The sequence below is a fragment of the Legionella anisa genome (assembly GCF_001467525.1).
GTDB classification, from domain to species: domain Bacteria; phylum Pseudomonadota; class Gammaproteobacteria; order Legionellales; family Legionellaceae; genus Legionella; species Legionella anisa.
In genome coordinates, this window is sequence record NZ_LNXS01000054.1 from 138,679 (window position 1) to 196,349 (window position 57,671).

Below are 57,671 nucleotides of genomic sequence, written 5' to 3' on the forward strand. Positions count from 1 at the left end.
ATTCCAGGCGCCTGGCAACTGTAACAACCGAATTGTGTGTCCGGTGGGTGCGGTATCGAAAATAATGTGATCGTACTCAGCAGTCAGTGCGGTGTCAGTGAGCAGTGCGGTGAACTCGTCAAAAGCTGCAATTTCAGTAGTACAGGCACCAGACAATTGCTCTTCCATGCTCTTGACTACAGAGTCAGGCAGAACGCCGCGAACTGGATTTATAATTCTATCACGATAGGCTTGCGCAGCCGATTCTGGATCAATTTCCAACGCATAGAGGCTTGCTACTGTTGGGATTGCGGTAATTTGATTACCTATACTGACACCAAATACTTGCCCCACATTGGAAGCAGGATCAGTACTGACCAGCAATATACGTTTATTCGTTTCAGCAAGTTGAACTGCAGTGGCACAAGCTATTGAAGTTTTTCCTACTCCACCTTTACCAGTAAAGAATAGGAAGCGCGGGGGTTGTTGTAGAAATTTCATCAGTTTGCCTCCCTGTTTCAATAACTACTGCTGGAGTAGCCACTGAATGATTTCAATATTAGATTAGAGCTCTTAATTAATAGTTGCCCTTAAAAACCAGCGCTTTCGTAACCAAAATGCAACATTCACAAGTAAAATAAGAACGGGCACTTCAACAAGTGGCCCAATGACCGTTGTAAAAGCAATGGCAGAATTAAGACCAAAAGTGGCAATTGCAACAGCAATGGCCAATTCAAAATTATTACTGGCTGCGGTAAATGACGCTGCTGTTGTCTTTTCATAGCTGGCACCAATGAGCTTTCCCATCGCAAAACTGACAAAAAACATCACCACAAAATAAATGGCCAACGGAATGGCAATACGCAGGACATCGAGTGGAAGTTGCAATACCATAGCGCCTTTCAAAGAAAACATCGCAAGAATTGTAAAAAGCAGAGCAATCAAGGTAATGGGAGAAATTTTTGGTAAAAAAATAGTGTCATACCAGGTTAACCCTTTTCTTTTTATCAATACAAAACGAGTCAGAAATCCTGCAAAAAAAGGAATGCCCAGATAAATAAAGACGCTTTGGGCAATCGTCATAAAATTGATGTGGACTATTTGCCCACTCATGCCAACAAGAGGTGGCAATACGGTTAGAAAAAACCAGGCATAGACACTGAAGAAAATCAGTTGAAAAATACTGTTAAATGCCACTAAGGCTGCAACGTACTGATTGTCCCCTTCTGCCAACTGATTCCAGACAATCACCATAGCAATGCACCGTGCCAAACCAATAAGAATAAGCCCAGTCATGTATTCGGGATACCCATGTAAAAACAAAACGGCGAGACCAAACATGAGAAATGGTCCGATGAGCCAGTTTTGAAGCAATGACAACAGGAGAATTCGCCAGTCTTTGAATATCAGTGGTAAGTCTTCATATTTTACCCGGGCTAATGGAGGATACATCATTAAAATCAGACCAATCGCAATAGGAATATTGGTGGTTCCAATTGACAGGGAGTTTAAAAATTGTGGTGCGCTGGTAAAGAGTGAGCCGATAACGACACCAGCAGCCATCGTCATGAAAATCCATAAGGTTAAATATCTATCTAAAAATGAAAGGCGACGAGTGCTGCAAGTGGTCATGATAACAACTCCTGTTCTATTCGCAGCTTAAGTTGATTAAATACCGCCTCAAATGCTGCGTTGATTTCAATTTCGCCTCCTTCTATTTTAGCAGGATCAGGTATGCTCCAATGAAGTTTCTTGGGCTGGCCTGGAAAAATAGGACAGCTCTCACTCGCCGCTTGGTCGCAGACGGTAATGACTAAATCAATAGATTGTGATTTAAATTCACTCCAGGATTTACTGCGTCCAGCGTTGCATTTGATTCCATGACGTACAAGAGTTTCAATCGCTTTTGGATGCACGCTTCCAATCGGAACGCTACCTGCGCTAAAAGCCAGATAGCGACCATTAGAGTGTTGGTTAGTTATCGCCTCCGCCATAATGGAACGACACGAGTTACCGGTGCAAAGAAACAGTAACTTAAGTGGTTTAGTGGTCATTATCCACAACACCCAGTTGTTTTTAGTTTTGTATCACAGCAAGCGCTCGAGGTGTTTTTCTCAGGTATTGAACAAGAACCCTCTGATGTCCTTTCACCAGAAAAAAACTGAGCATCTTCCATAGTATGATAGGCTTCCCATGCAATTCCTGAAGGATCATTGACCCAAGATTTCTCCGATTTGGCATAACAACACGTCGTCTCGCCATCACTATGAGTTGAAATATTGGCTTGAGAAAACTGCTTTCTCAAGGCATCTAATTCAGTGGCATCATCCACTTGTATACCTAAGTGTTCCACACCATGTTTGGAGGTGCGAGTTGAAATAGCAAAGTTAATACGAGGATCTTCCAGCATCCATTTGGCATAATCGGATTTAACTTTTACCGGATCGGCTCCAAACAGGGCATTATAGAAACGAATGCTATCAGCAAGATTGTTAACACCAATGTGAATATGAAAACGTTTCATGATTTACTCCTTTTTAGAATTACAGCAATCAGTCAGTTCAATAACCAGACAATCGCTTGTCCCTGGTTGTTGAATTTGAACTTGTTGTTTACTGCAACAGTCTTGAACCATGAATGCGATAAAATCACGCATTAACTCAAAATTTGCAGAATAAAATACATAACGCCCTTGGCGATAGGACTTGACAATTCCGGCATTGGACAAATGGCTTAAGTGAAATGATAAGGTATTATGCAAAATACCTAACTCATCGCCAATTGCGCCTGCTGGTAATCCTTCCGGTCCCGCTTGAACAAGGAGTCGAAACACTCGTAAACGCGTTTCTTGAGAAAGAGTATCAAATATTTTTAGTGAATTTTTTATGTCCATACTTCTAGAATAGTAGAAGTGTTTGAATTAGTCAAATGATGCTTCCAAGCATGTAAAATTAGTTTTGTTTTCTGATAAGTACTCCACTTAATTCAGTTCCTGCGAAAACAGTATTAAAAACAGTTCCATATTTCTTAACGTTATCATGCAGTAAATCGAGACGCTGGTCAGACTCAGAGGAATCAACAATGATTTCATACCTTATGGATTCCATCTTTGGGGGGATATCCTGCCTGACTCCGTGAATTTTAACTTCAACTCCATGCAGCTCGAAGTTTAAAAGAGGTGTGACTCGTTCAATACCTTTAATCATACAAGCAGAAACTGCGGCTAATAGAAGCTCTGCAGGGTTAAATGCATCTGGATTTCCTTTTAAGTTGGTATCGAGACTAATTGATGCATTTTTGCAGTACGCAATACTACCTTCAGAATTTACGCGCTTGGATACTACATCAAAAGTCATCTTTTTGGTTGTTTCTGACATGATTTCCCCTATGTTTGTCGCTTTAAGATCGATTATTTCCATCATCATACTTAAATTTTCATCAAGTCAAGACTCATTCATGCATGAGAATGGATGAGAATGAGCCAAGCTTTGAAATTTGAACTAAAATTATCTAATTAGCTGTATCATAATATCCAATAAAAACATTAATGCTTCGATAGCTTATCTTTATAAACAAAAAGCAAGTCAGATAAACATGTAGGGAATTGGCAGAAATTTTTTTAATCGCTTAACTCATTTCAATCAAGGATACAATATCATGAAAGGATTCATAGAAAATATAGAGCAATTAACGCTAACTAACACTAATTTCAGACAAGTCTTATATACTGGGCAGCACACCCAATTAGTTATCATGAGTATTGAACCGAAAGAAGATATTGGAATGGAAGTACACCAGATAGTTGATCAGTTTTTAAGGATTGAAAAAGGTGAAGGAACAGTTGTAATAGATAATATGGAATACAAGATCAAAGATGGCGATGCAATAATAATTCCAGCTGGAGCTCAGCATAATGTTATTAATAGTTCAGATACCGAAGAATTAAAACTCTATACTCTTTATTCGCCACCTCACCATAAGGACAAAACTGTTCATAAAACAAAGGCCGATGCATTAAAAGACGAATCAGATCATATATAACATTATTGAGCCGCCTGTCATGAATCGAGCATTTGCTATCGGCATAATATTGAATCTTGCTTTTGTGTTTATTGAAGCAATTTATGGCTGGAAAGTGAATTCGCTTTCTTTGTTGGCTGACGCTGGACATAACTTAAGTGATGTAGCAGGACTCATACTGGCTTGGGCTGCACTCCTGGCAGGAAAACTAAAGCCTAATCCCAAGCACACTTATGGGTGGCAACGCGCGTCCATCCTGGCGGCATTTTCTAATGCAATATTCTTGCTTCTTGCTATGGGAGCTCTTAGTTTGGAAGCAATTAGTAATTTAAGACATCCCTTGCCAACTGATGGCGCTACAATCATGGCTGTTGCTGGTGTTGGTATCTTAATCAATACTCTCACAGCTTGGATGCTACGAGAACAAGTGAATGATCTTAATATACAAGGCGCTTTTTTGCACATGGCAGCTGATGCAGCAGTTTCTGCTGGCGTTTTCATTACTGGAGGTCTTTATTTTGCTTTTGGTTGGGTATGGCTCGACCCTATAGCCAGCATTTTAATTGCTTTGGTAATTGTTGTTAGCACGAGCGGCTTGCTCCGACAGTCGGTGCATTTATTATTTGATGGTGTTCCATTCAACATAAACCCTGTAGAAGTGAGATCTTATTTAGAGAATCTTGATGGTGTGTCAGAAATCCATGATTTACATATTTGGGGTATGAGCACTAATGAAACAGCGCTGACAGTACACCTTATTATTCCAGATGGGCACCCGAGGGATGCTTTTCTACAAAAAGTAACTGACTCACTTCGTGCTCGTTTTGGAATTTCGCACGCCACAATCCAGATTGAAAAAGCGCCTATATTGCACGAATTTCATCACAGATAAGCAAATGAACGAAAACTCCATGATGAAATTCAATTTAGCACTCTGCTATCTTGGAGTAGATTTATAAAACCTCCAATGCCAAGGCAATTCCTTGCCCTCCACCTATACACAGGGTGACCATACCACGTTTCAGACCGTCACGTTTCATAGAATATAGTAACCGAGTGGTCAGGATGGAACCTGTTGCACCAATCGGATGACCATGTGCAATCGCCCCACCCTCAACATTAACGATATCCTCACTAAAACCAAGTTCACGAGTAATCGCTATAGCAATCGCTGCAAAAGCTTCATTAATTTCCACACGCTCCACATCATCAATTTTCCACCCAGCTCGGGATAAAGCCTGCTGCACCGCAGGTACCGGGCCGATGCCAAACATTCCGGGCTCGACTGCACATACACCATAAGCCACAATCCGTGCTATAGGTTCAAGATGATGTGTTTTGGCAAATTGTGCTTCAGCAACTATCATCGCTGCAGCTGCAGTATTAAGGCCAGGAGCGTTACCTGCAGTGATGGTGCCATCTTTTCGGAAGGCAGGTTTCAATTTGGCAAGACTTTCAGCAGTGGTATCAGGGCGGTTATTCTCATCTTTTTGAAATAACTCCGTACCCTTGCGTGAGATAATTTCTACTGGTGTGATTTCCTTATCAAATTTCCCCTCGTTCTGTGCTTTGGCAAACCGCTGTTGTGAGCGGAGGGCCCAGGCATCCTGCTCATCTCGGGAAATAGAGTACTGCATAACCAGATCTTCAGTATGCCAACCAGAATGCTGCCCAGAAAAAGCATCATTCAACCCATCGAATAACATGCTATCGAGTATTTTACCCTCACCCATACGGTAACCCCAGCGCGCAGAGGGAAGCAAATACGGACATTGGTCCATGTTTTCCATGCCGCCTGCAATGGCGCACTGGATATTACCACTAATAATTTCCAAATAAGCAGAAACTATTGATTGAGCACCGGAGCCACAAACACGATTGACGGTATATGCAGGTACACTAACGGGAACACCACCATTAATCGAAGCCTGACGCGCTGGATTCATCCCTGCCCCTGCCTGAACCACGTGCCCCATTACCACAGCCTGTATTTCCTCTGGAGCAAGACCAGCTCTTTTGAGTGTTTCGCTAATAACCATTGCTCCGAGCGTTGGAGCGGCAATGTTTTTCAGCGTACCGTTAAATGTTCCAATAGCAGTCCGGGTGGGCGAGCATATAAAAATATCTGTAGTCATGACTGTTCCTTATCTTGAATACTCTGATTCTATTGCTTGAAGATGGCAACTACCTGTCAATTGAATGAAGGATATATCGTGCGTTATTTAAGTGTAGTAAATATCGCTTTGAAATCCATTTTTAATAGTAATGGAGAACATGTTAGCGCGCTCAGGGATATCATATTGTTCTATCTTGTTTGTCCTAACATTGAAATTCAGCACGCAGTGCGTAGTAAATCTTCACATCAATTACCATTAAACTCTAATCGACTTGCTCCACTATTATTTTAATTAAGAACAAACTATGGGTGAGCTAGAAATTTGAATTGAAACCACGCTCAAAACTTAAGGCACGACAATCTTTTTTTCTAAAAATCTGTCAAATTACTGCTAACCAATCATTGAGCTCCTCAATGATTGCCGCTATCCTTTCTGGCAAACCAAGCACCTGAACTCTATGAGCACCTAAAACACGCAAATGCCCAGACCAAAGAAGCTGCATCCGTTCCAACTCATCGAACTGAAATTGCACTGGAAGAGAAAATACTGTTCCCCGATTTTGGAATGTTTCGATGATATTATCTTTTAATCGGATTTTATCAATGAGCTTACTCTCTCGACATAATAACAGTAGATCATGATAATCTTTCATACGGCTGTTGGCTGCACCACGAGAAATGAGGGTTTCCAGTTTTTCGGCAAATATAGTTTCCACTGGATATACTTCCAGCGAAATGGGATCTTCAAATAATGGCTTTTCTTTGTAATTAAAGGATGGCCAATCTAGTAATACTGGGTGAACAACATCCCCCACACCAATATCCACATAAAATTTATCGCTCATCACTCCAAACTGAACGGCTACTCCTACTTGAAAACCAGGGTAATTCATATGTTGGTGATCCAAATCATCAAGGTTGATAAACTTCATTTGAAATCCATCATTCAATTGAAGTAGACAGATTTCTTGCATGATTAGCTCTACATTGGATTTTTCAGCATTTAACTGCCTAGCAAGGAGATCAATATCAATGGTTTCTCTGCCAATTGTCAGGTAATAGGATAATAACAACCCACCTTTGAATATGAATTTATCAGAATATTCAGAACGAGAAAGCCGGGCTAAAAATCGCTCCAGAACTAACAACTTCCAGACTTCATTAAAATTCTTACCCTGTTCTTTGGCAATATGCTTTATTCGTGCTTTTAATGATTGTTCATTCATGTTGTTACCGTCAAAATATAAGGGTCAAGATTAAGTCCAAATTGTCTCGCATACTGCTGAAGCTTTTTGATGTCCAGTTTTTTGTTAGCTCTACCACTCACTGCTCCTTTCAGAGCTTTAATGGCTATTTCTTTACTGAGACAACGAAAAGCATCTATTATCGTTCTTTCTCTGTCAAAAATAGCAACCGTTTCCCGCCCTATTGTGTACAATGTTTTCCCTGTTTCCATATCACGCATTCTAACAATACGAGTATGATCTCGTTTTGGTGCTGTAGTAGAATGAGGAACGGCTATCCAATGCTCTCGCGGCATTTCATCAGTCAGTTCATAGAGAGCCAAAGCTGAGACTAGACAAACTATGCCTTGCGGAATACTTTTGGCGATGATGATCAGATCTTCCCATTGAAAATCCGCATCAACAAAAGATTCAACACCACGATAAACCCCGTGACCAATACGTTCAATTCGATTAGTTTTTACATAATAGCTGAGTCGGCTGGGGTGGATACCTGCTTCACGTGCCTCTGCGGCGTAAAAGACTGGTCTTGCAAACAGATCTCTCAATGTAATTTCATTACTTAGTTTCATACTTATAATTTTAATATTAAAACCCAAAAACGTCAAATGGGTTTCAATATTAAAATAACTCTGCAAAAACCCATTGTGGGGAATTTGCGTATTTGAGTACGACACAGTTATACATCGTAGGACATTTGTAGTGGATTCCTGCGATTAAAATTATAATAAAATCAATTGCTTATTTTACGATTGAGGGGCTCATAATCCGTTGGTCCTAGGTTCAAGTCCTAGTGGGCCCACCAATAAAATCAAGTAGTTACGGTAGTTTTCAGAAAATTTGAAAAAGTCATGTAGACGCAATGTAGACAGATTATATGGATATATGTAGGAGAGCAAATTGGAAGCAACAGCGACTATGCATCTATACTCTAATTGGTCCTTTTGGACAGTATTAGTTTCTGCAATTGCAGTAGTCCTATCCCAACTCCCTCCTGTACGCCTTTGGTTTAAAAAGCTAAATTAGATATTGAAATGTACTCAAAGATTTCTATCACACATAAAGTTGGCAATCCTAATCTTCAGATCCACTTAATAGTAAATAATATTGGAGGCCGAAAAGTCAGAGTCAAAGGGATTACTGCCTCAATAACAAAAGATGGTGAATTGATAACCACTTTACCAGCACAAAATTATTTAGAGAGCCAAAGCGGTCAGAATACCTTACTATTCACCCCGTTCTCTTTAAATCCTTCTGAAGAATGGGCTCATATTATAAATTTACTCAATTTTTTTAACCGTGAAGATGAGCAAGAATATAGAAGACTAGAAGCAAAAATGCTTGCTAACTATCGATCAAAAAAAAGTACATCTAATCCAGAATCTCAAAACCTTATCGAAATTGATGAAAATCTTGTTCAACCATTTCATAGTTTCTTTGATAAACATTTCATCTGGAGAACGGGAGAGTACCAACTAACTGTTTATATCAATACCGATCAAAAAACAACCAATATTTCCAAGAAATACAGGTTCACTATTTTTGAATCACATACTGATCAACTTAAAGAAATCACTGATAAATATAAATTTGGTGATGGAATATGGTGGAACTCTGTCTTATCAAGCGTAATTATTGATATAAAAGAAGCCTAACCTGTCGTTTAAACATACCCAGTTCTACATGCTTTTTTATAATGACGATTTATTTAATGCTGAAATGATGGTTTTATTGTTGTTTCTTAGTAAGCTCTACTAAACCATCAGAATAAGTAAAGGAATAAGGACAAAAAATGCTTTGGAAGCAAATACTCAGGATATGCAGATTTTCCAAATATGTGTTTTTTGAGTGGGCGACCGAACCTGTTTTTAATAGGAGTCTTATTTTGGCGCTTGTTGCCCCCGCCATCACTCTCTTATTTTACCGCTATTTTTTGGGTGAAGATAAAATGGTGGAGGAATTAAATTCCTTAATAGTCGGTGCAATAGCCTTTGTTGGATCTTATTTAATATACCTTTTAATTGGCCTTATTTGCGCCCCATTCATCGCTTATAAGAAAGAAAAAGAGAAAGGTAGTTTTTTTGGAAACCGATTTGTTTATCACAATCCTTATCACATTTACACAACAATAATTAAACCTGAAGATCATGATCAAACCATCAATTTTGTGGTTAAAGATGCTGAACCTAACTCTTTAGTTTGTTTTGAATTCAAATATAGAGGCGGACTTGGTTATGTCTCAGTAATTGGATCGTCAGAATATGTGAAAAACTCAACTGAAGCAGCGAATTTAAGAAGTCAGAAGTTGACTCTTAGAATTGATAAGAAACGCAAGGCAACTTTGAGATGCTTCACAGCCCCAAACTCTGATGACACTCTTCTTAGAATATCTATGCTTAGTTGGGAATACCAGACACAAAGATTATTCCTAGTACGCTGAGCTAATACGGGCTAGGCTTCAGCAAGCAACGAAATCAATCATAAAATACTCAGCTCTGATTATGATTTAAGATAAATTCTAGTTAACCTCTATAATAAGTAATGGACCATAACCAGGTAATCTAATGACTATATTCAACAAACTGATTGAAATGATTATTAAGGAAATAGGTGATAAAGCTTCTCAATTAGATGGAAACGATTTAATCTCTTTGATAATTGATAGGGCATCAAGCTTAATCACTTCAAACGAAGTCGAAATAATCGATTCCATTAATAATGATAATAAGCAATTTGTTGAACGAAATTACATACGTTGGCAATCAGGATTTTATAAATTAGAAATGCTTCGACAAATATCCCTTGAAGCTGGCATGGAATTTCAAAAACAATTTTTAAAATATCCTCAGTTTGTCTCTGATTCTTTGCTTGGTGTATTAATGAGACATCATGCTAATGCATGTCGTATCACTGGAGAGATAATCGTATTATTAAAAAATGGCTATGCAGATGGAGCATTAGCCAGATGGCGAACTTTGTTTGAAATCTTCATTACTTGTTTAGTTATTAAGAAATATGGGAAGGAAGCAGCAGAAGACTATATAAGACATGGAATAGTAAAATCAGTTGAAGGTATGGAGGAATATCAGAAAACAGCTTTAGAAATGAACTTAGAACCATATAATGAAAAAGAATTAGATGCAGCAATTAAGTTAAAAAATTTAATAACTAACGGTGAAGAGTATTACCAATGGGCTAAAAAATATGCTGGAGTTAGTAAGCTAGAAAAACTGCGTGAGCTAGTTGGAATGAGCAAATGGTCTCATAATTATAAACTTGCAAGTAAGCATGTCCACGCAGATTATAGCGATATGAAATCCTTATTTGCGATGTCTGAAGCAAAAAATGATTTATTACTAGCAGGCCCATCTAACTCAGGATTAGTGGAGCCTGCAAGTATGACAGCTGTTACTTTTAATCAAATAACGGCTACTTTTTTAACAACCTATTTAGAGAATAAAAATAACTCACTTGATTACAGTACTTCTCTAATTTATTTAGGTATCTTAGATAAATATGCCGAAGCCGTCGGAGTTGAATTTCTCTCCTGTGAAGCAGATTCAACACCGTAATTATTTCAACAATAAGGAACAAGCCTTTATTCTTAACAACCAAAAGAATAATTTAACTACGCATAAAAATGCTAAAGACAAATATCCCAAACCATCAATAAGCCAGCCTAAATTTAAGCATCAAATAAATTGTCTATAATATAATCAATCATGGATAAAATGGACTATTTATCATGGCAAATCAACTTCTTAAGTTCCCTGAAATTGCAATGTTTTATTCAGCTTACAAACAAATAAATAAAGGATGGGTTAGAAATCGAATTGATTCCAAAAATATTGATACTATTCAAGGAGAAAAATTTGCAGCATTAGTTCCAAATTTTCATGATAATCACATAGGAATCCATGGCAGTATAACTTGGGGTAAGTCAGGATTTACCTTTTTCATTAAAGTTGAATTAGAAAAATCCACATCACCAATTTTGACTATCCATCGCCATTTTCAATGCAATATTACAGAAGAGTTGATACCTCAAATTGTTGAAGAACTTTTAGATTTAGGTAATAAAAAATTCACGAGCAACCAAGATACATTTCCCATGTTTCAGGAACCTACTTTAAAAGCTCACGTTCGTTCAACTAAAATTAGCCAACGTAGTAGAGAAAACATAGAATATTTCAAAAATCAGGGTGTCTTTGATAATAGTTTTGCCTCATTTTTATTAAAAAACGAGCTAAACGGTATTAGATGTACGCGCTCTAGAAAGAGTAGTTAAAAATATGGTGTATCTTATCTTTGATTTTTTGAGAATAATCTCTGTTTCTAGGAATGCTACAAGAAGAACCTTCCATACCACATTCACATCTTTCACTAATAATTCCTACCCAATTCTGAGTGACAAATGCTTTAAAACCAGATAACTCCAGTCCACATAAGCAAAATATTGGACATTCATATTTTAACCGGGGGAAAATTGATACCCATTTATCTAGATCTATATTAGGAAACCACATAAGTATACAAAAATTATAAAATTTGAATGATACCATGTATTTTAAATCTTACAGGTACTTTTATCTTAGAAATTATACTATCGCACCTTTCAAATAAACTTAAGCACACAGCAAGAGGGTCAGATCTTGCCTTGTGCTTTTCACTACCTTAAAACAAAAGACAAGATCTGACCCTCATTTGCTCTCATTTGTGCTGAGAAATAAAAGAACTACGTTTCCTATGCCTATTAAAGAGATCCTCAGTTATAAAAACTACTTAAGTACATTACACCCAATTGATTTATGCATTATAGGGATATTAGCAAATGAGGAAAATGTTGAATCTATTTCTAGAAATTATAATTCAAGCCTCAACCTGAACTGAATATGGTTAGAAAAGAATCTGCAAAAGCAAACGCATTTCAACAACCTTTTAAAATATCAGTCGTGGCCGAGATTAGTAATTCGAGGCCTTCAGCCCTTTCACTCATCGATAAATCTATTTTCTAACTTCTTCTATGCGCAAGCGTAAATTGCGCATAGCATTTCTATTTTTTAAAAATAGCGATTAAGTTGCTATAGTTAGACATATTGAAAAGTCGTCTTAAATACATTTGAGCCCTAGAGAAGTAGCCCCCATTGGCAGAAGGATAGCTAGGACTACTTAATGAATTTCTTATAACTATATTATCTGCTTGAGGCCCTTTATCTCCAGCGATTACAACAAACTCTACTTTCTGCCCCTCAATAAGAGTTTTAAAACCATCGGTTATGATCGAGGAAAAGTGAGCAAATACGTCTGTTCCTGAGTCCTGCTCAATAAAACCAAAACCTTTCGATTTGCTAAACCACTTAACAGTTCCTGTCTTTATATTTGACATAATATTATCCTTATACTTATAGGATGGAGTGACTAAACTGGCTAAAAATAAATATATACAAATAAAATTTAAGATAATAATGAATAGTTAGAGAACAGTTTCAATAGATTTTCTTTCTAACATAGATTCATAATAGCCACAGTAACCCCAATAAAATGACTATCACACAAAAAATATTCAACTCATTGCTATTGGATTAAGAGGCGATGAAAAGAAATTTTGTGCGAAAGTAAATCGTTTAAAGCCCCGTTTTCATCGGGGCTCACGACACTAGGTTGCTTGTTACTATAAAAAATTATAAGCAAACGATTTGTTCAGCTTGAGGGCCTTTTTGACCTTGAGTTACGACGAACTCTACACGTTGACCTTCTGTTAATGTTTTAAAGCCACTACTTACTATAGAGCTAAAATGGGCGAAAACATCTGGCCCCGTACTTTGTTCAATAAAACCAAAACCTTTAGACTCATTAAACCATTTAACCGTACCAGTTGTTGTTTTTGACATAATATATACCTGAAAAAAATTATAAATATGCTTAAATATTAAGCTGTTTAGGAAGATGAAAAAGATAGTTTTATTGATAATAGCGCGTAAATTAGGTAAACAACGTGGAATTAGTAATGTGCAAAACCGGCTTTCTCTCAAGCCATAGAAGTACATTAACACCTATATTTGAATATAGCAAATTATATTTATACTGAGGGAGGTCTTTACAATGGTTTCAAAAATGGGTTTTGCGTAATTTTTTTTAAATTGAAATTTAACATTATTTTGGTCGCAATTAGTCCGCTAGCTCATATAATTGTTTTAAGGAAGGCGTATTGTTTGCATTTTTCATTTTTCTTTTTTAAGTATTCGATGCAACTCGACTTCAGAAATTGTCGTTTCAGCACTTCATCCGGACAATTCAGATTTTCAGCAGATGCCCCTTTTACTCATTGACAAATACTATTTATATTAGAAATATGATATAATTAAACCAAGTGGATAAAAATTTTTGTATCCACCCTTCTTTTTTACTTGCCTATTACATGTGATTCAATTTTCATAATTATGAGTCAATCACTTACCTTTTAGTCATTTTGAATCGAAGCTGACTGTTAAGGTAGGAATGTTATGAGCCCTAAAATATGCCATTACTGTTTACAAACTTCTGATAGTTTTTCCTTACAAGGACAATGCAAAACGAACGAAGGAAAGTTTATCTGCTATAGATTATGCAATTCATGTAATCAAAAGTTAATTGGAATTAATTCATACTCTGATAAACAAGGCCGTCAAACCTTCTTAACCACCGTAAAGGCTAATGCTAAAAACAACCCTGAATATGTTTAGGATGGGATTTTCATCGCCTTTCATCACTCCAATAATCATAAGGTGTTATTACGAGAAACAGAGCTCAAAGAGGCATTTCAGAATTTGGTTCTATTGATGATATTAAAATCATCATTGATAGATATACTGGTGAATCAAAAGGCTTTGCATTTATTACTTTTTCATCCAATTCAAGTGCCATAAAAGCTTTAAACATGGATGAAAAGGAACTAAAAGAAAGAACTATCCTGGTTAGCGCAGCAAGAAAAAAAGAGAATTTTCGAGGTAACCAAAACCGATGGTAAAGAGTAATACTCTATCTTTATTAAATATGTTGACACTCAGGTAAAAACTGGTTCAAATGAAATCGTTCGTCAAAATATAAGTGTTAAACTATGATTCAATTCCCTAAAGCAGACCTGCATGGTGTACTTAGACAAAGAGTAAATGACTATTTTAGCCGTTTAGGTATCTCTAAATATGGTGGTAAAACAATAGTCATAAAAAGTGTTGTTTTGTTGGCTTTGCTATTTATCCCATATGGTATTTTATTAACATATAACCTTAATTCCATATCAATGCTTCTACTTGCCGCAACGATGGGAGTAGCTATAGCGGGCTTAGGTATGGGGGTAATGCATGACTGTATCCATGGATCGTTTTCTTCCTCACCAAAGATTAATAAATGGTGGGGTACGTTAATATATGTGCTGATAATAGGTGGTAATCCAATATGCTGGCGGCTACAGCATAACGTTCTTCATCATAGATTCACAAATATTCATGACGTTGATGAGGATTTAAACCCTTATGGGTTTATGCGTTTTTGTCCACATGATAAACAAAAATCTATATTTAGATTTCAGCACCTATACGCCATTTTCTTGTACGCTTTGACGACTCTAATATGGGTGTTACATAAAGAATTTGCCCAACTAAAGCGATATTTTTCAATGGGCCTAATTAAGTCAAAAGCTCAATATACGAAAGAGCTGAGGTTTTTAATCATTTCAAAGGCTATTTACTATGGTTATATGCTTGTTATACCGATGATGATTCTAAATATTAATATTTTTCAGTGGGTAATAGGATTTATCGTCATGCATGCTGTAACTGGAATCATTCTAGCGGTTGTATTCCAGCTCGCACATGTCATTGAAAATACAGATTATCCATTACCCGATAACAGTGGTAATATTGCACATGACTGGGCTAGTCATCAAGTAAAAACCACTTCCGATTTTTCACCTAATAACCGTCTATTAACCTGGTTTATTGGCGGTTTAAATTACCAAATAGAGCATCATTTTTTTCCAACAATTTGTCACGTTCATTACCCTAAAATCGCAAGAATCGTACAGAAAACCGTTAAAGAATATGAGTTGGAGTATTATTGTTATCCAACACTAAGGGTTGCTTTAAAGGCCCATTTCAACCACCTGTATACACTTGGGCAGACGGATATATCTTTAGTTAATAAGGTGGAGAGTAACTAAACGATAAAGTTACACTAATCAATAATACAAAATAAATAATCAACTTGTGCAGTAGAAATTATGATTTATTCTTAAGCTTTTCCAGATTGCCTTTCATGCGACGAGTCGCTTCGTGACCTTCGCTAATAGCTTCTTGAGCGCGATCGAATTCCATAAGACCGATATAACCGAGCTTCGGTGTGATGAGAACGTCGGGCGGATCCTCTGCAATGCGCGAATTGGTGATTCGATCCTGCATAATGTTAATGGAGCCAGCGATAACGTCGAAGAGACCCGGTTCAAAAATTTTCTTTTTACGCAGCGAGGAAATAAATGAATCGAGTCTAATATCGAAGTCATCTTTCAGCTTGAACGCCCACTTAGCAATGTTTGGATCATTCTTTTCAACATATTCCAATTTCTTTTTGTTTTCTTGTTTGTCGGCTGCAACATCGCAGTCATGGGGGGAGAAATGTCTACCGACGAGATCACTATTTAAGTTAACAGCGATGATGTAATCGGCGCCCATAGCACGTGCTAATGAAATAGGTACAGGATTGACTAGACCGCCATCCAGCATAATATCGTGTTTTAAAGCAATAGATGCAAAAATTCCAGGTAGTGCAATGGATGCTCGCACAGCCTCGAGTAAGGAACCTTTTCTCAACCAGTGCTCTTTTCCATTCGAGAGCGATGTTGCAACACACCCAAAGGGAACTTTCAGATCCTCGATATTAGGATTGCCAATGCGTTTTTCGATGGCAATCATAAGAGGTTTACCCTGGATGAAACCGCCACCAGCTATGCGTACATCTAATAATTTTAGAATATCCACACGTCTAAGTGTGAAAATCCATTCTTCAAATTCGTCGAGGTGATCTGATGCATAAGCCCCCCCGACCACAGCACCTATGGATGAGCCTGTAACCAGATCTGGTTTTATGCCCATATTTGCTAACTCACGGATAACGCCTATGTGTGCCCAGCCGCGTGCTGACCCGCTGCCAAGTACTAGTCCTATTTTGGGTCTTTCCATATTATCCCCCTGCTTTAGCGAGCGTAGCTTGCTTTACATTCCTTTCTATTATTGCCATGAAAATAACAGCGACCCTTTAAAATAATCATTTAGTAGGAAGAAGAGATTAGCTTCTGTGTATGTTCATCATTTAATGATATGTTTATTATAGACTTTTCTTTTTGAAATTAAATTATTCGAAACAGCCATTCTTATACAGTAGAAGAGAGGATATAAATTTCTAGGCATATGGAGAAAGCATTTGACTGGCCAAGAGTATAGAAAGGAACGAGTAACAGTAACGAAAATTTTCCTGATTTTTCTTAAACTGGGATGCATCAGTTTTGGTGGGCCCATAGCACACCTTGGTTATTTTCGTGATGAATTTGTAGGCCGATTAAAATGGCTAAGTGACCATGCTTATGCTGATTTGGTCGCATTATGCCAATTTTTACCCGGCCCTGCGAGTAGCCAAGTGGGTATTGCACTAGGCCTGTCAAAGGGCGGTGTCCGTGGTGCCATCGTTGCCTGGCTTGGATTTACCCTACCTTCTGCGTTGCTGATGGTGCTATTTGGTCTCACTCTTATCAAGATGGGCATTCACGATAATCCTCCCTGGATTCATGGATTAAAAGTAGTTGCCGTAGCGGTTGTTGCTCAAGCACTTTGGGGAATGAGCGTTTCTTTATGTCCAGACAAAATAAGAGCAAGCATTGCCGTATTAGCTTGTATTGGCTCAAGCATCATCCCTTATGCCAGTGGACAAGTAGCAATGATAGTTCTTGGCGGCCTTTTTGGTTTATTTTTTCTTTCACCTGAAAAATCACTACCTACCAGTGAGTTGACTGTTAGGATCAGTCGGCGAACAGGGGGTATCGTGTTGCTTACTTTCTTTATTTTGCTCACTTTGTTACCGATTTTGTCTTTTTATATCGCAAGTTATTCTTTGCAGTTATTTGATGCTTTTTATCGTGCCGGCTCTTTAGTCTTTGGTGGGGGGCATATAGTTTTACCTCTGTTACAAGCCAAAGTTGTTCCGAATGGCTGGGTCGATAATTCTCTTTTTCTTGCAGGATATGGTGCCGCACAAGCATTACCTGGCCCTCTTTTTACTTTCGCAGCCTTTCTTGGAGCTGTGTCGACAAATACTCCAAATGGGTGGCTTGGCGCGAGCATTGCCTTAGTTGCTATTTTTTTACCTTCATTTTTATTGATTATCGGAGCCTTGCCTTTATGGGCAAATCTGCGTGAGCATCCTTCCATGCAAAGAGCCATACTGGGAATTAATGCATCCGTGGTAGGTTTATTATTAACTGCATTTTACCAACCTGTTTGGACAAGTGCGATTTTCTCGTTGAATGATTATTTATTAGCAATAAGCGCCTTTCTCTTATTGCAATTTTGGCGTATTCAAGCATGGATTGTTGTCCTTTTTTGTGCGCTAGCTGCAGGATTAGGCTGGCATTAAGCAGGGGGTAATTGATGAGAAATGGCGATATGGAAGACCCGTATTATGCTTTCGCTAATACGGGCTACGCAAACTCAGATTTTCCTGAAAATTCTGATTTACGATACCTTGGACGGTCTTTCACATGCCAGAGTGGCAGCATCATAAAAAATGGAATCAAGCAACAAATAAACAATGTGAGGAAGAAATTATCCCAGCCGTAATTTTTGATAATTGCACCCAAAGGAGCTCCAGCCAGAACAGCGCCTAAACAATAAGCAAAAAATCCGGCAAAGCCTGTTGCAGTCGCCGCTGCTTTTTTATGCGATAACTCCGCACACGCCATACCGATCATCATTTGTGGTCCAAAGATAAAAAAACCAAAGAAAAAAAGAAATAAAGAATCGAGGAATGGTGTATATCCACTAGTCAACGTAAACAGCAACAACGTAGCAAATACACCTGCAGTAAAAAGCACATTGATTGGATTGCGTTTCCCTTGAAATATTTTATCAGAAAGCCAGCCGGCCACCAGACTTCCAAAAAAACCACCAACCTCAAACCATATGACACAACTACCTGCTGTGATTAAGGAATAATCCTTCACTTCCGTTAAGTACATCATGCTCCAATCATTAATGGCCGTTCGAACAATGTAAATAAACAAATAAGAAATGGACAGTATCCAAATATATGGGTTGCTTAACACATAATTCCAAAGAATTTCTTTGACTGAGAGTTCTGTTTTTTCTTGGTGGTGATTTGATAAACCAGAAAAATCTTTTCGATGTTGCTCTATCGAGGGTAAACCAAGCGACTGCGGAGTATCTCTTAAGCGATTGATCAAAAAAATACCGCCTAAAATGCAGATGACCCCAGGCACGAACATGGCTGAACGCCAGCCGAAATATTGCGCGCACATAGCAACAATCAATGGAATTAACGCACCACCAACGTTATGTGATGTATTCCAAATACTCCACCAACGACCACGTTCGGATTGAGAATACCAATGGGTTAATAATTTAGTACATCCTGGCCATCCCCACCCTTGAAACCAACCATTCAATCCCCAAAAAATAGCAAATAACCACCAGGTGGAAGACAAACCAAATAAAATATTAAAAATACCTGTCAAAATTAGCCCAATCGCCATTAAATAACGAGGATTTGATTTATCGCCAAGAATTCCACTCAAAAATTTGCTGATGCCATAACTTAAGCTCAAAATGCTAGCAATCATTCCCAGTTCAGTTTTCGTCATCCCCAAGGTGCTTTGTAATGCAGGCATCGCGAAGGTAAAACTTTTTCGCGTAAAATAAAACAAAACATAGCCTATATACATTGCATAAAAGGTGCGAATACGCCAATAACGATATTGCCGTTCAACAATGGTTTTATCCTGAATTTCATTAAGATAAGGAGCTGGTTTTAGAAAAGTCATAAATGGCATGATTGTCCATCATCATGATAAAAAAATAAGATTAGAATGTAACTCGCCAAGTATGTCAAATCATTTCTAATGAAAATGATAGCGGGATCATATCTATTGATAATTATTTAAAAATTTAAATGGAATTCTTGTGAAATTATAAATAAGCTACACAATTTGCATTAAAAAGGGATTTGTCGTAATGAAAGAATTAGTTAGCTTATTAGAACAAGAAGAAATCGACTTTGCCGCTTATAAACGCCCTGAAGTCATAATGGTCTTAAAAAGAAAATTTCGTACTCAAAAAGATTGGATGATTGCTTCTTTCAACCAATATCAATTTACTGAAAAAGAATCGCAAAAAGTCCAACAAGCCATTCTAAATGGGGATCTTCGAATAACAGATCTTCTAGAACGTCCGTTTTCCCATTATGTTTGGAGTTTCCTTACCTTTAAGTGGGGTGAGATACTTTCGGGTGGAAAAAGATTAGCCAAGCAAGAGGTCTTACAAATTGCTACCTACTCTTGCAAAGGCCAAGAATTTACAAGAACCCCCATTCAAAATAGAAATAGGCTGCTAAAAGGAGTGCCATTAGTCATTGGCAAAGTCGTTACCTCTATGGCGCTTTGTATGGTCTTTTGCCTTGGATTATTAACTACTTTAGGAGCTCCCTTTGGCGTTGGCCTCGCCTTAGCGATAGTACTTTCCTGCTGTAACGGAATAGTTTGTTTATTAAGTCGTGGGAAAGCCATGCTTGATAGCGCTGGCTTTCAACCTAGCAAACAAAAAACGTTTAAAACCCTTGAAGAAAATATAAAAGAAAAAACGATATCCGATAGAGGTCAGAAATTATTTTTTGGTATCGTGACCTTGTTGGCATGTATTTCTGCGGGCATTTCTGGATATGCGGGTCTCGTAGGACTTCTCACTTTTTTGGGGGCAGGTCTGCTCGCCTCTAACCCTGTAGTTTTGGCAGTTACGATTGGGTTATCTGTGATTGCAGCGATTTCTTTTTATTCGTTTCAAGCTGTAGGCATACGTGAAAATTATGTACGATTTAAAAATCTTTTTATTGAAGATTATAAAAAACCCTATGGTCTTTTGCGATGTGTCTTATTAGGCGTCGTAAGTACGCTCTTTTTAGCTGTTTATGCGACGCTCACATGGTTTACTACTGTATCAGGGATTAATAAGCTTTTTAATGCTATAGGTGCGACTCCTGGTACCCTTTTAGCACATGTTATTGCTATGATATGTACTTCGACAACCATGATTGTTAATACTTTTTCACAAGTATATAAAGTCTTTAACCCGAAAACCTATGTCGATCTAAAAGAAAAATTTGAATCAATATATCAACCACCAGAAGAAAACCAAACACAAGCACAAAGGATAAAGCATGGAGCCATCAATATGCTCAAATTATTTGCTTTAATAGGTGATTCTCTTGCTTATTCTGTTGCCGGTGGAATCCGAAGCGGAATTCATATTGGTGAAACGCTGGGAGAAGCAATAGGGGAAAAATTTGCATTAACCATTACCATGGCAATATTGTCTCCAATCGTTTTAGTATTCGTATCGATAGCTTTTACTTGGCCTACTGTTTTTAATAGAAAAAAATCGACTCAATCTCCTGCACAGATGGAGAAACCATTGATAGAAAAAACGACTCAAGGCCATACTCCAGATGCACTTCAAAATAATACTCTATTACCCATATCCGAAAAATCTCCCAAACCTAAAGCCGGGCTAAGATTTTTTGATGCGAGCTTGAGTGAAGAGTGTATTCTTGAGCGCAATTGTAGCTCTACTTTAGAGGGAGAAACAGTTTTGTCATCCTCCTCGCCATAAATGATGTATTGGAGGCGGGCTGGTCCTAGCTTCAAGCCCTAGTGGTTTTCACATCTTATTGGCAGAAGGAACAGTGGAGTCCAGATGTAAATACAGCCGATCAGTCTTACAAAGAGCGAGATTGGAGCCACGATTTTTCATATACCACTGCAGTTCTTGCTGTTTTTCTGGGCTTAAATCATTTGATGTTTGATATTCAGCAACTAATTCATCAAGTTTCTCTTTTAATAAAATGATATGTTCCCGTTGAGATGTAGTTAATGGATTTTTAAAAAAACTAAATAGATTATCGGCAAAGGCGTGTCGTCGGGTATATCCTTTTGAATGAATTATTTCTTCATAACATGCCTCAAGAAAATCTAGTTTGTCAGTCATAGACGAGAAAGTTTTAATTGAGTTATCCAGTGTATCTTTTGAGAATGCACTATTATGATAAGTACTTTTGAATTCTTTAGACACTTTTTGCAATTCTTCTTTTACCGCATTAGTATCCTTCGCCCCAAACATAGAAATAAGCTGCATGTTAACCAGCGTAGGCACTAAGTCTTTTACTGAACTTTCACCAATTAATATTTCTTTTCCAAAATTTTTGAATTTAAGTATGGTTAAATTGTTATCCTCTCCTTTAGAATATTTTCCAAATACCAATTTTTGATCTTTATCCGTGGTTTTTTGACCTTTCTCAAGGATTAACCTATCTCCAAGTGCATCAAGTAGCTTGGAAATTTTTTCAAACTCAGTGGTAGAGGTTACCCTAAAAAAATGATATTTAAGTGTAAGTATTTCGGTATGTTTATGATGACTACCTTCTTCCTTGTTCTTATACATACCGTCAAGTACCTTTTTAAAATCCTTTATTTGCTTAATTAATATATCGTATGGATATTCCAAACGATCGATATCCACTTTATAAAGATTTTTCCAAACATTATTTTCATCATTCACCATATTCCAAACTATGGCAAATCCATCATCACTTAACTGCGGGGGATCGTCGCTCCTGAACATATATGCTGAGTCCTTACCTTTACGATGAAGCAACTCTTGGAACAGTTTGGCGCCATTTTCTAAATTCAAATCCATTTTACGATATGTAAAATCAAGAAACTCACGGTCTACTAGTTCCCACATTGTTTTTGACCATTTTTGTTTCGTATGTTTCGCAATGATCTGATTCATATGATTCAACATCATATTAAATTCAGGCCTGATTGTATTATGTACTTTTGCATGATATACATCATGTTCTGTTACTACAGGCATTGGAGTATCCTCATACCCATGGATTCCTTTTGTAGTTGTTTCAACACCACTACCTGGCATACTAATTGCGGTCGGTCTATAGTAAAACTCAACTCCCTCTTTGACCGCATCAATTTTTACCGTGCCCATTTTTGCACGATTAGCGGCAGCTCCATTGACTCCATACCTAGCAATTTGCAGTGCTTCAATAAGACCGAAAGAGAATTGCAGATCATACGGTTCCCCCTTATATGTTACTCTATGCCAAGAACGATTTCTCAGCATAGAATCTCCTAGTTGGGCGGGGCGGTTAGGATCAGCATCCTTTGGGGAAATAATGTTGGGGTTGGCTTTTGAAATAAAGAAAACTTGCTCTGATTTGGGTGCCGTTGAAATAAGCAAGAGAAATCGTCTAATTTGTTCCTCAGTAAGTTGTTCACCAAATAAAGCTTTCTTCATAGCTGGAAGGTATAACTGACGAGCTTCTTGGGTAAAGCTCCCAAATTCATCAAAAATATGAAATGCCTGTGGAGGATACTCTTTTGGGATTTGAGCTCTAGTGAGTATCGTCGTCATTTGTTGGCGTGAGATTCTGTTTTGTTTAAAGAGCCACAATGCATAAAAAGTGTGCTCTTCTTGATTTAAAGACTCATCATCGAAATTTCCAAGTTCAATCGCTTGTGCAACTTCCTCCAAACCTTCTGCGGTAAGAGTGATATGCTCAGGAATAGTTATTACATTGCCATTTAAAAAGTCATCGAAATCATCAGAATGTAGCGTTCTATCTTTATCTAAAGGGAGTAGTCCGCTCTCTTTATCTCTGAATCCTGGATGTTTGTATTTAGCCTCTGGCTTTTCTCTTGGAGTAAATTTAGGTAAATTCGGATTAAAAGTTACGTCAACACCCGTTGGAATTTCCGGTGAGAAAAAACGACCAAAAAAAGACTCCCATGCAGCGGTAGCATCTTCACTTGTACTAATTTCATCGAAACCATAATCACCAGGCATAAATTAATCCACCAAAAAAAAAGAACATATGGTTTATTTATTATACTAATAATTTATTACCGCATTATTAACAAAGAGAGGGTTAAAAAATATAATGATTTTCAAACACAAAAAGGATTGGATTTAGCTTAAATTGTTGGGTGCTGTGGGAGTATATAGTGAAGATTTGGATTAACTAACTCCAGAGTGGAGGATGGCGCCATCTGCCCCTACTAAAATGATGGAAGTTGACTGATTTTTCTTGGCCATTAGTGCTAATAATTGCCGAACCATTTTTAAGATCAACTTTATCCTGACCTTCTTGCAATGTGGTCTCATATAAAATCTCTACTGGTGCTATTGCTCCAGATTTACCCTGATTTTTTATTCGATTTAACCACACCGGTATTCTTTCAGGTGATGGATTAGATGAATATTGAACCGATAGATTTAAATAGATGAACCATTTGCAGCATAACCTTGCCTATTAGCTCCATGCTTTGATTGCGATTACTTAATCCCAATATAAATATCCAAAATCGTATGAGCAGGATCAACGGCTCGCTGATCATATACTTCAAAATCAGCAAAGTAGGCTCTCTCACCCTCGAAATCATCTGATGTCATTTTCCAAATTTGCTGCCAAGCATTAATAACAACCTCAGGCATTGTTCCTGATGAGGTGGTGAATCTTTGATATTTAGAAGCAGGTATCGTTAATCGCTGCAATCCTGCCGGCATATTTTCAAACGAGCTCACTTCTTCCCCAATGAAATAAGTATAATCACCATGTTCATTACTCTCATACTCAGCATAAACAGATAAGGTCACACCCGGGTTTTCACGATGAGGTATTTGATTGGCTATATTTTGACTCCAGAAACGACCCGCTAATTCACCAATTTTAGAAGTTTGTGGGTTCATTTCATTTTTATTATTTGTTCTTGCCGTCAAACCAATTAGTTTAATTTCTTGCTTATTAATTAATTCTTTTTTCATAATTTCTCTATTTTTAGGTTGATTAATCATTAGTCTTGTTTCGCATATCCTTACCCCAAAACCTTTTGTGAAGTAACTATCCAACTTCACCAGTTTCAATCGGACCAAAGCCACGGGTAAAGGGCCCGACCAACGCTTGCTATGTCTCAGGAAGGACATCAAATAGTCAAGGTAGTTTCATAGATCCCTGGTTTGAAATCTGTTGGTCATTAAGCCAATTTTCTAGAAGTGTTTTTGCTTGTAGCGGCTCACTAATTTCAAATGAATTACTCGCCTCTAGTCCTTTACCAAGACTTGCATTATGGATAGAGCTTTGACTTTCGTCTAAATAAGTTTGAGCTAAATCACAAGATCTTATTGCAGCGTCGATAGAAGCGGAGGTTCCCTTTAGATTATCCTCTCGAATAGCCCAATTGGCATAATGAAAATAAGCTTCTGCCAACATCATATAAGCATAGCTTCCATAAAGCTCAAGTAAGCTTTTACAATTTTCTATCGCTTCTTTTAATAGTTTGTCACAATATTCGCTATCCAGCTGAAATTGCTCAATTTTGGAGTAAAGATAGTGATTATATCGCTGAACAGCGTGTACCGAATTAAAGGTGATTGCTTTTTTTAACCAGAAAATCTCCTCTAAGGAAAAATGGTCTTGTTGTTTTTTCACTTGTTGTGCCTTGTGAAAAAAATAAGCCCCTTGTAATAAATCGAACATATCTACATTTTTATGTAACAAAAAAACAATCTGAGTTGTTTCTGAGGCAGATAAATATAGTCCGTATAAACAGTATTGTTGCTCCCATAAGGAATTGTAGATGTCTTTCTTACAGAGTGAGTTAAAGATTGGGTTTATATTGGCCAGTTTAATAATTAAATTAAGATTACAGGACACTCTCATTCGTCTAAAAAATGCTTCTTCATCGAATGTATTATTTTTAATTTGCTCTAACAGCAGTTCATCGGCGGCATTTAAATGATATCTATTTCCTGATACCACTTTATATTCCACACATTTGAACATTGAGTACCCCCACAACATAAATGTGTCAATAATAGTACAGTTATTTGTATTGACAATCAACCACGTCGCTCTCTATGTAACCTCCCTTCCACACTGGCACATCAACAATTTTTCTCAAATAAATAATGAAATCCCATAAAATGCACAAGTATTGCACCGACTTAATAATTCGTTAACATTAAGAGCTTAATATACACAAACAAGCAATATGTCAGGTGTAAAAAATGCATTTAAAAATCGAGAGAAATAGCCGAACGAAGAGAAATACTCAAACCCAAAATTCAAACCCCAAATTAATAAGTGAGCAAAATAATCATTCCCCTGTAATTATTACCCCACATTCAACAGAATATCTAAAAAAAATAACTACTATAGTTACGTCTACTTTTTCGACTTACGACAAAAAGGCGGAAAAACAGTTCCAAATTAAACCTATTGTTCAAGGCAGTATGGGACTTTTGCTCCACGGAGTCGATTTTCAGAAAAAAGATAACCCTGCTGATATAGATATCCTTGTATCGAATGTGGGACTAGCTCATCGGCTAATCCGTTGTTTAGGAGAGCATCTGAAAAAAACGGGGTCACCTTATAAAGTAGTTACTCGTGGTAATATATTGGTTTATGATTGTACTTTTATGGATACAACTAAAGAAAATCCAGATTTAACAATTCAGCTCTTCAATAAAGACGATTATGGGGCTAACTATATAGTCGCTGTAGAAAAAGAGGGAATTCCTGTCTTACCACCGAAAGAAGCCTTCATTAGCTTATATGATCGAATCAATCGTCAGGGTGGTAGAAGAAAAGATTGGTGTGCGTTTTATACTCTCATAGAGAAATATGGCGAAGAATTTCTGCACGATGGCTCATTTAAAGAAGAATGGCAAAATGAGATTAAAGCATACTTGGCTCTGCCTAATGATGAAAAGGAACACCTTAAATCTCAAGGAGTGGATCCCGCCTCTACGAGCAAGAAAGATACTTTTTCTGTTCCCCAAATTAGTAAAGAACAGCTTGCTAAACCAGAATTACCACTTGAAAAGGGTCTAATTGCACAAATCGGCATGTTCAATAAAGAGACTACAAAACAAACAACTGCAATGAATCCAGATAATATTGCCGCATCATCAGCATTAATTTTGACCAATAATGTATGATGATAATGCATTAACTTTCCAGAAGAAATTTTATCATGCGTCAAGGCTACACTTGCTAAGCTTAAATTTGTTGGGTCAAAAATGACCCAACCTACGCTTGCTCTATTTTTAGGTTGATTGATAGCCACTAAGTCCTGCAAAATATACGAATCCTAACTTAGAAGGTTCTCTTTTTCTTGTTCAAGCCACTCCAAAAAAGCTTCTCGATCTGATTTAGACAAGTTAAAAATTTTATTTTTAATTGTTTCAATAGGCTGTTGTTGTTTTCTAGGAACTTTGACCCAAGCATCGTTTATATTTATTTTTCCTTGTATTACATTTTCATAGGCAAGGGGATCTTTCTTTTTTAACTTCAAAAGTTGCCCATCAATAGATCTCGAACGAGAGGGTAAATACGTAATATTGTTTTCCTGATACAAATTAGGATTCGTATTATCTTGCTCCCTAAGGTCATTATTCAAATCTTTAATAGAGATTTTATTTTCCTTTGCATACACCCTGACACAGTTATCCACCATACTAAGCACATCACCCCAATGAGCAACATGCTGCATATTTACATCCAGAGCAGACCGCAATAACCACAACATTTCATTGTTAGTAATACCCAGGCCGTCTGATGATTTATCAAGGGCATATTCCCCAAAGTTTTTATAAGGATTATTTCTTTTTTTCCAAACTTCCCGTTCAATAATCTGTGACATTACGGAAGGAAGATTCTGAAAAACCAGTTGATTAAATTCACTTATATACTGATTCGCTTGGACATGTAGCTCTATATCAGAGAGGATTGGCTTCTCTTCATTTGATATTTTATTTGATATTTCTTCTTCTGAGTGCATTATAAATCCACTTGTTGAGCAATAAGCGTTTGGTATTTTAAAACTGCTAAATCGTTATCTTAAGCTGATAAGCTTATTAAACACAATATCCAAAAATAGCGTTCATCAAGCTACAATTTAAAACATACGCCATAAAGAATTTTTCGGTTTTTGTAACTTGAATTTGCGATAACTTATACATGATAGATAAAGAATAACTATCCCCAATAACCAACAGCTAATAACAACAGGAGCGGAAGAGCTATCTTGAAAGAACAAGGATAATCCATAAAATACAAACCAGTGCATCAAATAGAAAAACAAGGCGCATTGACCAAATACCTTCAACGGTTGCGTAAATTTTATCAGTCTTGGGGAAAAAAACTCTGCTTTATGCCACGCCAGTATACCCAAAAGATTTAAGCCACATGACCATAAAAAATACTCGAAACTTGGTGGATATTTTGAGAGACAAAAATAAGAAGCCCATGTTATAGCATCTGTGCTCGCAACCGGTTTGTAATCACCAAAAGAAAACCAACCCAATAAATTTCCAGTACGTAAAGTAAACCATGCACCCAGCAACACCACGGCAATTTGACCTATTGTCTTATAGGCGTCTTTTCCTTTTGTTTGCAACAGATGACCTATCATTAACCCAAAGGCTACTGCGGGAAACCAAGGTATGGGCGTGAAATTAATATCGACATCCACCCCAAAATGATATTCTCCGCTAATAAAAAAGAACGCGGGAAGCAAAGAAACTTGAGCGTCAGAATGATAAGTTCCAAGATACAACTGCATACTTAATGGAATAATTACAACAAATAACAAAGGAATGCAGTATTCCCAAGACCAATTTTTTAATTGTGGCACTGATTTTAATGTTTGAATTAACCACATGCAGCCTGCGGCGACAATCATGCAGATCCCTAGAGTTAACAAAACACCCATATAAAAATAAATTTTTCCGAAGCTCACTATTTCAAAAACCTGTAATAACGTAAGCTGCAACACGATTAACAATCCACCTCGTTTAAGCAGATAGTAAAATACGTGTTTTGCGGAAGCTCCATTGCGAATTCGATTCTGCCAAAGTAAATAAACCCCTATTCCCATCATCATATAAAATCCACCGGCAACTACTGTGGAAATAAACATTTGCTGCATTAAATCAACCCAACTGGTGCCTCGCCAGACAGGTGATATGTTCCAGTCACTATTAACATAATAAAGTGGTTGAAAATAATCCCGGAAATGTGAAAAGGACATCAATAACATGATGAAACCGCGTTGTAAATCCAAAGCATTTAACCGTATTGATTGCCGCTCTAATGTGTCAGAGAGACGTTCTTCGATACTTATGGAATTAAAAAAATCCTTTTCTTCAACCAGATCCCTCATCATTATTTTTAGCCTTAAGTTATATTATGTGAAACGGCTTTCATCATGATGTGTTGATTATTTTTTTCCAAGACTAGGGTCAACAGACTTAACCATAGCCATAAGTATGAAAAATATGAGTAAAATCAAAACTTGCTGTCCCTATAACAAAATGATACCCTCGCTTGTTTTTTAAAGGGATTTTTAGGGCTGCGCATAAAAGCGCGATACGTAGGGCGTTTTTGATAAATTGTCAACAGACCTAGTATCGAGCGTGTTGGTAAAGGGATTTAGTCATGAAAAAAATAATGAGTTTATTCTTCTCGTTAGCCAGTTTATTGGCAAACGCCAGCCCACCTTTGCTTGTTGTACAGGTGGTTATTGATCAATTGCGTGGCGATTTGCTTCAGCAATATCAAGATAAATTTAGTTCCAATGGTTTTAATTATCTTTTTGCTCATGGGATAAATTTTCAAAATACTTATCATGCTCATGCGAATACGGTGACCTGTGTTGGACATGCTACCCTGGCTACCGGTACGGATCCGGTTTTTCATGGCATCATAGCAAATAGTTGGTTTAATCGAGAAACTCAGAAAACAGAATCTTGTGTCAAAGACTTAAAGAGTAAAATTCTTCCCACCATTCATACTAAAAAACCCATGACAGGTCGTTCTCCTCAGAACTTAATGGCCTCAACCCTAAGCGATGAGATCGTATTAGCCAAAAAAGGGCGAGCTTTTGGTATTTCGTATAAAGATCGTGCTGCCATTATTTTAGCGGGTCATGCAGGTAAAGCATTTTGGTTTGATAAAAAAAATGGAGGGTTTATTACCAGCACCTATTATTATTCCGCTTATCCAAGCTGGGTTGTTGACTGGAATAAACATTATTCACCCCAAAATGAAACCTGGTCTTTAAGTAATAAAATAACGAGTTATCGCTTTAAAGAATTTCAACAAAACTTCCCTCATCATACAGGAGAACCTACGGAACCGAGTTATTTTGAAATTTTAGAAGCGATGCCGAAGATTGATGAATTAACTGGCGATTTTGCTATAAAATTACTACAAGAAGAAAAGATCGGTACCAATAATAAGCAAACAGATTATTTGGCTATCAGTTTTTCGGCAGTAGATGGAGTGGGACATGAATTCGGTCCTAACAGCCTGGAGTCAGAAGATAATTTAATTCGTCTTGATAATACCATAGCAAAACTTCTGCACGCAGTTGATAAGCAAGTCGGTCTTAAAAATACTTTAATCGTTTTAACTGCCGATCATGGAGTAGCTAACTCCTCTCCTTACTTAAAGGCCAATCATTTTAAGACCGCTTCCCCTTTAACACTTAAAGACCTACGCATGCTCATTGCAAATACTTTAGCAGAACAATTTAATTTACCCGAAGAGACGATTCAATCCATTGAGTTACCTTACATTTATCTTAACCACGCCCTCATTGACGAGCAGCATGTCGCTTATCAAGATGTGAGTAATAAGTTGCTTCGTGTTTTACGTCAACAAAAAGGTATTTTTCAAGCCTATAGTTTACCTGTACACTCCGCTTCTCAGGATTGGTTGAGTGACAAAGTAAACAGGATGGTTTTTCTAAATCGAGTAGGTGATCTTTACCTTGTTTTCCCACCCAATACCCTTGTTCCCGATCAAACAGATATCGATCACGGTTCGCCTTGGCAATATGATAGTTATGTTCCTTTGTTATTTGCTCATCCTGCATTTCAACCTAAACGTATCATGAATTTAACCAAAACTACGGATATAGCTCCTACGTTAGCCGCCTTATTGCAAATTACCGCACCTTCGGCAGCATTCGGGAAGCCACTTAAGGAAGTGACGCAATATTTTGCTTCTGAGACAACGCCTTGATTACACTATGCTTCATCAAGGTTAAACGTGCTGGTATTAATACAGTGAGGCAATGTCGCCTTGTGGTAATTTAAGGATTTCTCAATTCTTTAGGTAATTTAGCTAAGAATGCTTCATCAAAACTTGTCCCCCAATTCATAACCTTCCAGCCTTTGCCTTCTTTATGCAAATATACCATAGCAGTATCAGTAATGGGTTTATTCGGGGTTACTTCAGCATAAGCGTAGTTTCCTACACATTTTTTTGCGGCAATAGTAACGTCTTTTGAAGATACATCGGTTTTGACGATATAATTCTTAATTGCGCGATTTATTTCTTTGACCTTGTTTGGTGCACAGGGATACCCACCTGTTGCATGACAAGAAATAGAAACAATCCCCATTAATAAAACGAATAATTTATTACACATATAAATGGTTCCCTCATCATGTAATGACTCTATGTTACTAGTAAGTAGGCTGGTCATTTTGACCCAACAGAATCATTTTAAATTTGTTAGGTCAAATGATCCACCCTACTCCTAATCTATTTGGGATTTAGTCCGGGAGAAGCGAACCCATTGTGGTCAAAATGAATTGAACAAGCATAACGACATGCTGCTTTTTTAGGAACTTCTTTTCCATTTTTGGTCATATCGGCATTGGTATATCGACAAAGAATGCTTTTTCCCTTACGGTACAAATGTCCCGCCGCCCCGTCTTCTTGAACCTTAGGGCCTGTGAGTACATTGTAGAGATTTTTTGCTTTCTTACCATGGATATTAAACTGCATGGCATAGGCTGTAGATATACTAAAAAGGTAAATTGAAGTAAAAACCAAGGCAACATGTGCTGAACATTTCATACTAAATCTCCTTTTTTTATTAATTTGTTCCCTTTTAATTGGACGTTTTTGTGTACGTTTTAGAGTAATAGGATGTTTAACAAAAGGCTAGTGTTTCTTTACTTCGCAGAGAATTCTTTATGAGAAGACAATTTAGGGCATTGAAAAATAGCACGTGCAACCCGTATTAGCAAAGCGTAATACGGGCTATGCAATACATTACAAATTTAAAGAGTTTTTGTGTCAATCTGATAAATAAAAAACTTGACCCTATGTGGTCTTATTGTAACTATGTGTAAAGGGAGCTTATTTATAGGAGATTGGTTGATGCTTAGAACGAATTTTTTGAAGACAGTATTTAAGTCTAGGATTTTTTTATTGTTTGTATTTGTTACTGCCTCAGCCAATGCCTCTGATCCTTTAATTTACATGCGGCCAAACGAAACGCCGATGTTCACTGAGTTGTACCAGCGTTATGGCCTACTTAATCCTCCTGCGGTGCATGTTTTTGACAGTGCTGTTTATTTAGGGCAACCCGGTGAAAAAAGCCTACTCATCCCTTCAAGCATGGCTTTTTTTAATGAGGTAGATCAAACGCTTCGTACTTATCATGCACGCATTGGTAATAAAGAATTGTTTTTTGATCCACGTGAAACAAACTATGCCTTTTGTCCATCGAATGGATCCCTGCAAATTATTTTTGCCTTAGTCTATGCGATTGCAACGACAGAACCACAAAAACAGTTTCTTTTTGTTGAAAAGATCCCTTATTATTCATTTCATGAGCATGCAGTGACTTTTCGACCCTATCCCAATGCACGATTTCAGGGTTTTAACGATCCGAGTGAAGTGAAGCCAAAACCAAATGAAACCGTGGTTGAATTTGTAACTTCACCCAATAATCCTGACGGCACTTTTCGCAAACCCTATACGCAAGCAAACATCATCATTGCTGATTTAGTTTTTTCTTCACCATCCTATGGTAGTGATGGTACGGGATATATTAAAGACAATATTGCTTGGCTTACTAAGGCAAGGAATGAAGGCAAGCATGTTTTAGCGTTTAATTCTGTTTCCAAAGCACTTGGAAAACCGGGATATCGCCTTGGTTATATGTGGTTTCCTATGAGTGATTCATATGCTGCCAGTATTTTTCATAATTTCTTTTCCTATACCTGGAAGCTAACGACAGGAGAAAGCACTCCAGGCGTTGCTGAAGCGTTGAATCTTATGTCTGCTCTGGTCGCACTTCCCGATGCAGGACAAGCCCTGCGCACCGATGCCTTTAATACTATTGTAAAGCGGCATAACCTTGTCAAAACAGAGATGCTTAAGCGCTATCCTGGAACAGAAGTCATAAGTATTCCAGGCAGTCCTACTTTTTTTGCAAAGCTCAATAGTCCAGACATTGCAAAAATGACTGGAGAGGAGGTTCTGCTCAAAGATCTCAATTTTGCAGTAGATAATGGTAACGCGATGGGCGCTACAGATGCCTTCATTCGCATTAACTTATGTGGCTATAGTGGTGATCTTGCTGAGTTTTTGAATCGCCTCACCCAAACTAAAAAATATAATGCAAATGAGCTCTTGGTATCCTCAACAAATCATTGTAAGCACAGGACAATTCACAGTAGTGAAAACATGCAGTATGTAGCTAATCTTGATGATTGTATTATTAATGTTGATGCAAAAGACGCTAACGTTGAGATCGTGTTGCCGCAATTCATTAACTATCAACAAAGCAATTTAATCTCCATTAAAAAAATTGATAGTTCGAATCATTCAGTTACCGTGCGTGCAAATCAATTAACGAAATCACTTAAGGATCAAAACGAACAGTTACAAATACAGTGGACGCAACCCTTTTTCATGAATGGTCAGTGGCAAATTGCACATTCATAACATGAATGTGCCCGTTAAAGGAAATAGCGGCAATAAAAGCCCTTGCGTGACTAGCTTTTGCAGCGTGTTTATCTGCAAACATCCCAGGATTACGCAATAAAGCAAACAGAGCAACTGTCTTGAAATTGAAACGTCAAAGACAGCTGCTCTGTTTGCTTTATCTATAAAAAACGATACTCTCAAGACCCCGAATTTCTCAAATTCATTTTTTATCTATTGAAAAGGTTTGGTCTGATTTGGAGCAGAGATTGCTGCCTTTTGCTGAAATAGAATGGTACTATGGCACCAACTATAAAACAACATGGACTAAAAATGGAGATTTTGCAATGAAAAAGACGGCTGAGATAATCGTCGAATATTTAGAGTATACATCAGATGCTCTGAAATACACACCGGCAAGAGGTAAAGATGTAGGTGAACTGTTAAATAAATTAAATGGAAGGTTATTTTTTACACCCTCCCTGGGAAATGTTCAGATAAAAGCACCTACGGAGCTATTAGAAATATTATGTGAGGACAAAGTACTCGAATTATTTGGCGAACTCTTCGATAAATGGAAGCCTCGAGTAAACGAAACGAACCTAAGTCATACCAAAGCAACTTTTTATAAATTTTTTTTCGAGCCTATTCAAGAGAATGAAGCATGGCAAAACTTCTGGGAAAAGCAAGTTCAATTAATAGCAACGCGGGTTAAATCTGAAAATAGCGAGGCAACAGAAGAAGAGATAAGCAAAGAAATCCAAAAGGTACATGATCAAATCGCCAGTGCCATTATTTATAGAATACAACAAAGTTGGCTCAACAGACAAAACCAAAGAATTACTGATGATTTCGCAAGAGTATTCACTGAATCTGAACGCGCTGAACTATTAGTAAGAAGAAACCTCCTGACTGCTAAAGTAGCTGTGTTTGCTACGATAATTAATAATTCCTGGAATACTCTAGAACATTTTTTAGGCTCAGAAAGTAACCCAGAAAAGGGAACTATTTATTTTGACTTTAATGATGAGATGAGAACCTTGGAAAGGGGCTTGGAAACTCGCATCGCTCAAATACTACAAATGAAAAAAGGGTCAAAAAAAGAAGAGGCAATTAGTGGTTTAGCTGCTGACATTCATAGTGCAAGGCAAGGAAAAGGATACCGGAATCTTGGTGAAGGGGTGAATGAAGGAAAACTACAAAATGCACTGCGAGTTTTTGTTACTAAATTAATGGATGATACGTCGCAAAAAGGCAAATTGGTCATTGAAAGTGCGGCAAAAGGGATATTAGAGGATATCAAAAATAATCTTACACAGCGCATTGATGATGTTAATTTCCCAGAATATTTAATTACGATACACGTGTTGAGTACTATAGAAAATAAAGATATCAAGAAAACGTGTAAAGACTTAGTACTTTTATGCGATACAAAAAAGGACACCGTAACGTTATATGATAAATCTGAGGAACTAACATTTTCTAATAATAAAGGTAGAGAGCGAACAGAGACCATTTCAGAACCATCATCATACAGCCCAGCTCAATCCCCACGCCTAACTCCTCGGCATACACTGCAGCACGCGCCAACCAAAGAAAAAGCACCTAGTCTATTGGAACGATTCTTCGGAAAAAAAGGAGTAGATCAGAATAGACCTGCTCTTAAAAAAAATAATTCATTTATATTCCCAGAAGAGATTACAGATAAAGAGACAAGGAAACTAAAAAGAGCTACAACATCGTTTTTTAAGGTTCATGATGATCGGGAAAATCAAACACCCCCTAAAAAATCTAGCTTAAGCACAGAATTCAATTAGCAAAATAACCTCCAATATTTTTTTCGCCTCCGTACTTGCGCATAAAGCGCTGTACGGAGTGAAATTTAAATAAAACTAACGATCCCTCAGGTCAAAATGACCCAACCTACTTGCTATAATATTGTGTTATAAACACTATAGAAGTCTTTTATAGTATTTCTTATAAGGAGTGTTGGTATATGGATTTAGCTTCATTAAAAATGTATCGGCTTAAATATAAATTGCCACGACCATTTTCTATTGCTACATATACCTGGACTCATTTAGAAACTATTTTAGTTCAACTTCACTATAATCATTTTATTGGTATTGGTGAGGCAGCGCCGTTTGCACTTTCTACTGGCGAAACCTATGATTATGTAGTTTCTCAGTTAGAAGAGTTTAAACGTTATGCGATCAATCCTGACGACGCGCCACACGTTTTTTATAAGCTTCTTCAAGACAATATGAACAGTTTTCATGCGGCTGCTGCTTTGGATAGTGCCTTTCATGACTTACTTGGTAAGATCAAAAATAAACCTGTATATGAGCTTTTTGGTAATGAGAAGAATCTCTCGCCTAATAGCTTGACTATACCGGTTTTAGGTTTGAAAGAAACTAAAGAGTATGCGTTGAGTATTCTTCAAAATCATCCTCAAGTCCAATTAATTAAGATTAAACTGGATAATGATAAAATTAATCCTGAAATAGCACGAGTAATTAAAGACGTATTTGCCGAAAATGTGGCTTATATTATTGATCCAAATCAATCCTTTAAAGATTCACATCAAGCGATTGACGTTTTAAAAGAAATACAATCGATTTTAGGTACAATTATTGCTATTGAGCAGCCCGTGGAAAAGCATGATTATCAAGGATTATGTGACATTAAAAGCCAGTTTGATGGAGTCGATATTTATGCTGATGAGAGCATGGTGGGCATGGATGAGCTGGAAAAACTGATTCGCATGAAGGCTGTAAATGGAGTTAATATCAAGATTCAAAAAGCAGGTGGAATTTGGAAGGCAAGACTTCTCGCACAAAGAGCCCTTGAAGCCGGATTAAAAGTTATGGTGGGCAGCATGCTGGAAGGGCCTTTAAGCGTTGCAGCAGGTATTCATTTTGCAGCATCAATGTCTAATGTCGCATTTACTGATTTAGACAGTGATTTATTCTTATTTCAGGATTTAAAAGAACCCATTTTTACTCAGTCTCCTTACATTCAGGGCATGAGAATACCTTTTAAAAAGCCAGGTCTTGGAATTGAGGTTAATGAGCATGCTCTGAAACATCTGGCACTACAAAAAGTCCTGATTTACGAAGAACTGTAATTGAGCCCAACTACGTGCTGCAATAAAAGGTTAAATGTTTGACATAAAGAGCAATTATTTATAAAATTATCGGTTTTTTGGAGAATAAAATGGAACAATATGCGTTTTTTAAAAGACACGCAATAAAGGCTGCAGTCACTGTAGCGTTTGGAGTAGCGGCCATGGCTGCATTTTATCAAGCATACACCAATATGTTTGCTGAACAACAAACTCCCGGCTTTGAACTTTAATTGCCTTTTTCTATTTTATACTTGGAAGCACGTAGATTGGGTCGTTCGACCTGATGGATCATCACTTTTTTTGAGCAGCTCATTGGTCTTTTAATGAGCATATCGATTGTATATCGTGTCATTCCCGCGCAGGTGGGAATCTATCCATCAAATTAGTTCCTTACTCTGTTTGTGGAATGGATTCCCGCCTGCGTGGGAATGACATAAACTTAGAACAAAGTGTATTATTAACATTAATATTGATTATTAATAAATCTTATGTATGGAAAGAGGTGACGATACCTCAGGTCGTTCGACCCAAAAAATTCAGTTCACTATCACTTAGGTGCATTTGAAAAAAATCAGAGTATTTTTTTATCACTCAATGGACTTTATCCTATAAAATAAGCAAAATTGATTTAGGGAATTCAGTGAAGAGAGGGCAAAGGATATGCCAAAAAACTATAAATTCCATGATGATAATAATTCTGAGGAATCATGTTACGAAAGTGAAGGAGAAACAGAATATTATCCAGAAAAAACCATTGGTTCTGGAACGTACGCCAGAGCAAGAAAATTTCAATCCGCTGATGGTCAAAGATCACGCGCCGTACTTAAGCCTATGGATCAGGATGATATTGATTTTAAAGAAGTTTATAATAAATATAATTTTTTCAAAACGCTTTACCCTAAACAGAATATTGAATTAATAGAACAAGAGGATACTTATCGTCTGGTGCTTCCTTATATTGTTGGCATACCCTATGAGAAGCTGAGTTTTGCTAACAAAAGGCAACAAATAAAACTTTTTATTTCTGCAATTGAAGCATTAAAAGATTGTCATAATAAGGGATATATTGTGTTGGATTTAAAAGCGGATAATATCCATTATGACATAAGCTCTGGTAAAAGTTATTTACTGGATGGAGGTATTTCTGTAAAGGAAAATAAGCTGCTCGATCCTAATATCTTTTTTGTAAACAATAACGAAGATCGGATATCAAAAAAAAAGAAATACACCCAAATTGCACCAGAATGTTGGTCGAAAACGCCAATTCCTGCCCGAAAAAGCATGGATGTTTACGCTCTAGGTTCTATGATGCAATCTGTATTGATAAAGCCATCCCAGGATATCCATCGTCTCATTCAATTATGTCTCGCCCCTAAGCCGGGACATAGGCCCACTTTGTATGCACTGGAAAAACAACTTCGAAAATTATTAATTCATCCAAGGAATCAGCAAAAAGATGCTCTCTCTGAAAAATACTCAAGTAATGAAAAAACCAATTATGTAACTTCTTTGAAAATACTAGAAAAACAAGGGATTGTACCCACGAAAAGACAATATAAAAGACTTAGAGAAAATAATAAAATCCCAAAAGCTATTGTTGATTTTAATCATGCATGTGTCCAGCTCTATGAGACCCAAAATAAAATAAAAAACATTTATTTTAATATTTATAAAAGAGAAACTCTAACCTTAATGCTCCGAGGTGCTATCGAATTTAAGAAAGAATACCCTATCATTGAGAAAAGGGCTCTGGTCTTCATTAATACTCAGTTGTTTAAAGAATTTAGCCGAATTCAAGCCATTAAGATTTTAACTACACTAAACAGCCCAACAACAGAATTAGCCCCAACACTTACTTCGAGTAAATCGAGAAACAGCTTTTTTCAAGCTCCTAAAAAAATACCTAAAAATGACGAACTAAAAAATCGGGTTGTGTTAAACGTTGTACCTACGAGCTAACCCCCCAAGCTCGACCGACACTTGCTGCCAAATGTCTCAACCTTTCATTTTAAGACGAATTGACAACAACCATTTTAAACGTACTATAGCAAGTCTTCGCTAGGGCTTGCCCTTATATTGATTTATTTTTATGTTAAGCAATAAGGCATTGTTTTTATGTGTATTTTTAATGAGATCAAAGTTCAAGAGCATTAAAAAGTACACTCAGCGAAGTCCAAAAAAATTAAAGAAATGTGATTAAATTTACTAATCACAGAAATACAATCTTGTATCTAATATATAGTCTTTAAAGGAGTAAATTAACATGTACGGCAAAATTGATAATAATGATGACTCTGTGTCGAGTGCTTATACTATATTGTTGCTGCTTGCTGCTCTTGCTGCAGTGACGTATGCGATTGCACGATTCGCTGAGTCGAACAATCGCCTTAACTATGAAAATCGTTTTGCCCGCATAATAGCCGGCCTTTTGCTAGTTATGACGCGTATGATGCATACAAAAAGTGGCGATTTAGAGATTACTAATGCAGAAAAAGAAAGTAAACTCATTGCAGTAGGTCCACATCGAACTGGATGGGAAGCAGTTGTCCTTGCCTCAAAAATGAAGGGCACACCACCTCGTTTTCTTGCCACAACTGCTTTTGATGCTATGCCCGGTGTTTCTTCTTTTCTGAAGATGTTTAAAGCAATACCGGTAGATGCAAATTCAACTAAAAGTGATGGACGATCTGCCAATGCCGGTGCATTAGAACAAGCGAGTAAAGCACTTAATGAACAGGGCTGTGTCGCACTTTTCCCTCAAGGTAATTTTGCACGACTAGGCGAAGAACCACCTAGAGTCTACGCAGGAGCAGCCAAGCTTGCATTGATGAATAAAATTCCTATTCATGTTGTTCGACTTGATGGGTTCTGGAGTTTACAAAATCCAATTATTCCTGTATTTGTTCGCAACAGTACTTATTATCGTGCATTTTTTTCAGCGTTTCATATGAACAATGTACGAGCTACATTATGTTCTGTGATTGATTTCCACCTACAGCCGGAGAACGAGGAGCTAAGTGAAGAGAAAAAAATTGAGGAGATATGTGCTCAACTTTATGCTTATTATCGTCATACACAGGAACTTACTCCGGAACAAATTAGTACTATTAAAACAGAAATATCGAATAAAACTCATCTCCTAATTTGGAATAATAAAGTCAAACGAGATGAATTAGGAAAGCAGCTCTTAAGCTTAAAGAAAGAAGGAGCTAAACTGGAAGAACCTACTGTAGCATCAATGAGTTTAAGTTAAACGAGCTGTAGGTTGAGCCTTGGCCCAACGTCTTTTATGTTTGAGATATGACTTATTGTTGGGCCAAGGCCCAACCTACACTTAGATTAATTCCTCTAGCTGTAGTCTAGCTGCTTGCAGCCAGGGGCTATTTGTACATTCTCATTGGATCCTGGTTGAAATATCCATTCTCATCTTTATTTTACCTCCTTACAACGTGCACACAAGCAGATCGAAAGAAGAAAATCAATCCATTTTGATTTATAGTTAATCAGAAATGCCTCGTCTATGGAAAGATCATGTCTGCTATGTTCTCGATGTAAAAGCCCAACAGGAACTAGATAAGTTTGTTCGACAAATGAATAAACTAACTCCTGCTAAAACATTTGGCGAAGATGAATCCGTAATACGAAACACGTCCAGCTACTCTTTAAAGAATTATCACAACCGTCAGGGCAAAAATATCTCATTCCTTCTGTCTCCATAGAACGATTAGAAGAAATGATTAAGCGCGGGTATCTTAATTTAATTGCCGAATGTTTACCCAACAGTTTTTTTAATGACGTAGAAGAAATGATTCAGCATAGCGACATCACATTTAAGACAACAAAAAACTGATTGATGCAATAATAAAAGAAATTGAATCACCGGAAATAAATCTCCCTAAGGCTGGTTTTTTCAAAACGACTGCGTCTACTAAAGAACGAACTGGGCAGCTATTGCTGGGCTCGCAAAAGACTGGAACCATTGTAACGAAAGGACCTCACTAATAAATCTGATCGTCCTGTGAGAAGAACCTGGTAAGGAATGGAGAGAGTCCCGCATTACGCTTTCGCTCAATGCGGGCTACGATAACTGTTAAATCACCTTAAACGGTTTTGATATCCCTTCATAAGGATAGATTTGTTGATTCCAACCGTATTTATAATGGCCTAAATGCTTAATCCTATAGGTTCCTGGTATTGCATCAGCTGGAATTTTCCAATATACATGACCATAGGCATAGGCAATAAAGATTCGTTCCCATCGGTAAACCGTATTAAAATCCCAATCATGGGCTATTGTTTGCCATTCTCCACCAGCGTTTCGTTGTACCTCCAGAAAACCCTTCATGGTTTCAAGATTATTTCTTGGATGACCGGCCCAGAAAATGACATGCACAAGCTCTCCGCGCTGATACTGTTCCTCGGGTTCTAAGTGAACACTACCAAAATTTAGCGTTGGGGGAACATCGTCGAATACTACAGAGGGAATTATGTTCCCGGTATGATCACTTAGATCTTCAGGTAAGGGACCTGGATCACTTTCTCGCTGGTAAATCATATCTAGGGCGATTTGTTTCAATCCTTGCAGGTACGCAGGTAAAGTCCATGGACCAAATACTGTAAAACCCCCTTCGTAATTTTGTTGCATGTATTCTTCGGGTGTCGTGATATATCCTGCATAAGAATTGCTAAGCCCAGCAATGACCACATGTTTTTCTGGCACGAGAAAGGCCTCATGTAATAAATTTTTTATTCTTCGGCCGGACATGGTAGTAAATTCGCCAGGAACACCAGCAATCACTAAATCACCGATTTTGAAGATTTGCACAGGCATATTATGAGGCACCCATGCTGGTTCGTTGAGGCCAACAGCAAGAAGAATGGGTTTTGGTTGCTGACAGCGAATCATCGAGGGAGTGGGTTGCTTTATAATGTCGCGTATAAAAACAAAGAAAGGATCGGTTTCTAATTGACCTTGATGAAAAAAAATCTCTAAACCAGGACCATCAGTAGTGCCAGCACCGAAAGAATAACCCAGAGTGGCCCGACAGGTATGCTCCTCGGCTCCACCAGTGAACTCGGATCCCACAGAGGTATTTTCCATATCGAGATATTGATGGCGATAATCAACACCTTTGCCAATCGGTGTATTCGCTGCATCAAATAATTCTTTCGCTTTTCTGTATTGCCGCTCACCAATGATGAAGGTATGTTGAATGTCCAGGCACGTCATTTTATCACAGTCGCCATCAGACGAACTGTCAAAGATGTTTGGACTGTTATCACCCTCATTGGCTTGAGCAAATGCAGCCACAAAGGTCTTAGGGTTCAGATAATCACTCTGCATGCTTTTTTCAAAAAGATAAGATGCATAACCTTTATTATCTCCACTAATAAGTACATTTTTATTGCTCATTGACACACCATGTACAGCATGCCAGTTGATGGTTCCTATAGGCTCCTCTTTTTCATTAACTAGCTTAATCAGTGTGAATGATTTATCGGTGTCATGTTCATATTGATTGCGTTCTTCTTCAGGGTTTTTTAAATAGGCGCTTACGGAGCGATTTTTGCTCGTATTGGTAAGTTCGGAAGTTTCAATATAAATGTTACCCGGTTCAAGATTTTGGTGAGCGCGAATGATCGATTGCACAATTCCATTCACAACCGCTTTATAATTTTTCTTATAAAATCCACGTATTGTAAAGTTATACAAGTGCTCAAATGCATATCCTCCCGTGCCAGAATGGGTATGCGTAGCACTAATCATGACATTTTTATCGTTATATAAGTCTCCGTATTGATCTTGGAGTTCTTTGATAACTCCCTGCTTTATCGATTGGAAAATCATACCCAGGTCTGCACTCACAAAAACCACACGCTTTCCTGTATCTGGTGAGGCAATGATAAACGCTCGAGACCAGAGACGGGAGTGTATACCTTGGGCGTATTGTTGCAGCTGTGCATACCCTAACATGTTGATTTCAGCAGCTGCCCCTGTAATATCGTAAATACCGGCACCGATTATAAAAGGAGATTGAGCTGCCGAGCATGACAGGGAAATAAAAATGAGGCTTAGAAATAACTTATTTAATTTTAAAAAAATTCGAAGCACAGTCATCGCCTTTGTCATATTGCTTTACTCAAGTTTAACTTTTTTTGTAATATATTGAAATGATGATAACAACTCGTTGCCTATAGCAATGCGCTTTAAAATTGTTAGGTCAAAAAGCCGCCCTACTTTCCCCTTGAGAACCTATCTATTGCCCACCGCAGTTAATAAGAGCACATGTTTCGCCGTTTCTCTAATGTTAAGGAGATCTCGCAATTCATCATCATAAAATGCGCCTACGGAACAAGCTCCTAATTCACGGGCTTCGGCGGCAAGATAGGTTGTTTCTCCACCTATACCAGATTCTAAATTGGCATACCGGTAATCTCTTTCTCCATGCAACGTACCTATCTGACTGAGATCAACGCTCCAGGCAATAACAAAGGCTGCTCGTTCAAGAAGCTCCTGAGAAAGCCCGGCTTGATATATTTTTTTTGAAAAATTACCCTCTCTGATTTTCTCTAAAGCGGCTTTTTCAGGAATATACCGGTAAACACCTTGGGCTAAGTCTTTTACTTTAGAGACGATTACGAACAGTTCCACACGACTTCCCTCTTCAACATTATGTGGATTTCTAAGGGGAGCAAAAGACTCGCGGATTACACCTGCAAAATCGTCAAGACTCACCTCTTGGTCGGAAAACTGCCGAAATGAGCGGCGACTTTTAATAACGGTAAAGGTATCTTCTTCCGCTATGGACCCAAATGGTAATTGAATAAGCGCATCTGCAGTGGGTATATCATCCTGATATTTTGTTACGTCAATTTTGGGAGCTTTCATCAATCCTTTTTTCCATTGAACTGAGGTTAGCTTATAGGAAAGACGCGTCAGTTCGATATCTTGAATCTTTTTGGGCAGAACCACTGGAGTGAATTGAGGTATTGTTACGAATTCAGTGAGCTTATTCTTTCCGAGCACAACCATCGATAAAACGCCCTCGTCTTGTGGTGATAGCCCCAAGACTGTCTTCATTTTTTCATCATCAAAAAAAGATGTACTTACATAAGGTAGCAGTATGGATGAGACCACAACTCCAAGGTTGCCTAAAATATGCCCGGCATCTGGCACTATGTAGCGAAAAGCACGCTCCCGATATTTCCAAATAGTACGGTCAAAATTGGCCGTGATAATAATAATGGCGGAGGCATTTTTTTGTATGTCCGGATAAGGACTTGCCAGAGAAAGTGATTGAAGTGATTGCTGATTACCAATTTGCGTCAGATTATGATTTGCTGGGTGGTAATAATAAATACCAGGCTTAAGTCCTTTTACATTGATTGCAGCAACGTATATATCATTGGGATATAGTGCACCTGCTGATGCGGCGGCGCGCAGCAATAAATGCACGCCAGGATAATTTAACTTATCTGTTATTCCGTTTGTATAATAAAGAACATTCGATAAATTCTGTAAACTCAAAGAAGTTACCGAGTTTGATTGCACTGGGGATAAGCTTTGACTCAACGAAGTGCCTGAACGATTGCTAGGTGTCGGTAGGGCAGTCACTGGATAATTGGGATAGTTTTTAAATTCCTCAGGTTTGGCAATATTAAACCTGAGGCCAAACACAGCACTGCGAGTGAGGTCCCCATGATGGTGGATATAACTAATAGAGTCTACTTTCTTTTCTCCAGTGGTAAACCAGATTCGATGACCACTCGGTGTTTCCGGGTTATTCTCTATAAGGGGGATTGTTGCTGGTCTAATAAATTCATACACGATTGTCGTTATCACGAAATAAGCGATTAGCATTATGACAATTAAAAAGATTTTTTTGATCCATGGCTTCCATTGAGTCTGTGTTTCATCAAGCAGAACTGAGGGGCTATTTTTTTTTAGCCAGTGAAAAACCAAGGGAAGTTGAAACCAAAGATGGACAGAAACTAAAAATAGTAAACAATAGCCAAACAAATAATGTAAATCAAAGGCAGGCAAATCCATGCGTGCTACCCAAAATAGCCCCAACCCGGCAGTAATGAGTACATAAAAAATCAAATAGATTGCCGAGATCATATTGATGTCTCTTCTTTTCATTGGTTTCCCCATGAAGGCACGTACAAATAAATAGACAATCATCAAGGTAATAGGGAGAGAAAACCAAAAGAATTTTTCCATAATATCTATGAGCTCCGAAATTTAACGACAAAAATAACTTTGTCTCATGTATTTATACTTCATTAAGAGGAAACTGTCATTGCGAAGGTCGGAGCCCGAGATATCGTCACTTTTTTAAACAATTAATCAGGATTATAATGATCAAATTGTTTATATAGTGTCATTATTTTAATTCGTTACTTTGTTTACGAGATGAAGCAACTGTCTCGAAATCAGCTTTCAAGATAGTTGCTTCGCATGCTAATTTTAAGCCAGTAAAATCAATAAACTCCACATTCTTTTTAATGTTCAAAACTTAATGACAACACGGCCAATAATTTCACCTGCCCTGAGTAGATTGAGGTGTTCGTTAATTTGCTCAAGCTTAATTAGTTTAAGCGTATGTTGGATTCGACCTTGTGATGCAAGCGCTATTATTTCGCTGAGATCATTGTAATTACCCCAGAATGAGCCATGATAAGTATATTCACGAGATACAAAAGGAAAGAGTGGAATATTAATCTTGTCTCCTACCAGGCCAACTGAGGCATAGTGTCCCCCAATCGATAAGAGTCCAAATCCCATAGGGATCATTTCTTCGGCACCTACACAGTCAATTATGGCATCCAGTTCACCTTGGCCAGTCGCTTTTTTTAACTCATCTCGAATATCATCGATTGATTTACCTTTGGTGCTAATCACATGATCCGCTCCATATTTCTTGGCAACCGTAAGTTTGTCGGGATGACGCGCAAAAGCAACCACTGTCGCTCCAGCACCCAAGAGCTTTGCATATTGCACAGCATAAGTACCAAGTCCACCAACACCTAGTACTCCAAGTACTCGATTTGGTCCCAAAACTCCGGCATCACGAAGTTTTTTAATGCCTCAATAGGGAGTTAAACCTGCGTCAGTTAGAGGAGCAAGTTCTTCGGCCTTGAGATTTTTATCCACCTTGATTAGATATCTCGCAGGAACAGGAACAAATTCCGAATAACCACCATAAGGACCAAACCCTGGCCACTGTCCATGACTACAAATTTGCGTATTGCCTTCATGGCAGTGACGACAAATCTCATCACCCCAACCACCAACAACAACTACCTGATCACCTTTCTCAAACCCAGCAGAACCGGGGACTAAGCTGCCTATTTTTTGCACAACACCTGCTATCTCATGGCCTGGCGTGAGTGGTAAAGGGAGATTTGCATATTTTTGAAAATAACCATCAAGTAATTGCACATCAGTTCGACACATACCGGCTGCTGAAACTTTTACAAGGATTTCATCAGGTTTGATATCAGGAACAGGAACTTCTTCAAGAACCAAGGGCTTATTATACTCATGCATACGTACTGCCAACATATTAGTCTCCATCCTAATGCGTTTCGCTCTAATTATAGTACTAAATGAAACATCTCCAGATATTAAATTTATAAAAATTAAGCGAGACAATAGATATGGCTGAGTATTGATAGATTCATTCATTAAAGTGAGTTTTTATATTTGCTGGCTGTTTAGCCATATTTCCTATGGTATTATTTTTTTGTTATTAGGTCTGTTTACATTTCGCTAGAAAGGACAGTAAATAAAAAGGAGAAGGGCATGCCACAAACGCTTATTAAAGTAGATCTCAATAAAAAACCCCATGAGCAACCCTATCCGCTTCACAATCGATGGCATCCTGATATTCCTGCCGTAGCAACCGTAAAACCAGGAGATATTTTTCGTGTAGAATGTCTTGATTGGACAGGAGGACAAATAAAAAATAATGATAATGCGGATGACATTAAATATGTTGATTTAACCCAGGTACATTATTTAAGTGGTCCTATCGCAGTTCAAGGAGCACGGCCTGGTGACATTTTAGTAGTAGAAATTCTCGACATAGGTGCACTTGAAGGAGCGGAATGGGGGTTTACTGGAATTTTTGCTCATAAAAATGGAGGTGGTTTTTTAACCGACCATTTTCCCAATGCTGCAAAAGCTATTTGGGATTTTGAAGGTACATTTACCTCTTCTCGACATATTCCAGGTGTTCGCTTCCCTGGTATACTTCATCCCGGCCTAATTGGCTGTGCCCCTTCTCACGAACTTCTAGCTCAATGGAATCAACGTGAAGAAGCACTTAAAATGAAAGATCCTACACGGATTCCTCCTTATGCTGAATTGCCACAGAAAAAAGGAGCATTATTAGGAACGTGTACACATAATAATTATGAAAAAATTGTTCATCATGCAGCTCGAACTATTCCTCCGCGAGAAAATGGTGGAAATTGTGATATTAAAAATTTAACAAAAGGGTCGCGTATTTTCTTTCCAGTATTTATAGAAGATGCCCATCTTTCGGTAGGTGATATTCATTTTTCTCAAGGAGATGGTGAAATTAGTTTTTGCGGAGGAATTGAAATGGCAGGATGGATCGTCTTAAAAGTAGATCTTATCCCTCAAGGATGCAAAAAATATTCACTTAAAAATCCACTGTTTTATACCCCTTCGTTAGAACCACATTATTCTCGCTACTTAATATTTGAGGGAATATCAGTTGATGAACAAGGAAAACAACATTATTTAGATGCTACTATTGCGTATAAGCAAGCTTGCTTGAATGCAATTGAATATTTAAAAACAAAAATGGGCCTCAGTGGAGAACAAGCATATCTTTTATTAAGTGCAGCTCCTATCGAAGGACGCATCAGTGGAATTGTAGACATACCCAATGCGTGTTGTACCCTTGCTTTACCGCTTGATATTTTTACGAGCGATATTATGCTTCGTTAATTGTATTTTTTTAAAGCGATATCATTGCATCAGCATCGTTTGAGAGTCAGTTGAAGAACGTCGTATGGGGATGTACTAAATAACGGACTTTCTCCCTCTTAGAAATTGGAGTTTTCGATGAAACAAAATGTATCTCATCTGCCAAGAGAACTCAGCCGTATGGTTTCCTGGGCCCTTACTCGTTTAGGAAAAGCTATTGCAGAAGTTTATGGAAAAGAAACATATGAACGAATTGAGCAAATCCGGCTATCCATGGAAGATACGATTGGGAGTGAACCGTTTGCACTTAGAAAAGCACTTCTCAGTCTTCAAACTGAGCTTTCCAAGCTTGATAGAAATCAGCTTTATCAAATTGCTCATGGGTTTTCTCTCATCATGGAACTCATTAATGCCTGTGAAAGTGCCTACCGTATTTTTCGTATCAACCAAAGAGAAGAAAAGGTCTATTCTGACAGGCCTCAGGGTATTCACTATGTCTTAACAGCGCATCCAACAGAAGCGCGCACAAATGAGTTTTTAATGCTATTTAAAGCAATTCGCGACGCTCTTGTCGAGATTCTAAAATCCCCCTATCTGATGAATGATTCTCATCTTGATCAAATGCTTAAAATCGCACTTCAGATAAATATTTCCTATCATAAAAAACCAAGCGTAGAAGACGAAGCTCACTACATCTATCAATACGCACTCAATCCACTCAATATCAAACTTTATCATTCCCTTTTAACCAAAGGCGTTCCCATTCAATTACGTACTTGGGTAGGAGGTGATAAAGATGGACACTCAGGCGTAAATGAAAAAATCATGGTTAAAAGTCTCGAGCTTTCTCGATCTTTTTTTATTGCCTGCATTCAGAAATACCTAAAAGAAGTACTCGAAATTGTGAAGCTCTCAACCGCATTAAATGAAAACAAAATCTTGGTAAATCAGATCAATCAGTTTATTAAAAAGGCGAATGAACATAGAAAAATACAACCAAGGGATCACGAGAAAGTATCTGCATTCAAAAAGGAATTAACTGCTGTACAGGCAGAAACCTTAAAGTTTTTAAATTTCGAGCCCGAACAATTCTCCATTATTTCCAGCATTTTTCAACTCTATCCTGCTCTGGTCATACCTATAGAACTCAGAGAAGATTCAGCCGTTGTCAAAGAGAGTTTAACAAGCACAAAAAAAACAACAATTACCAAAATGCTTGAACACGTCTATTCTATAACTCATGGGACTGATCCCAAAAATTACATACGAGGTTTTATCCTCAGCATGGTTGAATCAGCTGAGGACATAAAAAATGGAATTAATCTGGTGAAACAAATTTTTAGAAGTTATGCCCTACCTGTTGTACCTTTGTTTGAAAATCAACTTGCTCTCACCAGTGCTGATAACATTTTAAATCATTCAATCACTGAAGATATTAGACAAAAGCATCTTAAACAGTGGGATGGAAACTATGAAGTCATGCTGGGTTATTCCGACTCGTCTAAAGAAAATGGTGTATTACCTTCCCGACTCATGATTGCGAAAAGCTTAAGAAGTATTCAGTCTGTACTGGAAAATAAGAACCTTCGGCCTATTTTTTTTCATGGATCGGGCGGCAGTATCGAACGAGGAGGCGGGGATATCAAAGAGCAAACCGCTTCCTGGTCCAAGGAAATGATGGATAATTATAAAGTGACTATTCAAGGAGAAATGGTCGCAAGACTCTTTAGTTCGAGCTCCATACTCAAAAGTCAGATTGACAAATTCCTTGATATCTACTCACAAAAAGATAAAAACACTGATAATAGCTATCCTGAAGAACTGTTATTATTTTCTACAAAGGTCAGTCAGAAATATAAAGCGCTTATCCAAAGCGAATGGTTTTGGTCCATCATTGAACAAGCTTCGCCCTACCATTTTTTGAAAGAGCTGAAGATTGGCTCTCGTCCGACCAAACGAAAATCAGGTCCTGATCAAAGAAAACTTCGGGCCATCCCCTGGATCCTATGCTGGACACAAACGCGGCTTCTTTTCCCTACTTGGTGGGGGATTGGTTCCACATGGTTAGAGTTAAATGACCTTGGAAAAAATAGACTTAAGGTTCTCTATAAGGAAAATGCTCTTTTTGCTTCCTTTGTCAAACAATTAGGTGTAACCCTTTCTAAAGTTTACCTCCCTATCTGGGAACAATATTTGTACGAATTGACTGGATCCAATGAATACCTCAAGCCTTTTCAATCAGAACTCGAGTCAACCATCCTCTTCTTCTATCAAATAACAGGTGAGACCGATTTTTGTTTTCATCAGCCCTGGCTTGGGGAAAGTATTCAATTAAGATCAACCATGATTCATCCTTTGAATCTCATTCAGATTGAGGCCATGAAAAGAAAAGATTTACCTCTTTTAAGAAAAACAGTCACAGGCATTTCTTGTGGTATGTTGACAACAGGATGATAGGTGCAAGTATTTTTTTCAGAATCAACTATACTAACTGAACTTGAATGTCGATGTAGCGTCTTTTTTGCTCCTTACGAACTCGATTGGTTGTTTTAAATAAGCTACTCAGTGTTGAAATTCCCGCACTATTTTATACACTAAATAAACAGAACGAATTAAAACAAAGGATGTTAGCAACGCTAGATATTAATAAGGAATGTTATCTCATGAAAAAACATATAGTTTGCGGAGCATTATTTAATTTAATCTGTATTCAAGTATATGCTGTACAAACCCCAGATACTATTTCTGAAAAAATATCTACGCGTGCTCAATCCTATAAAGGGGTACAACACGCAGAGACAACTCATCAAAAGTCAAACACTACAACAAAAAAGCAGCGATCAATCGAAATCAATTGTGATTATAGGATTTCACCTGATCAAAAAATTGATAATGCCTTAATTGTGAATTGGGCAAAATATGCTGTACTCCATTCTTTTAATTTTGATTTGCCGTCCTTTGACACTCAGCTGAAGAATTTAAGAATATGCTATACCAAAAATGGATGGACTGGCTTCATTAATGCATTACAGGATTCAGGAAATATTAATTCAATAAAAAACCAAAATCTAATGGTGAGCAGCATACTGGATGGAACAGTTCAACTTATTGATGCTCAGGAAAATCAATGGAAAATAATTGTGCCCATTAAAGTTTTTTATAAAAACGATCAAGAAGAAATAACACATTTTCTTAATGTTTACATGATTATCAGCTGGAGGAACGCATTTAAACTCGGAATAGTCCAAATAGTCGCAACACCACGTTCTGCTCCGATATCCCAGAAAGCAACAGAAATAAGAGAGGCGCTGGCAGGTGTTTCCTTGAGTGTGACCCAGCAAATAAATAGCACGGAGAATCTGAAAAAATTAGTTACTTCGTTTCTAACTTCTTTATTCATTTCTTCAAAAAAATCCTTTTCTGAGACGGATAGAATCCTAAGTCATCCCGAATTGTGTCTCAAATTAGAGTATGATATTACACGACAGCTCCAACACCTTATTGAAGAACAAAAGTATCAAGCTGCCCTAGAACATGAGAAAGCAATAAAAACTCTAATAGCACAGTTAACTTCTTATTATAAAAATGAAATTGAAGAACCCGGGTTTGAATGGACTAAAAATCAGTTTCTTGCTATTAAATCAGATATTTTTGCTAATAAATTGCCTAAATTATTATCCTATTTTAAAGAAAAGAGCACAGTTAGTTTTTATGCCACATTACCCAAGTTAGATAAAATAAACGTGCTTAACACGCTAAATTCACTCAGTCAGCAACAGAATAAAAAAATACAATTAGTTCAACATGTTGAAATTTCGCAACCCTCTCAAGTTCCGAAAATTACATTTAACAGAAGATCTGAAGTGAGACCAGAGACAATTAATTGTAATTACAAAATTCCTAGCGAGATAACAGAGATTAATGAAGACCTGGTGATAAAATGGGCAGAATATGCCGCAACACAATCTTTTGATTTTAATGCCGCATCTCTAGAGACTCAGTTACAGAAATTGCAGTCTTGTTATACTGCAAAAGGTTGGGCGAATTTTAAGAGTGCTTTAGAAACATCAGGTAACATTGAAGCAATTAAATCACAAGATTTTATGATGAGCAGTAAGGTGGATGGTCAAATAAAATTGATTAGAACTAGAAATAATCAATGGAGCATCGAGTTGCCCTTACAAGTTGTTTATCAAAACAAACAAGTCAAAGTAACTCAATTTCTAAATGTTAATTTAACTATGGGACGTGAACTTACAGGCGAGTTTGGAGTTACGCGAATTATTGCTACGCTTAAGGATCCAGTTAACACCAATACAGTAACACCCAGCAAGTCTCCAGTGACACAGTCTAATGAACACGTGTTACACAATACGCAACAATCCACAGCGGAACAACAAAAAAAAGCAGCCCTTATCGATTGTGATTATAAAACTCCTGTTGAAATTAAAAACATTAATCAAGACATTATCTTAGCTTGGGCTGAGCATGCTGCAATTAAATCGTTTAATTTTGATTCTCAATCCATAGATGAACAATTGAAAAAATTGCAATCATGCTATACGAAACAAGGATGGGATACATTTATAAATGCCTTTGAAAAATCAGGCAACATTAAAACGTTTAGGACCAAAAAACTCAGTGCAACAAGTCAAATAGATGGGGTACCTCAACTCATTGAATCTAGAGATAACAAATGGACACTCACTCTTCCTTTAAAAATTAACTATCAATTTGAAAGTGGCAATGTAATACAATTACTTAAAATTGATTTAACTATAGGCCGGAAAAGCACTGGTGAACTGGGGATTATACGACTAAATTCTACATTACGTACCGCTTCGAGCTAGCAAGCGTAAGTTGGGGTTATTTGCATTTCGTCATAGCATTGCAGCTTTTTATTTTCTTTGAAATTATCCTTGTCTAGTTTTTTAATTTTTCCTGACAATAACTTTAAATTGTTGGGTCAAACAACCCGAGGTGTGTCACCTTTTTTATACACAAGAGCTTTTAATAATCAATATTAATTGCAATAATACACTTTGAGATAAATTTAGATCATCCCCGCGCAAGCGCACTACTGTCCGGTAAAAATTTTGCTCTCCTGCAATAGGTAATGTCCCTAAATTTTTTTTGTAGGCTCTTCCGCATTCATCCTAAATGAATGCCGAGGAGTCTACAAAAAAATTAGATTTTAATGGTTCTTGAAAAACGCTATCTTTCACAGTACATCTTTGATCTAAATAGGGATTTAGGACACCATTCTTGGTGTTTTATCAAGGACGTGCAACTATTCTTTTTCCTTTTACCGGACAGTAGTGTGCGCAAGCGGGAATGACACGATATAGAACCAATATACTCTTAAAAGACCAGTGAACTGCTCAAAAAAAGTGACGATACCTCAGGTCAAACGACCCAGCCCTACGCTTGCTAGAATGCTCTATAATTAAACCAAGTACTTTTTTGGAAATCAGATATGTTGTCCAAATCAGATATACCACAAGATACGCCACAAAAATGTATTGATGCCTTAAGAAAGGGAGATTACTCATCTGTCCTAAATTTAGGCAAATTAGTCTATGACAAATATAGACCTTTAAATGATGGAAAGGTCCTAGGTGCTGACGATGTTACTCCTTTAATGGCAAGTTTACTTGCAGAAACGGACATTACTTTGGATGACATAGTAAAGATTCAGCACGGAATCCAATCTTCGCCAGATGGTTTGCAACAGCAATATTATTCGACTCAAATGATGTCTGCCGCCACAACGCTATTAAGCTATGAAGCATGGTTAGTGAAGCAACAAGGTAATCAAGCCAAATTACCCGAAGAAATTCGCCAAATGGTAAGGGATAAAGTTGCTGAAGCAATTGCAAGGCCTGAAGATCCAAAAAAAGATGCAGCCAAGGAAGTCGTAAAAAAAACTATGTTAGACATGGATAAGGAAATGTTAATTTTGATTGATAAAGAAAGGTCATTCCAGCGGGTATTTGCTTATGCTGTGAACCATTTAATAAAAGAAAATGTTGATCAAATACGTGAAAAGGGAAAACTAATTAGTGATTATCTCGATAGAATAGAAGCTTATATAGAAGCTTTAGATCGTGAGAGTAAGACTTTAAAAGCGGAAGTACGGGATCTAAGAAACGATTTGGAAGAACTGAATAAAAAAATTGACACTCTTCCCAGCGAAGACTTCGCTGCTCAAAAAAATGAATTAGACAAAAATATTACGTCAAGACAAGAGAGTTTATCAGCGATAGAAAAATCAAGAAGAGGAGCCTACACCCGTAAACTGGAGACAATGGACCAGCTTTCGATTTTGATCACTCAACCGGAAAAGTTTAAAGATAGCCAGATGCTGGAGAACCATATACTGGGCCTTTTAAAAAGAATTACTAACGGGCGGGATCAAATTTCAGCAAAAGAAACTTTATCAGAGTTACCTGATGAAGTGTCTTTACTCAATTTGCAGCAAAAAATTGAATCCTATTTAGACTTTTTAGATAAAAAACGTCCTGATAAAGATCCAAGATGGTTAAAAACCTATGAGGCTCGTAAAGGTGCTGCTGAAAATATGCTCATCATTGTTAAAACAGCTAGTTTAAGGGAGCCTGCAAAGACGCTGGAATATTTACAAAATCATATTAAAACTATTGAAAATAATCGCCCTGGCTTATTCGAGCTAGGTTTTATTGATTGGGTGAAAAGTTTCTTTAAAAAGTACGAAGCGGAGATGGTGAAAGAAACCGATGTCTCCTTAGAGTCAACTCAAAATGAGCTACAAACACTTAGAGCGAATTTTGTTGAACAAAAAAAAGCATTGGGGGAACTTAGGGAAGAGGAAATTGTAGATCCCCAAAGCCAATCGAAGCTTAGTTAGTGTAATTCAGGGGGAACCTGTCGGGCCAAGGCCCGACCTACGATTGCACGCTTGTGACCGCCAATCTTATTGTCCCTGCAAAATACCTGCTATCTTTGCTGCAACCAAATATGCTGTGGCCATAGGAGTACCATCCATTGGAACAGGGGCAATGGATGCATCCGCCACAATAAGATTTTGCACTCCATATACATGTCCTGTACCGTCAACAACACCCCCTTGATTTAAGGGTGCCATACGGCAATGACTTTGGAACACCATATTACTTCCCACTTCTTGCTTTATAAAATCAGTGAGTTGCGACACATCGTCTAACACCGAGGGGTCAGGGAAAATCATCTGATAGCTCGGATCAATCACTTGTAATTGGGCATTGATATTCTTAACGTAGTTTTGAAGTGTATTGATATAAAGCGTTAGATCCGATTGATTTTTAAACTCGCCCAAGTCCATATTGGGTTCGACAAAAGGATTACTGCTTTTAATCATAATAAAACCAGTACTCGCTGGTTGTACCAAATCCAATAAGACGACAGTGATGCCTGGAATCGGATTGATTGAGGCCCAGCGCACAGCACGTACCCCAGGATTTGCTCCATTTGGGTTCGGCAACATTGCAATTTGCGAAAATAAACCATTTGGCGCATTCACCTGAGTACCGATATATTTAATCAATTGCTGACCAATAGGAGTATTTGCTAAAGCAGAAATAATATTGCCTGCAATCTGCAGCACCAGCGATGAAGGGGTATCATAGGGATTAGACGTATAAATCAGTATGACATGAGGCTGATCAGCCAATCCCTGACCTACATTCGGGTTGTTGTAGACCACGGGGATGTTGAGTGCTTGTAATAGAGGCGCAGCCCCCACTCCTGAGCGCATTAAAAACGCACTGCTCTTAATCCCGGCACTTACAATGATCCCTTTGGCAGCATAAAGTTTTTTGAGGGTACCATTTTGGAAATAATTCACACCTACTGCTTTGTTACCACTCCAAATCACATTATCCGCAGTCGCATTAAAGAGTACGCGTAATTTGCGCCCATTAACTCCATTGCCATTCTGATCCATTACATTATTGTTTAAAAAAACAATCGCACTACTTGCTCGAAAAGTACCATCGGGCCCCATTTGTGTGTATTGCAATTGAGGAGAAGCCCCTATTGGTGTATTGGGATCATTATAATCCTGAACAAAACCCACATGAGTCGCATTCATGATTGCTTGTGACAATTTAAGTGATACTTGCGTAGGAGCGGTTTCTTGCCTAACCGGGAGTGGTCCGCTAAATCCTCGGGCAGCAGGATTCGTTGTCAGTCCCATATACCTTTCTAATTCAACATAGGTATTCTGAATATTTGCCACAGACCAGTTTGGTCCTGCTAGTGCTTCCCATTGGGAATAAGCTTGATTGGTCCCACGAACCCAAGCCCCTGCATTGATCGATGATGCGCCACCCAGCGGTAATGCATACACCCAATTTAACATCCGATTCTTATCGAATTGTTGCGGAAGCGTGTCAGTGAGCGCATAAAGTGGAGGTCCAATTAATCCTAATAATACTGTGATCATGGAATTTTTTGAGAGATTAATAAGGGGATCTTGATTCAGATTAGGTCCGTTATGCAAAGCAACTACTGAAGTGTTAAAGTCGTCACTGAGCTTTTTAGCTAAAACTGCACCCGCGGTACCTGCACCTATAATAATGTAATCAGGAACTTGTATCTGGATCATTGCAGGTGCAGTGTTGCTCACTGAAAACATGCAAAATCCATTACTTAACTGAGTGCACCCTGCAGCTATTGAATAAAAAGGAGAGTTAATCTTAATTCCTGCAAAGGGATAGGTATGATTTGGCACAGTAGTCAGCAAACTTAAATTAGCAGCGGAAATATTATAATCTTGACAACTGACTGGTCCTTTCGCATTAAGGCACAAGGTAACATTGACATCAACAGGAGCTCCGTTACCCATAATTGTAAAAAAACGTCCAGGAGCTGCAAAAACAGCTTGATGGATGAAAACAAGAAAAATAACACTCCATATCTTTTTTATCATTGGTCTTTTAATCATGTAGAGTCCTAGTTGAATAAATAAGTTATCCAGTTATCACGCACATAAATGCATTAGCATAGACGTCATCAGAAGTTAAGTGATTGAAGTATTGAATCGCTACGGACTCGAGCTTAGAAAGACCTTCATAACCCATAATCCATGCTGAACATACACATGGTAATGAAAAACGAATAAAGAGTGTTTTAAGTGAATGCATCATTATCCATAACTATCTGCTCCCTTACATCATGCAACTCGAATACGCTATTATAAATTGCTACAAACGTCAATCAGCTCAAATGCTGGCTCCGGGTATTCTACTAAAGCGTTTCAAATTTATCCGCCCATTCTTTTTGCAAGTAATTGAATTATCAGCAATCTCAAGCTGTTTACAAAAATACAGAATAATTGTATTGTCCGCTGGGATTCTTACGATATCGAATTGAATCGAATTGTCCTATCCGCCCTGTGGGAAGTTGACCGTAGAGGGTATATCTTCATTTACATCCAAGAGGTTTTTAATATGAAATTGTTTCGCATGGTGTTGCTTGGCTTGTTATTTTCCACCGCTCTAATCACTCAAGTATCGGCTGCTCCGATAGAAGATTATGATTTCCAACAAGAGCGAATGAAGCTCACCCCTGATTCGGTGATGGTTATTTCAACTTTTGATAGTGAGGATCACGTCACTGCCTACACTTATGCCGGGGTGCGTTTATGGAATGTCCCCTTCCATGCCAAAATATTATCATGGCAAATTGCAGGTGATTATGTTTTTATTTTTTCTAAAGACCGTAAAGGGACAAAAACTTACATTACCTGTCTTAACAGACATACTGGAGCACCCATTTGGCAAAAGCCTTAAGTACTTTCATCTAAATGGAAAATACAGTCCGTTTGCTTGCGAACGGGCTATCTTGCTGATTTCACATGTGCTTACTTAACTCTTTAAAATCTACTACATTTCCCTGACCCAAGGCCCGACCTAAACCTAGTGAAAAATTTCTTGGGGCCAATTCATATGATCAGACATCCAATATTGATTGCTAAAAAGATCATAAACACCAGCAACAACCTGGCCATAACCCAACATTCCACTACCCAAGTTCATTATTTCATCAACAGTTGTAGCAGTGGGTTGCCAATAAATATACACCAAT

General features: G+C 37.7%; 49 protein-coding genes and 1 pseudogene (2 of these 50 only partly in view). 23 read left to right on the plus strand and 27 right to left on the minus strand.

The features are described 5' to 3' along the window. The 6 genes from Lani_RS21275 to Lani_RS17120 form a co-directional block, all read right to left on the minus strand. Nucleotides 1–480 carry the beginning of a TRC40/GET3/ArsA family transport-energizing ATPase gene (locus Lani_RS21275; protein ID WP_317851294.1) on the minus strand. The gene continues 657 nt to the left of window position 1, outside the view, so only the first 480 of its 1,137 coding nucleotides appear in the window; its start codon is at nt 478–480; its stop codon lies off the left edge, out of view. A 72-nt stretch (nt 481–552) separates the two neighbouring features. Continuing rightward, nucleotides 553–1,611: an ACR3 family arsenite efflux transporter gene (gene arsB / locus Lani_RS17100; RefSeq protein ID WP_019234166.1), complete on the minus strand. Its 1,059-nt coding sequence runs from the start codon at nt 1,609–1,611 to the stop codon at nt 553–555. After that, the gene (locus Lani_RS17105) at nt 1,608–2,033 is read right to left on the minus strand and encodes an arsenate reductase ArsC (RefSeq protein WP_019234165.1); all 426 of its coding nucleotides are present in this window, start codon (nt 2,031–2,033) and stop codon (nt 1,608–1,610) included. Before Lani_RS17105 ends, arsB begins: the two co-directional genes overlap by 4 nt. Beyond that, nucleotides 2,033–2,503, minus strand: a complete 471-nt coding sequence (locus Lani_RS17110; protein WP_019234164.1) for an ArsI/CadI family heavy metal resistance metalloenzyme — start codon at nt 2,501–2,503, stop codon at nt 2,033–2,035. Before Lani_RS17110 ends, Lani_RS17105 begins: the two co-directional genes overlap by 1 nt. Before the next feature lie 3 nt (nt 2,504–2,506). Continuing rightward, complete coding sequence (locus tag Lani_RS17115; protein WP_019234163.1) at nt 2,507–2,872, minus strand: ArsR/SmtB family transcription factor; 366 nt, start codon at nt 2,870–2,872, stop codon at nt 2,507–2,509. Between the two features lie 58 nt (nt 2,873–2,930). Beyond that, on the minus strand, nt 2,931–3,356 hold the full coding sequence (locus Lani_RS17120) for an OsmC family protein (protein ID WP_040522816.1): 426 nt from the start codon (nt 3,354–3,356) through the stop codon (nt 2,931–2,933). 280 nt (nt 3,357–3,636) lie between these two features. On the opposite strand from Lani_RS17120, the gene Lani_RS17125 reads away from it, so the two are divergent. Together Lani_RS17125 and Lani_RS17130 are read left to right on the plus strand one after the other, a co-directional pair. Next, nucleotides 3,637–4,020, plus strand: coding sequence for a cupin domain-containing protein (locus tag Lani_RS17125; RefSeq protein ID WP_019234161.1), 384 nt, complete (start codon nt 3,637–3,639; stop codon nt 4,018–4,020). A 19-nt stretch (nt 4,021–4,039) separates the two neighbouring features. Beyond that, on the plus strand, nt 4,040–4,891 hold the full coding sequence (locus Lani_RS17130; RefSeq protein ID WP_019234160.1) for a cation diffusion facilitator family transporter: 852 nt from the start codon (nt 4,040–4,042) through the stop codon (nt 4,889–4,891). Nucleotides 4,892–4,952: 61 nt separating this feature from the next. Here the strand turns inward: Lani_RS17130 and Lani_RS17135 are convergent, their stop codons facing one another. From Lani_RS17135 to Lani_RS17150, 3 genes are all read right to left on the minus strand, one after another. After that, nucleotides 4,953–6,134, minus strand: coding sequence for a thiolase family protein (locus tag Lani_RS17135; RefSeq protein ID WP_019234159.1), 1,182 nt, complete (start codon nt 6,132–6,134; stop codon nt 4,953–4,955). 361 nt (nt 6,135–6,495) lie between these two features. Further along, the gene (locus tag Lani_RS17145) at nt 6,496–7,341 is read right to left on the minus strand and encodes a nucleotidyl transferase AbiEii/AbiGii toxin family protein (protein ID WP_019234157.1); all 846 of its coding nucleotides are present in this window, start codon (nt 7,339–7,341) and stop codon (nt 6,496–6,498) included. Then, nucleotides 7,338–7,907, minus strand: coding sequence for a type IV toxin-antitoxin system AbiEi family antitoxin domain-containing protein (locus Lani_RS17150; RefSeq protein WP_238585198.1), 570 nt, complete (start codon nt 7,905–7,907; stop codon nt 7,338–7,340). The genes Lani_RS17145 and Lani_RS17150 overlap by 4 nt, the downstream gene beginning before the upstream one ends. A gap of 486 nt (nt 7,908–8,393) precedes the next feature. Here Lani_RS17150 and Lani_RS17155 point away from each other — a divergent pair, with 486 nt between their 5' ends. The 4 genes from Lani_RS17155 to Lani_RS17170 all read left to right on the plus strand — a co-directional run bounded on the left by Lani_RS17155 (nt 8,394) and on the right by Lani_RS17170 (nt 11,647). Next, nucleotides 8,394–9,014, plus strand: a complete 621-nt coding sequence (locus Lani_RS17155) for a hypothetical protein (RefSeq protein ID WP_019234155.1) — start codon at nt 8,394–8,396, stop codon at nt 9,012–9,014. 137 nt (nt 9,015–9,151) lie between these two features. Beyond that, nucleotides 9,152–9,799, plus strand: coding sequence for a hypothetical protein (locus Lani_RS17160; RefSeq protein WP_019234154.1), 648 nt, complete (start codon nt 9,152–9,154; stop codon nt 9,797–9,799). A 124-nt stretch (nt 9,800–9,923) separates the two neighbouring features. Continuing rightward, complete coding sequence (locus tag Lani_RS17165) at nt 9,924–10,931, plus strand: DUF5677 domain-containing protein (protein ID WP_019234153.1); 1,008 nt, start codon at nt 9,924–9,926, stop codon at nt 10,929–10,931. A gap of 173 nt (nt 10,932–11,104) precedes the next feature. Then, nucleotides 11,105–11,647: a hypothetical protein gene (locus Lani_RS17170; protein ID WP_019234152.1), complete on the plus strand. Its 543-nt coding sequence runs from the start codon at nt 11,105–11,107 to the stop codon at nt 11,645–11,647. 897 nt (nt 11,648–12,544) lie between these two features. On the opposite strand, the pseudogene Lani_RS20985 reads toward Lani_RS17170, so the two are convergent. Continuing rightward, nucleotides 12,545–12,745 (minus strand): annotated as a pseudogene (locus Lani_RS20985) (cold-shock protein); the annotation flags it as partial. 295 nt (nt 12,746–13,040) lie between these two features. Continuing rightward, nucleotides 13,041–13,250, minus strand: coding sequence for a cold-shock protein (locus Lani_RS17180; protein WP_019234150.1), 210 nt, complete (start codon nt 13,248–13,250; stop codon nt 13,041–13,043). Between the two features lie 905 nt (nt 13,251–14,155). Between Lani_RS17180 and Lani_RS21245 the strand changes: the two genes are divergently transcribed. Further along, nucleotides 14,156–14,365 carry an RNA-binding protein gene (locus Lani_RS21245; protein ID WP_396426821.1) on the plus strand — a complete coding sequence of 70 codons (210 nt, stop codon included), beginning with the start codon at nt 14,156–14,158 and terminating at the stop codon, nt 14,363–14,365. Nucleotides 14,366–14,455: 90 nt separating this feature from the next. Beyond that, nucleotides 14,456–15,556, plus strand: a complete 1,101-nt coding sequence (locus tag Lani_RS17185) for a fatty acid desaturase family protein (RefSeq protein WP_019234147.1) — start codon at nt 14,456–14,458, stop codon at nt 15,554–15,556. 58 nt (nt 15,557–15,614) lie between these two features. Here Lani_RS17185 and Lani_RS17190 read toward each other — a convergent pair whose 3' ends face one another. Next, nucleotides 15,615–16,571: a patatin-like phospholipase family protein gene (locus Lani_RS17190; protein ID WP_019234146.1), complete on the minus strand. Its 957-nt coding sequence runs from the start codon at nt 16,569–16,571 to the stop codon at nt 15,615–15,617. Nucleotides 16,572–16,812: 241 nt separating this feature from the next. On the opposite strand from Lani_RS17190, the gene chrA reads away from it, so the two are divergent. Continuing rightward, nucleotides 16,813–18,018: a chromate efflux transporter gene (gene chrA / locus Lani_RS17195; RefSeq protein ID WP_019234145.1), complete on the plus strand. Its 1,206-nt coding sequence runs from the start codon at nt 16,813–16,815 to the stop codon at nt 18,016–18,018. Nucleotides 18,019–18,082: 64 nt separating this feature from the next. Here chrA and pgtP read toward each other — a convergent pair whose 3' ends face one another. Next, on the minus strand, nt 18,083–19,450 hold the full coding sequence (gene pgtP / locus Lani_RS17200) for a phosphoglycerate transporter protein PgtP (protein WP_019234144.1): 1,368 nt from the start codon (nt 19,448–19,450) through the stop codon (nt 18,083–18,085). A gap of 181 nt (nt 19,451–19,631) precedes the next feature. Between pgtP and Lani_RS17205 the strand changes: the two genes are divergently transcribed. Continuing rightward, complete coding sequence (locus Lani_RS17205) at nt 19,632–21,281, plus strand: hypothetical protein (protein WP_019234143.1); 1,650 nt, start codon at nt 19,632–19,634, stop codon at nt 21,279–21,281. A 48-nt stretch (nt 21,282–21,329) separates the two neighbouring features. Here the strand turns inward: Lani_RS17205 and Lani_RS17210 are convergent, their stop codons facing one another. The 4 genes from Lani_RS17210 to Lani_RS17225 form a co-directional block, all read right to left on the minus strand. Further along, nucleotides 21,330–23,531 carry a hypothetical protein gene (locus Lani_RS17210; RefSeq protein ID WP_019234142.1) on the minus strand — a complete coding sequence of 734 codons (2,202 nt, stop codon included), beginning with the start codon at nt 23,529–23,531 and terminating at the stop codon, nt 21,330–21,332. Between the two features lie 175 nt (nt 23,532–23,706). After that, entirely contained in the window at nt 23,707–23,913 is a 207-nt protein-coding gene (locus Lani_RS17215; protein ID WP_019234141.1) for a hypothetical protein, read from the minus strand. Nucleotides 23,914–24,020: 107 nt separating this feature from the next. Beyond that, nucleotides 24,021–24,509 carry a GyrI-like domain-containing protein gene (locus Lani_RS17220; RefSeq protein ID WP_040522805.1) on the minus strand — a complete coding sequence of 163 codons (489 nt, stop codon included), beginning with the start codon at nt 24,507–24,509 and terminating at the stop codon, nt 24,021–24,023. Nucleotides 24,510–24,675: 166 nt separating this feature from the next. Continuing rightward, nucleotides 24,676–25,527 carry a DUF5630 domain-containing protein gene (locus Lani_RS17225; RefSeq protein WP_019234139.1) on the minus strand — a complete coding sequence of 284 codons (852 nt, stop codon included), beginning with the start codon at nt 25,525–25,527 and terminating at the stop codon, nt 24,676–24,678. A 224-nt stretch (nt 25,528–25,751) separates the two neighbouring features. Here Lani_RS17225 and Lani_RS17230 point away from each other — a divergent pair, with 224 nt between their 5' ends. After that, complete coding sequence (locus tag Lani_RS17230) at nt 25,752–26,684, plus strand: hypothetical protein (RefSeq protein ID WP_019234138.1); 933 nt, start codon at nt 25,752–25,754, stop codon at nt 26,682–26,684. Between the two features lie 152 nt (nt 26,685–26,836). Here the strand turns inward: Lani_RS17230 and Lani_RS17235 are convergent, their stop codons facing one another. Further along, the gene (locus tag Lani_RS17235) at nt 26,837–27,526 is read right to left on the minus strand and encodes a hypothetical protein (protein WP_019234137.1); all 690 of its coding nucleotides are present in this window, start codon (nt 27,524–27,526) and stop codon (nt 26,837–26,839) included. A gap of 117 nt (nt 27,527–27,643) precedes the next feature. Further along, nucleotides 27,644–28,912: a heparan-alpha-glucosaminide N-acetyltransferase domain-containing protein gene (locus Lani_RS17240; protein ID WP_019234136.1), complete on the minus strand. Its 1,269-nt coding sequence runs from the start codon at nt 28,910–28,912 to the stop codon at nt 27,644–27,646. Between the two features lie 272 nt (nt 28,913–29,184). Between Lani_RS17240 and Lani_RS17245 the strand changes: the two genes are divergently transcribed. Then, nucleotides 29,185–30,774, plus strand: coding sequence for an alkaline phosphatase family protein (locus tag Lani_RS17245; RefSeq protein ID WP_019234135.1), 1,590 nt, complete (start codon nt 29,185–29,187; stop codon nt 30,772–30,774). Nucleotides 30,775–30,844: 70 nt separating this feature from the next. Here Lani_RS17245 and Lani_RS17250 read toward each other — a convergent pair whose 3' ends face one another. Together Lani_RS17250 and Lani_RS17255 are read right to left on the minus strand one after the other, a co-directional pair. Continuing rightward, nucleotides 30,845–31,183: a hypothetical protein gene (locus Lani_RS17250; protein ID WP_019234134.1), complete on the minus strand. Its 339-nt coding sequence runs from the start codon at nt 31,181–31,183 to the stop codon at nt 30,845–30,847. 116 nt (nt 31,184–31,299) lie between these two features. Continuing rightward, nucleotides 31,300–31,617, minus strand: a complete 318-nt coding sequence (locus tag Lani_RS17255; RefSeq protein WP_019234133.1) for a hypothetical protein — start codon at nt 31,615–31,617, stop codon at nt 31,300–31,302. Nucleotides 31,618–31,974: 357 nt separating this feature from the next. On the opposite strand from Lani_RS17255, the gene Lani_RS17260 reads away from it, so the two are divergent. From Lani_RS17260 to Lani_RS17280, 6 genes are all read left to right on the plus strand, one after another. Beyond that, on the plus strand, nt 31,975–33,498 hold the full coding sequence (locus Lani_RS17260) for an aminotransferase class I/II-fold pyridoxal phosphate-dependent enzyme (protein WP_160163612.1): 1,524 nt from the start codon (nt 31,975–31,977) through the stop codon (nt 33,496–33,498). A 326-nt stretch (nt 33,499–33,824) separates the two neighbouring features. Next, nucleotides 33,825–35,294: an RNA-binding protein gene (locus tag Lani_RS17265; RefSeq protein WP_127908217.1), complete on the plus strand. Its 1,470-nt coding sequence runs from the start codon at nt 33,825–33,827 to the stop codon at nt 35,292–35,294. A gap of 179 nt (nt 35,295–35,473) precedes the next feature. Continuing rightward, entirely contained in the window at nt 35,474–36,604 is a 1,131-nt protein-coding gene (locus tag Lani_RS17270; protein ID WP_019234130.1) for a mandelate racemase/muconate lactonizing enzyme family protein, read from the plus strand. Nucleotides 36,605–36,693: 89 nt separating this feature from the next. Further along, nucleotides 36,694–36,834, plus strand: coding sequence for a hypothetical protein (locus Lani_RS20345; RefSeq protein WP_019234129.1), 141 nt, complete (start codon nt 36,694–36,696; stop codon nt 36,832–36,834). A gap of 430 nt (nt 36,835–37,264) precedes the next feature. Beyond that, nucleotides 37,265–38,563, plus strand: coding sequence for a protein kinase domain-containing protein (locus tag Lani_RS17275; protein WP_019234128.1), 1,299 nt, complete (start codon nt 37,265–37,267; stop codon nt 38,561–38,563). 304 nt (nt 38,564–38,867) lie between these two features. Beyond that, on the plus strand, nt 38,868–39,857 hold the full coding sequence (locus Lani_RS17280) for a lysophospholipid acyltransferase family protein (RefSeq protein WP_019234127.1): 990 nt from the start codon (nt 38,868–38,870) through the stop codon (nt 39,855–39,857). A gap of 837 nt (nt 39,858–40,694) precedes the next feature. Here the strand turns inward: Lani_RS17280 and Lani_RS17285 are convergent. The 4 genes from Lani_RS17285 to Lani_RS20680 all read right to left on the minus strand — a co-directional run bounded on the left by Lani_RS17285 (nt 40,695) and on the right by Lani_RS20680 (nt 46,172). After that, on the minus strand, nt 40,695–42,716 hold the full coding sequence (locus Lani_RS17285; protein WP_160163611.1) for a neutral/alkaline ceramidase: 2,022 nt from the start codon (nt 42,714–42,716) through the stop codon (nt 40,695–40,697). A 141-nt stretch (nt 42,717–42,857) separates the two neighbouring features. After that, nucleotides 42,858–44,828, minus strand: a complete 1,971-nt coding sequence (locus Lani_RS17290) for a SagB/ThcOx family dehydrogenase (RefSeq protein ID WP_019234125.1) — start codon at nt 44,826–44,828, stop codon at nt 42,858–42,860. Nucleotides 44,829–45,116: 288 nt separating this feature from the next. After that, nucleotides 45,117–45,665 carry a zinc-binding dehydrogenase gene (locus Lani_RS20675; protein ID WP_019234123.1) on the minus strand — a complete coding sequence of 183 codons (549 nt, stop codon included), beginning with the start codon at nt 45,663–45,665 and terminating at the stop codon, nt 45,117–45,119. Nucleotides 45,666–45,695: 30 nt separating this feature from the next. After that, the gene (locus tag Lani_RS20680; protein ID WP_019234122.1) at nt 45,696–46,172 is read right to left on the minus strand and encodes an alcohol dehydrogenase catalytic domain-containing protein; all 477 of its coding nucleotides are present in this window, start codon (nt 46,170–46,172) and stop codon (nt 45,696–45,698) included. Between the two features lie 240 nt (nt 46,173–46,412). On the opposite strand from Lani_RS20680, the gene fmdA reads away from it, so the two are divergent. The 4 genes from fmdA (at nt 46,413) to Lani_RS17315 (ending at nt 54,453) form a co-directional block, all read left to right on the plus strand. After that, the gene (gene fmdA / locus Lani_RS17300; RefSeq protein ID WP_019234121.1) at nt 46,413–47,588 is read left to right on the plus strand and encodes a formamidase; all 1,176 of its coding nucleotides are present in this window, start codon (nt 46,413–46,415) and stop codon (nt 47,586–47,588) included. 117 nt (nt 47,589–47,705) lie between these two features. Then, nucleotides 47,706–50,021 carry a phosphoenolpyruvate carboxylase gene (locus Lani_RS17305; RefSeq protein ID WP_019234120.1) on the plus strand — a complete coding sequence of 772 codons (2,316 nt, stop codon included), beginning with the start codon at nt 47,706–47,708 and terminating at the stop codon, nt 50,019–50,021. A 209-nt stretch (nt 50,022–50,230) separates the two neighbouring features. Then, the gene (locus Lani_RS17310) at nt 50,231–52,417 is read left to right on the plus strand and encodes a DotI/IcmL family type IV secretion protein (protein ID WP_019234119.1); all 2,187 of its coding nucleotides are present in this window, start codon (nt 50,231–50,233) and stop codon (nt 52,415–52,417) included. 626 nt (nt 52,418–53,043) lie between these two features. Next, nucleotides 53,044–54,453 (plus strand): coiled-coil domain-containing protein, encoded by a 1,410-nt coding sequence (locus Lani_RS17315; protein ID WP_019234118.1) that lies wholly within the window; start codon nt 53,044–53,046, stop codon nt 54,451–54,453. A gap of 66 nt (nt 54,454–54,519) precedes the next feature. On the opposite strand, the gene Lani_RS17320 is transcribed toward Lani_RS17315, so the two are convergent. After that, nucleotides 54,520–56,529, minus strand: coding sequence for a GMC family oxidoreductase (locus Lani_RS17320; protein ID WP_019234117.1), 2,010 nt, complete (start codon nt 56,527–56,529; stop codon nt 54,520–54,522). A 505-nt stretch (nt 56,530–57,034) separates the two neighbouring features. Between Lani_RS17320 and Lani_RS17325 the strand changes: the two genes are divergently transcribed. Continuing rightward, nucleotides 57,035–57,376, plus strand: a complete 342-nt coding sequence (locus Lani_RS17325; RefSeq protein ID WP_019234116.1) for a hypothetical protein — start codon at nt 57,035–57,037, stop codon at nt 57,374–57,376. A gap of 126 nt (nt 57,377–57,502) precedes the next feature. Here Lani_RS17325 and Lani_RS17330 read toward each other — a convergent pair whose 3' ends face one another. Further along, a protein-coding gene (locus Lani_RS17330) for a hypothetical protein (RefSeq protein WP_019234115.1) crosses the window boundary here: on the minus strand, nt 57,503–57,671 show its final stretch. Its footprint extends 245 nt past the window's final position; the window shows 169 of its 414 coding nt (coding positions 246–414); its start codon lies off the right edge, out of view — the gene reads right to left on this strand; its stop codon occupies nt 57,503–57,505.

What these genes read in the sequence shown, in the direction of transcription:
- arsB (WP_019234166.1), bottom strand. Translation starts at nt 1,611, where the DNA reads ATGACCACTTGCAGCACTCGTCGCCTTTCATTTTTAGATAGATATTTA.
- Lani_RS17105 (WP_019234165.1), bottom strand. Translation starts at nt 2,033, where the DNA reads ATGACCACTAAACCACTTAAGTTACTGTTTCTTTGCACCGGTAACTCG.
- Lani_RS17110 (WP_019234164.1), bottom strand. Translation starts at nt 2,503, where the DNA reads ATGAAACGTTTTCATATTCACATTGGTGTTAACAATCTTGCTGATAGC.
- Lani_RS17115 (WP_019234163.1), bottom strand. Translation starts at nt 2,872, where the DNA reads ATGGACATAAAAAATTCACTAAAAATATTTGATACTCTTTCTCAAGAA.
- Lani_RS17120 (WP_040522816.1), bottom strand. Translation starts at nt 3,356, where the DNA reads ATGTCAGAAACAACCAAAAAGATGACTTTTGATGTAGTATCCAAGCGC.
- Lani_RS17125 (WP_019234161.1), top strand. Translation starts at nt 3,637, where the DNA reads ATGAAAGGATTCATAGAAAATATAGAGCAATTAACGCTAACTAACACT.
- Lani_RS17130 (WP_019234160.1), top strand. Translation starts at nt 4,040, where the DNA reads ATGAATCGAGCATTTGCTATCGGCATAATATTGAATCTTGCTTTTGTG.
- Lani_RS17135 (WP_019234159.1), bottom strand. Translation starts at nt 6,134, where the DNA reads ATGACTACAGATATTTTTATATGCTCGCCCACCCGGACTGCTATTGGA.
- Lani_RS17145 (WP_019234157.1), bottom strand. Translation starts at nt 7,341, where the DNA reads ATGAATGAACAATCATTAAAAGCACGAATAAAGCATATTGCCAAAGAA.
- Lani_RS17155 (WP_019234155.1), top strand. Translation starts at nt 8,394, where the DNA reads ATGTACTCAAAGATTTCTATCACACATAAAGTTGGCAATCCTAATCTT.
- Lani_RS17160 (WP_019234154.1), top strand. Translation starts at nt 9,152, where the DNA reads ATGCTTTGGAAGCAAATACTCAGGATATGCAGATTTTCCAAATATGTG.
- Lani_RS17165 (WP_019234153.1), top strand. Translation starts at nt 9,924, where the DNA reads ATGACTATATTCAACAAACTGATTGAAATGATTATTAAGGAAATAGGT.
- Lani_RS17170 (WP_019234152.1), top strand. Translation starts at nt 11,105, where the DNA reads ATGGCAAATCAACTTCTTAAGTTCCCTGAAATTGCAATGTTTTATTCA.
- Lani_RS17180 (WP_019234150.1), bottom strand. Translation starts at nt 13,250, where the DNA reads ATGTCAAAAACAACAACTGGTACGGTTAAATGGTTTAATGAGTCTAAA.
- Lani_RS17185 (WP_019234147.1), top strand. Translation starts at nt 14,456, where the DNA reads ATGATTCAATTCCCTAAAGCAGACCTGCATGGTGTACTTAGACAAAGA.
- Lani_RS17190 (WP_019234146.1), bottom strand. Translation starts at nt 16,571, where the DNA reads ATGGAAAGACCCAAAATAGGACTAGTACTTGGCAGCGGGTCAGCACGC.
- pgtP (WP_019234144.1), bottom strand. Translation starts at nt 19,450, where the DNA reads ATGCCATTTATGACTTTTCTAAAACCAGCTCCTTATCTTAATGAAATT.
- Lani_RS17205 (WP_019234143.1), top strand. Translation starts at nt 19,632, where the DNA reads ATGAAAGAATTAGTTAGCTTATTAGAACAAGAAGAAATCGACTTTGCC.
- Lani_RS17210 (WP_019234142.1), bottom strand. Translation starts at nt 23,531, where the DNA reads ATGCCTGGTGATTATGGTTTCGATGAAATTAGTACAAGTGAAGATGCT.
- Lani_RS17220 (WP_040522805.1), bottom strand. Translation starts at nt 24,509, where the DNA reads ATGAAAAAAGAATTAATTAATAAGCAAGAAATTAAACTAATTGGTTTG.
- Lani_RS17225 (WP_019234139.1), bottom strand. Translation starts at nt 25,527, where the DNA reads ATGTTCAAATGTGTGGAATATAAAGTGGTATCAGGAAATAGATATCAT.
- Lani_RS17230 (WP_019234138.1), top strand. Translation starts at nt 25,752, where the DNA reads ATGCATTTAAAAATCGAGAGAAATAGCCGAACGAAGAGAAATACTCAA.
- Lani_RS17235 (WP_019234137.1), bottom strand. Translation starts at nt 27,526, where the DNA reads ATGCACTCAGAAGAAGAAATATCAAATAAAATATCAAATGAAGAGAAG.
- Lani_RS17240 (WP_019234136.1), bottom strand. Translation starts at nt 28,912, where the DNA reads ATGATGAGGGATCTGGTTGAAGAAAAGGATTTTTTTAATTCCATAAGT.
- Lani_RS17245 (WP_019234135.1), top strand. Translation starts at nt 29,185, where the DNA reads ATGAAAAAAATAATGAGTTTATTCTTCTCGTTAGCCAGTTTATTGGCA.
- Lani_RS17250 (WP_019234134.1), bottom strand. Translation starts at nt 31,183, where the DNA reads ATGTGTAATAAATTATTCGTTTTATTAATGGGGATTGTTTCTATTTCT.
- Lani_RS17255 (WP_019234133.1), bottom strand. Translation starts at nt 31,617, where the DNA reads ATGAAATGTTCAGCACATGTTGCCTTGGTTTTTACTTCAATTTACCTT.
- Lani_RS17265 (WP_127908217.1), top strand. Translation starts at nt 33,825, where the DNA reads ATGAAAAAGACGGCTGAGATAATCGTCGAATATTTAGAGTATACATCA.
- Lani_RS17270 (WP_019234130.1), top strand. Translation starts at nt 35,474, where the DNA reads ATGGATTTAGCTTCATTAAAAATGTATCGGCTTAAATATAAATTGCCA.
- Lani_RS20345 (WP_019234129.1), top strand. Translation starts at nt 36,694, where the DNA reads ATGGAACAATATGCGTTTTTTAAAAGACACGCAATAAAGGCTGCAGTC.
- Lani_RS17275 (WP_019234128.1), top strand. Translation starts at nt 37,265, where the DNA reads ATGCCAAAAAACTATAAATTCCATGATGATAATAATTCTGAGGAATCA.
- Lani_RS17280 (WP_019234127.1), top strand. Translation starts at nt 38,868, where the DNA reads ATGTACGGCAAAATTGATAATAATGATGACTCTGTGTCGAGTGCTTAT.
- Lani_RS17290 (WP_019234125.1), bottom strand. Translation starts at nt 44,828, where the DNA reads ATGGAAAAATTCTTTTGGTTTTCTCTCCCTATTACCTTGATGATTGTC.
- Lani_RS20680 (WP_019234122.1), bottom strand. Translation starts at nt 46,172, where the DNA reads ATGTTGGCAGTACGTATGCATGAGTATAATAAGCCCTTGGTTCTTGAA.
- fmdA (WP_019234121.1), top strand. Translation starts at nt 46,413, where the DNA reads ATGCCACAAACGCTTATTAAAGTAGATCTCAATAAAAAACCCCATGAG.
- Lani_RS17305 (WP_019234120.1), top strand. Translation starts at nt 47,706, where the DNA reads ATGAAACAAAATGTATCTCATCTGCCAAGAGAACTCAGCCGTATGGTT.
- Lani_RS17310 (WP_019234119.1), top strand. Translation starts at nt 50,231, where the DNA reads ATGAAAAAACATATAGTTTGCGGAGCATTATTTAATTTAATCTGTATT.
- Lani_RS17315 (WP_019234118.1), top strand. Translation starts at nt 53,044, where the DNA reads ATGTTGTCCAAATCAGATATACCACAAGATACGCCACAAAAATGTATT.
- Lani_RS17320 (WP_019234117.1), bottom strand. Translation starts at nt 56,529, where the DNA reads ATGATTAAAAGACCAATGATAAAAAAGATATGGAGTGTTATTTTTCTT.
- Lani_RS17325 (WP_019234116.1), top strand. Translation starts at nt 57,035, where the DNA reads ATGAAATTGTTTCGCATGGTGTTGCTTGGCTTGTTATTTTCCACCGCT.